Annotated in this window: 61 protein-coding genes (1 of these 61 running past the window's edge); 28 read left to right on the plus strand and 33 right to left on the minus strand. The window is 65.4% G+C overall.

Annotated elements, in window-relative coordinates; translation table 11 throughout:
• From ACSQ86_RS18570 to ACSQ86_RS18590, 5 genes are all read right to left on the minus strand, one after another.
• Positions 1 to 245: the 5' portion of a hypothetical protein gene (locus tag ACSQ86_RS18570; protein WP_436309391.1), read on the minus strand. 88 nt of this gene lie to the left of the window's left edge; only the first 245 of its 333 coding nucleotides appear in the window; the start codon lies at positions 243 to 245; the stop codon falls past the left edge of the window.
• A gap of 5 nt (positions 246 to 250) precedes the next feature.
• On the minus strand, positions 251 to 2,872 hold the full coding sequence (clpB, locus tag ACSQ86_RS18575; protein ID WP_436304659.1) for an ATP-dependent chaperone ClpB: 2,622 nt from the start codon (positions 2,870 to 2,872) through the stop codon (positions 251 to 253).
• A gap of 71 nt (positions 2,873 to 2,943) precedes the next feature.
• A complete protein-coding gene (locus ACSQ86_RS18580; RefSeq protein WP_436304660.1) occupies positions 2,944 to 3,840 on the minus strand; it encodes an alpha/beta hydrolase in 897 nt (298 codons plus the stop codon).
• A 4-nt stretch (positions 3,841 to 3,844) separates the two neighbouring features.
• A complete protein-coding gene (locus tag ACSQ86_RS18585; RefSeq protein ID WP_436304661.1) occupies positions 3,845 to 4,825 on the minus strand; it encodes a Bug family tripartite tricarboxylate transporter substrate binding protein in 981 nt (326 codons plus the stop codon).
• Between the two features lie 10 nt (positions 4,826 to 4,835).
• Positions 4,836 to 5,750 carry a ferritin-like domain-containing protein gene (locus ACSQ86_RS18590; protein WP_436304662.1) on the minus strand — a complete coding sequence of 305 codons (915 nt, stop codon included), beginning with the start codon at positions 5,748 to 5,750 and terminating at the stop codon, positions 4,836 to 4,838.
• 113 nt (positions 5,751 to 5,863) lie between these two features.
• Here ACSQ86_RS18590 and ACSQ86_RS18595 point away from each other — a divergent pair, with 113 nt between their 5' ends.
• Positions 5,864 to 6,757: a LysR family transcriptional regulator gene (locus tag ACSQ86_RS18595; protein WP_093109810.1), complete on the plus strand. Its 894-nt coding sequence runs from the start codon at positions 5,864 to 5,866 to the stop codon at positions 6,755 to 6,757.
• Positions 6,758 to 6,851: 94 nt separating this feature from the next.
• Positions 6,852 to 7,850 (plus strand): Bug family tripartite tricarboxylate transporter substrate binding protein, encoded by a 999-nt coding sequence (locus ACSQ86_RS18600; RefSeq protein WP_093109811.1) that lies wholly within the window; start codon positions 6,852 to 6,854, stop codon positions 7,848 to 7,850.
• A gap of 9 nt (positions 7,851 to 7,859) precedes the next feature.
• On the opposite strand, the gene ACSQ86_RS18605 is transcribed toward ACSQ86_RS18600, so the two are convergent.
• Positions 7,860 to 8,336: a molybdenum cofactor biosynthesis protein MoaE gene (locus ACSQ86_RS18605; protein WP_436304663.1), complete on the minus strand. Its 477-nt coding sequence runs from the start codon at positions 8,334 to 8,336 to the stop codon at positions 7,860 to 7,862.
• Positions 8,337 to 8,489: 153 nt separating this feature from the next.
• Between ACSQ86_RS18605 and dapA the strand changes: the two genes are divergently transcribed.
• Positions 8,490 to 9,479, plus strand: a complete 990-nt coding sequence (gene dapA / locus ACSQ86_RS18610) for a 4-hydroxy-tetrahydrodipicolinate synthase (protein ID WP_436309392.1) — start codon at positions 8,490 to 8,492, stop codon at positions 9,477 to 9,479.
• On the opposite strand, the gene moaD is transcribed toward dapA, so the two are convergent.
• The 6 genes from moaD to ACSQ86_RS18640 are packed head-to-tail and all read right to left on the minus strand — an operon-like array spanning position 9,466 to position 15,513.
• Positions 9,466 to 9,717 carry a molybdopterin converting factor subunit 1 gene (moaD, locus tag ACSQ86_RS18615; protein WP_126836506.1) on the minus strand — a complete coding sequence of 84 codons (252 nt, stop codon included), beginning with the start codon at positions 9,715 to 9,717 and terminating at the stop codon, positions 9,466 to 9,468. The genes dapA and moaD overlap by 14 nt on opposite strands.
• A gap of 2 nt (positions 9,718 to 9,719) precedes the next feature.
• The gene (locus ACSQ86_RS18620) at positions 9,720 to 10,967 is read right to left on the minus strand and encodes a molybdopterin molybdotransferase MoeA (RefSeq protein ID WP_436304665.1); all 1,248 of its coding nucleotides are present in this window, start codon (positions 10,965 to 10,967) and stop codon (positions 9,720 to 9,722) included.
• On the minus strand, positions 10,960 to 11,505 hold the full coding sequence (mobB, locus tag ACSQ86_RS18625; RefSeq protein WP_436304666.1) for a molybdopterin-guanine dinucleotide biosynthesis protein B: 546 nt from the start codon (positions 11,503 to 11,505) through the stop codon (positions 10,960 to 10,962). The genes ACSQ86_RS18620 and mobB overlap by 8 nt, the downstream gene beginning before the upstream one ends.
• 15 nt (positions 11,506 to 11,520) lie before the next feature.
• Positions 11,521 to 12,936 carry a threonine synthase gene (gene thrC, locus ACSQ86_RS18630; protein ID WP_436304667.1) on the minus strand — a complete coding sequence of 472 codons (1,416 nt, stop codon included), beginning with the start codon at positions 12,934 to 12,936 and terminating at the stop codon, positions 11,521 to 11,523.
• Positions 12,936 to 14,258, minus strand: coding sequence for a homoserine dehydrogenase (locus tag ACSQ86_RS18635; RefSeq protein ID WP_436304668.1), 1,323 nt, complete (start codon positions 14,256 to 14,258; stop codon positions 12,936 to 12,938). Before ACSQ86_RS18635 ends, thrC begins: the two co-directional genes overlap by 1 nt.
• 28 nt (positions 14,259 to 14,286) lie before the next feature.
• Positions 14,287 to 15,513, minus strand: coding sequence for a pyridoxal phosphate-dependent aminotransferase (locus ACSQ86_RS18640; RefSeq protein ID WP_436304669.1), 1,227 nt, complete (start codon positions 15,511 to 15,513; stop codon positions 14,287 to 14,289).
• Between the two features lie 66 nt (positions 15,514 to 15,579).
• Here ACSQ86_RS18640 and ACSQ86_RS18645 point away from each other — a divergent pair, with 66 nt between their 5' ends.
• The 6 genes from ACSQ86_RS18645 (at position 15,580) to ACSQ86_RS18670 (ending at position 20,270) form a co-directional block, all read left to right on the plus strand.
• Positions 15,580 to 15,966 carry an Mth938-like domain-containing protein gene (locus ACSQ86_RS18645; RefSeq protein ID WP_436304670.1) on the plus strand — a complete coding sequence of 129 codons (387 nt, stop codon included), beginning with the start codon at positions 15,580 to 15,582 and terminating at the stop codon, positions 15,964 to 15,966.
• Between the two features lie 135 nt (positions 15,967 to 16,101).
• Positions 16,102 to 16,578: a peroxiredoxin gene (locus ACSQ86_RS18650; RefSeq protein ID WP_093109821.1), complete on the plus strand. Its 477-nt coding sequence runs from the start codon at positions 16,102 to 16,104 to the stop codon at positions 16,576 to 16,578.
• 191 nt (positions 16,579 to 16,769) lie between these two features.
• On the plus strand, positions 16,770 to 18,518 hold the full coding sequence (locus ACSQ86_RS18655) for a PhoH family protein (protein WP_436304671.1): 1,749 nt from the start codon (positions 16,770 to 16,772) through the stop codon (positions 18,516 to 18,518).
• Positions 18,519 to 18,594: 76 nt separating this feature from the next.
• Complete coding sequence (locus ACSQ86_RS18660) at positions 18,595 to 19,044, plus strand: EVE domain-containing protein (protein WP_436291106.1); 450 nt, start codon at positions 18,595 to 18,597, stop codon at positions 19,042 to 19,044.
• Between the two features lie 19 nt (positions 19,045 to 19,063).
• Complete coding sequence (locus ACSQ86_RS18665; RefSeq protein ID WP_436304672.1) at positions 19,064 to 19,516, plus strand: GyrI-like domain-containing protein; 453 nt, start codon at positions 19,064 to 19,066, stop codon at positions 19,514 to 19,516.
• 43 nt (positions 19,517 to 19,559) lie between these two features.
• The gene (locus ACSQ86_RS18670) at positions 19,560 to 20,270 is read left to right on the plus strand and encodes a helix-turn-helix transcriptional regulator (protein WP_436309393.1); all 711 of its coding nucleotides are present in this window, start codon (positions 19,560 to 19,562) and stop codon (positions 20,268 to 20,270) included.
• A 25-nt stretch (positions 20,271 to 20,295) separates the two neighbouring features.
• Here the strand turns inward: ACSQ86_RS18670 and dnaB are convergent, their stop codons facing one another.
• The 7 genes from dnaB to ppsA all read right to left on the minus strand — a co-directional run bounded on the left by dnaB (position 20,296) and on the right by ppsA (position 26,623).
• On the minus strand, positions 20,296 to 21,702 hold the full coding sequence (dnaB, locus tag ACSQ86_RS18675; protein ID WP_093109826.1) for a replicative DNA helicase: 1,407 nt from the start codon (positions 21,700 to 21,702) through the stop codon (positions 20,296 to 20,298).
• Positions 21,703 to 21,889: 187 nt separating this feature from the next.
• Positions 21,890 to 22,342, minus strand: coding sequence for a 50S ribosomal protein L9 (rplI, locus tag ACSQ86_RS18680; RefSeq protein WP_436291105.1), 453 nt, complete (start codon positions 22,340 to 22,342; stop codon positions 21,890 to 21,892).
• 13 nt (positions 22,343 to 22,355) lie between these two features.
• Positions 22,356 to 22,637: a 30S ribosomal protein S18 gene (gene rpsR, locus ACSQ86_RS18685; protein WP_007830781.1), complete on the minus strand. Its 282-nt coding sequence runs from the start codon at positions 22,635 to 22,637 to the stop codon at positions 22,356 to 22,358.
• Positions 22,638 to 22,658: 21 nt separating this feature from the next.
• Entirely contained in the window at positions 22,659 to 22,961 is a 303-nt protein-coding gene (gene priB / locus ACSQ86_RS18690) for a primosomal replication protein N (RefSeq protein WP_244503991.1), read from the minus strand.
• Positions 22,962 to 22,965: 4 nt separating this feature from the next.
• On the minus strand, positions 22,966 to 23,340 hold the full coding sequence (gene rpsF, locus ACSQ86_RS18695; RefSeq protein ID WP_093109828.1) for a 30S ribosomal protein S6: 375 nt from the start codon (positions 23,338 to 23,340) through the stop codon (positions 22,966 to 22,968).
• Positions 23,341 to 23,461: 121 nt separating this feature from the next.
• The gene (locus tag ACSQ86_RS18700) at positions 23,462 to 23,998 is read right to left on the minus strand and encodes a hypothetical protein (RefSeq protein ID WP_436304673.1); all 537 of its coding nucleotides are present in this window, start codon (positions 23,996 to 23,998) and stop codon (positions 23,462 to 23,464) included.
• A gap of 231 nt (positions 23,999 to 24,229) precedes the next feature.
• Positions 24,230 to 26,623 carry a phosphoenolpyruvate synthase gene (gene ppsA / locus ACSQ86_RS18705; protein ID WP_093109830.1) on the minus strand — a complete coding sequence of 798 codons (2,394 nt, stop codon included), beginning with the start codon at positions 26,621 to 26,623 and terminating at the stop codon, positions 24,230 to 24,232.
• A gap of 194 nt (positions 26,624 to 26,817) precedes the next feature.
• Between ppsA and ppsR the strand changes: the two genes are divergently transcribed.
• The 3 genes from ppsR to ACSQ86_RS18720 all read left to right on the plus strand — a co-directional run bounded on the left by ppsR (position 26,818) and on the right by ACSQ86_RS18720 (position 29,170).
• Positions 26,818 to 27,639, plus strand: coding sequence for a posphoenolpyruvate synthetase regulatory kinase/phosphorylase PpsR (ppsR, locus tag ACSQ86_RS18710; RefSeq protein ID WP_093109831.1), 822 nt, complete (start codon positions 26,818 to 26,820; stop codon positions 27,637 to 27,639).
• Between the two features lie 62 nt (positions 27,640 to 27,701).
• Positions 27,702 to 28,154: a MarR family winged helix-turn-helix transcriptional regulator gene (locus tag ACSQ86_RS18715; RefSeq protein WP_244503992.1), complete on the plus strand. Its 453-nt coding sequence runs from the start codon at positions 27,702 to 27,704 to the stop codon at positions 28,152 to 28,154.
• Positions 28,151 to 29,170, plus strand: coding sequence for an FUSC family protein (locus ACSQ86_RS18720; RefSeq protein WP_436304674.1), 1,020 nt, complete (start codon positions 28,151 to 28,153; stop codon positions 29,168 to 29,170). Before ACSQ86_RS18715 ends, ACSQ86_RS18720 begins: the two co-directional genes overlap by 4 nt.
• Here the strand turns inward: ACSQ86_RS18720 and ahpF are convergent.
• Together ahpF and ahpC are read right to left on the minus strand one after the other, a co-directional pair.
• Positions 29,122 to 30,699: an alkyl hydroperoxide reductase subunit F gene (gene ahpF, locus ACSQ86_RS18725; RefSeq protein WP_436304675.1), complete on the minus strand. Its 1,578-nt coding sequence runs from the start codon at positions 30,697 to 30,699 to the stop codon at positions 29,122 to 29,124. The genes ACSQ86_RS18720 and ahpF overlap by 49 nt on opposite strands.
• A gap of 79 nt (positions 30,700 to 30,778) precedes the next feature.
• Entirely contained in the window at positions 30,779 to 31,351 is a 573-nt protein-coding gene (gene ahpC, locus ACSQ86_RS18730; RefSeq protein ID WP_093109835.1) for an alkyl hydroperoxide reductase subunit C, read from the minus strand.
• 239 nt (positions 31,352 to 31,590) lie between these two features.
• On the opposite strand from ahpC, the gene bfr reads away from it, so the two are divergent.
• The 13 genes from bfr to hemP all read left to right on the plus strand — a co-directional run bounded on the left by bfr (position 31,591) and on the right by hemP (position 42,518).
• On the plus strand, positions 31,591 to 32,067 hold the full coding sequence (gene bfr / locus ACSQ86_RS18735) for a bacterioferritin (RefSeq protein ID WP_093109836.1): 477 nt from the start codon (positions 31,591 to 31,593) through the stop codon (positions 32,065 to 32,067).
• Positions 32,068 to 32,173: 106 nt separating this feature from the next.
• On the plus strand, positions 32,174 to 32,818 hold the full coding sequence (locus ACSQ86_RS18740) for a PepSY-associated TM helix domain-containing protein (protein WP_436306320.1): 645 nt from the start codon (positions 32,174 to 32,176) through the stop codon (positions 32,816 to 32,818).
• Positions 32,819 to 32,838: 20 nt separating this feature from the next.
• A complete protein-coding gene (locus ACSQ86_RS18745; protein ID WP_093109838.1) occupies positions 32,839 to 33,360 on the plus strand; it encodes a DUF2271 domain-containing protein in 522 nt (173 codons plus the stop codon).
• A 35-nt stretch (positions 33,361 to 33,395) separates the two neighbouring features.
• Entirely contained in the window at positions 33,396 to 34,202 is an 807-nt protein-coding gene (locus tag ACSQ86_RS18750; RefSeq protein WP_093109839.1) for a DUF4198 domain-containing protein, read from the plus strand.
• Between the two features lie 125 nt (positions 34,203 to 34,327).
• Entirely contained in the window at positions 34,328 to 35,230 is a 903-nt protein-coding gene (locus ACSQ86_RS18755; RefSeq protein WP_436309394.1) for an FAD:protein FMN transferase, read from the plus strand.
• A complete protein-coding gene (locus ACSQ86_RS18760; protein WP_436309395.1) occupies positions 35,227 to 36,588 on the plus strand; it encodes a sulfite reductase subunit alpha in 1,362 nt (453 codons plus the stop codon). Before ACSQ86_RS18755 ends, ACSQ86_RS18760 begins: the two co-directional genes overlap by 4 nt.
• Before the next feature lie 223 nt (positions 36,589 to 36,811).
• On the plus strand, positions 36,812 to 39,100 hold the full coding sequence (locus ACSQ86_RS18765; protein ID WP_436309396.1) for a catecholate siderophore receptor Fiu: 2,289 nt from the start codon (positions 36,812 to 36,814) through the stop codon (positions 39,098 to 39,100).
• A gap of 85 nt (positions 39,101 to 39,185) precedes the next feature.
• A complete protein-coding gene (locus ACSQ86_RS18770) occupies positions 39,186 to 39,866 on the plus strand; it encodes a Fe2+-dependent dioxygenase (protein ID WP_093109843.1) in 681 nt (226 codons plus the stop codon).
• Between the two features lie 115 nt (positions 39,867 to 39,981).
• Positions 39,982 to 40,254 (plus strand): (2Fe-2S)-binding protein, encoded by a 273-nt coding sequence (locus ACSQ86_RS18775; protein ID WP_093109844.1) that lies wholly within the window; start codon positions 39,982 to 39,984, stop codon positions 40,252 to 40,254.
• 96 nt (positions 40,255 to 40,350) lie between these two features.
• Positions 40,351 to 41,058, plus strand: a complete 708-nt coding sequence (locus tag ACSQ86_RS18780) for an energy transducer TonB (RefSeq protein WP_436310289.1) — start codon at positions 40,351 to 40,353, stop codon at positions 41,056 to 41,058.
• A 16-nt stretch (positions 41,059 to 41,074) separates the two neighbouring features.
• Complete coding sequence (locus ACSQ86_RS18785; protein ID WP_093109846.1) at positions 41,075 to 41,788, plus strand: MotA/TolQ/ExbB proton channel family protein; 714 nt, start codon at positions 41,075 to 41,077, stop codon at positions 41,786 to 41,788.
• Positions 41,789 to 41,793: 5 nt separating this feature from the next.
• Entirely contained in the window at positions 41,794 to 42,207 is a 414-nt protein-coding gene (locus ACSQ86_RS18790; RefSeq protein WP_436304679.1) for an ExbD/TolR family protein, read from the plus strand.
• Positions 42,208 to 42,302: 95 nt separating this feature from the next.
• Positions 42,303 to 42,518 (plus strand): hemin uptake protein HemP, encoded by a 216-nt coding sequence (gene hemP, locus ACSQ86_RS18795; protein ID WP_436309397.1) that lies wholly within the window; start codon positions 42,303 to 42,305, stop codon positions 42,516 to 42,518.
• Positions 42,519 to 42,695: 177 nt separating this feature from the next.
• Here hemP and ACSQ86_RS18800 read toward each other — a convergent pair whose 3' ends face one another.
• Positions 42,696 to 43,103, minus strand: coding sequence for a GlcG/HbpS family heme-binding protein (locus ACSQ86_RS18800; protein WP_436291094.1), 408 nt, complete (start codon positions 43,101 to 43,103; stop codon positions 42,696 to 42,698).
• Between the two features lie 179 nt (positions 43,104 to 43,282).
• On the opposite strand from ACSQ86_RS18800, the gene ACSQ86_RS18805 reads away from it, so the two are divergent.
• Positions 43,283 to 43,984, plus strand: coding sequence for a Bax inhibitor-1/YccA family protein (locus tag ACSQ86_RS18805; RefSeq protein WP_093109850.1), 702 nt, complete (start codon positions 43,283 to 43,285; stop codon positions 43,982 to 43,984).
• Between the two features lie 45 nt (positions 43,985 to 44,029).
• Here ACSQ86_RS18805 and rlmD read toward each other — a convergent pair whose 3' ends face one another.
• The 5 genes from rlmD to surE are packed head-to-tail and all read right to left on the minus strand — an operon-like array spanning position 44,030 to position 49,054.
• Positions 44,030 to 45,466 carry a 23S rRNA (uracil(1939)-C(5))-methyltransferase RlmD gene (rlmD, locus tag ACSQ86_RS18810; protein ID WP_436304680.1) on the minus strand — a complete coding sequence of 479 codons (1,437 nt, stop codon included), beginning with the start codon at positions 45,464 to 45,466 and terminating at the stop codon, positions 44,030 to 44,032.
• Positions 45,467 to 45,509: 43 nt separating this feature from the next.
• Positions 45,510 to 46,550 carry a sigma-70 family RNA polymerase sigma factor gene (locus ACSQ86_RS18815; protein WP_436304681.1) on the minus strand — a complete coding sequence of 347 codons (1,041 nt, stop codon included), beginning with the start codon at positions 46,548 to 46,550 and terminating at the stop codon, positions 45,510 to 45,512.
• 8 nt (positions 46,551 to 46,558) lie between these two features.
• Positions 46,559 to 47,503, minus strand: a complete 945-nt coding sequence (locus ACSQ86_RS18820) for a peptidoglycan DD-metalloendopeptidase family protein (protein ID WP_436304682.1) — start codon at positions 47,501 to 47,503, stop codon at positions 46,559 to 46,561.
• A gap of 11 nt (positions 47,504 to 47,514) precedes the next feature.
• Positions 47,515 to 48,288, minus strand: a complete 774-nt coding sequence (locus ACSQ86_RS18825; RefSeq protein ID WP_093109854.1) for a protein-L-isoaspartate(D-aspartate) O-methyltransferase — start codon at positions 48,286 to 48,288, stop codon at positions 47,515 to 47,517.
• A gap of 1 nt (position 48,289) precedes the next feature.
• On the minus strand, positions 48,290 to 49,054 hold the full coding sequence (gene surE, locus ACSQ86_RS18830; protein ID WP_436304683.1) for a 5'/3'-nucleotidase SurE: 765 nt from the start codon (positions 49,052 to 49,054) through the stop codon (positions 48,290 to 48,292).
• 126 nt (positions 49,055 to 49,180) lie between these two features.
• Between surE and ACSQ86_RS18835 the strand changes: the two genes are divergently transcribed.
• Complete coding sequence (locus ACSQ86_RS18835; RefSeq protein ID WP_093109856.1) at positions 49,181 to 50,167, plus strand: NADPH:quinone oxidoreductase family protein; 987 nt, start codon at positions 49,181 to 49,183, stop codon at positions 50,165 to 50,167.
• 66 nt (positions 50,168 to 50,233) lie between these two features.
• Here the strand turns inward: ACSQ86_RS18835 and ACSQ86_RS18840 are convergent, their stop codons facing one another.
• Entirely contained in the window at positions 50,234 to 50,572 is a 339-nt protein-coding gene (locus tag ACSQ86_RS18840; RefSeq protein WP_093109857.1) for an H-NS histone family protein, read from the minus strand.
• A 457-nt stretch (positions 50,573 to 51,029) separates the two neighbouring features.
• Between ACSQ86_RS18840 and ACSQ86_RS18845 the strand changes: the two genes are divergently transcribed.
• Complete coding sequence (locus ACSQ86_RS18845; RefSeq protein WP_436309398.1) at positions 51,030 to 51,404, plus strand: hypothetical protein; 375 nt, start codon at positions 51,030 to 51,032, stop codon at positions 51,402 to 51,404.
• Positions 51,405 to 51,430: 26 nt separating this feature from the next.
• Here the strand turns inward: ACSQ86_RS18845 and ACSQ86_RS18850 are convergent, their stop codons facing one another.
• From ACSQ86_RS18850 to ACSQ86_RS18870, 5 genes are all read right to left on the minus strand, one after another.
• On the minus strand, positions 51,431 to 51,967 hold the full coding sequence (locus ACSQ86_RS18850; protein WP_436309399.1) for a DUF2514 family protein: 537 nt from the start codon (positions 51,965 to 51,967) through the stop codon (positions 51,431 to 51,433).
• 79 nt (positions 51,968 to 52,046) lie between these two features.
• The gene (locus ACSQ86_RS18855; protein WP_436309400.1) at positions 52,047 to 52,715 is read right to left on the minus strand and encodes an SGNH/GDSL hydrolase family protein; all 669 of its coding nucleotides are present in this window, start codon (positions 52,713 to 52,715) and stop codon (positions 52,047 to 52,049) included.
• Positions 52,712 to 52,891, minus strand: a complete 180-nt coding sequence (locus ACSQ86_RS18860) for a hypothetical protein (RefSeq protein ID WP_436309401.1) — start codon at positions 52,889 to 52,891, stop codon at positions 52,712 to 52,714. Before ACSQ86_RS18860 ends, ACSQ86_RS18855 begins: the two co-directional genes overlap by 4 nt.
• Positions 52,892 to 52,940: 49 nt before the next feature.
• The gene (locus tag ACSQ86_RS18865) at positions 52,941 to 53,447 is read right to left on the minus strand and encodes a glycoside hydrolase family protein (RefSeq protein ID WP_436309402.1); all 507 of its coding nucleotides are present in this window, start codon (positions 53,445 to 53,447) and stop codon (positions 52,941 to 52,943) included.
• On the minus strand, positions 53,444 to 53,707 hold the full coding sequence (locus ACSQ86_RS18870; protein WP_436309403.1) for a holin: 264 nt from the start codon (positions 53,705 to 53,707) through the stop codon (positions 53,444 to 53,446). The genes ACSQ86_RS18865 and ACSQ86_RS18870 overlap by 4 nt, the downstream gene beginning before the upstream one ends.
• Positions 53,708 to 53,755 lie beyond the last annotated feature (48 nt).

Consider the following 53,755-nt stretch of genomic DNA (forward strand, 5'->3'; position numbering starts at 1 on the left):
TGCGCTCGCGCCGCAGCCACGTCGGCCGCGGTGGGCTCGGCCGGGCGCGCTGCAGCCCGAAAGCGATCGAAGCCGTGGCGTGGATCGAAGCGCATCACCCACGGCTGGACCGGCTGCCCCGTGAGACGTGCCCAGCCATAGCGCAGGCCCCAGACCGCCGCCAACAGCAGCACGGCAACTGCGAGGCTGGCCGCGAACAAGAGGCCCAAGAAGAAAAGAACGAGGCGCAAAAGAAAGTTGAGCATCGAAGTTAGGCCACGGCCTCCAGGCTTTGTTCCCCGGCCTTGCGGAAGCTGAACTGCCCCGGCGCCTGGATCGGGTCGGTGGTGACGACGATCGTATCCTTCGGCCCGAAGCTGCCGTCGAGCAGCAGCTTCGAGAGCGGGTTCTCGATGCGCTGCTGGATGGCGCGCTTGAGCGGCCGGGCGCCGAACACCGGGTCGAAGCCGACCTTGGCGATCTCCGCCAGCGCCGCCGGCGACACCTCGAGCCCGAGGTCCATCTTGACCAGGCGCTCCTGCAGCACCTTGAGCTGGATGGCCGCGATCGCCTCGATATTCTTGGCGTCGAGCGCATGGAACACCACGGTCTCGTCGATGCGGTTCAGGAACTCGGGGCGGAAGTAGTTCTTCAGCTCGTCCCAGACCGCGTCCTTGATCTCTTCGTTCGGCCGGCCCACCATCGCCTGGATGATCGGCGAGCCGATGTTGCTGGTCATCACGATCACCGTGTTCTTGAAGTTCACGGTGCGGCCCTGGCCGTCGGTCAGGCGACCGTCGTCAAGCACCTGCAGCAGGATGTTGAAGACGTCAGGATGCGCCTTCTCGACCTCGTCGAGCAGGAGCACGCTGTAAGGCTTGCGGCGCACCGCTTCGGTCAGGTGGCCGCCCTCCTCGTAGCCCACGTAGCCGGGCGGCGCGCCGATCAGGCGCGCGACCGAATGCTTCTCCATGAACTCGCTCATGTCGACGCGGATCAGGTGGTCTTCGCTGTCGAACAGGAAGCCCGCGAGCGCCTTGCACAGCTCGGTCTTGCCCACGCCCGTCGGGCCGAGGAACAGGAAGGAGCCGGTCGGGCGGTTCGGGTCCGCGAGGCCCGAGCGCGAGCGGCGAATCGCGTTGGCGACCGCGCCGATGGCCTCGTCCTGGCCGACCACGCGCTCGTGCAGCTTCTCTTCCATCATGAGCAGCTTGTCGCGCTCGCCTTGCATGAGCTTGGCCACCGGAATGCCGGTGGCGCGCGCCACGACTTCGGCGATCTCCTCGGCGCCGACCTGCGTGCGCAGCAGCGTGGGCGCGCTGGACTTGCCCTTGTTGGCCTCGGTGTCCTGCGCTTCCTTCAGGCGTTTCTCCAGGCCCGGCAGCTTGCCGTACTGCAGCTCGGCGACCTTGTTGAAGTCGCCCTTGCTGGTGAACTCGGCGATCTGGAACTTGATCTTGTCGATCTCTTCGCGGATCTGCGCGCTGCCCTGGGCCTGCGCCTTCTCGGCCTGCCAGATCTCGTCGAGATCCGCGATTTCCTTCTGCAGGCGCTCGATCTCGCCCTCGATCAGCGCCAGGCGCTTCTGCGAGGCCTCGTCCTTCTCGCGGCGCACGGCTTCGCGCTCGATCTGCAGCTGGATCAGGCGGCGATCGAGCCGGTCCATCACCTCGGGCTTGGAGTCCATCTCGATCTTGATCTTGGCCGCGGCCTCGTCGATCAGGTCGATGGCCTTGTCGGGCAGGAAGCGATCGGTGACATAGCGGTCGGACAGCTCCGCCGCGGCGACGATCGCCGGGTCGGTGATATCGACGCCGTGGTGCACCTCGTACTTTTCCTTCAGGCCGCGCAGGATCGCAACCGTCGCCTCCACGCTGGGCTCGCCCACCAGGATCTTCTGGAAGCGGCGCTCCAGCGCGGCATCCTTCTCGATGTACTTGCGGTATTCGTCGAGCGTGGTGGCGCCCACGCAATGCAGCTCGCCGCGCGCGAGCGCGGGCTTGAGCATGTTGCCGGCGTCCATCGCGCCCTCGGCCTTGCCGGCGCCGACCATGGTGTGCAACTCGTCGATGAAGACGATGGTCTGGCCCTCGTCCTTCGCGAGCTCGTTGAGCACGGTCTTCAGGCGCTCCTCGAATTCGCCGCGGTACTTGGCACCGGCGAGCAGCGCCGCCATGTCGAGCGAGAGCACGCGCTTGCCCTTGAGCGACTCGGGCACCTCGCCGGCGACGATGCGCTGCGCCAGGCCTTCGACGATGGCGGTCTTGCCGACACCGGGCTCGCCGATCAGCACGGGGTTGTTCTTGGTGCGGCGTTGCAGCACCTGGATGGCGCGGCGGATTTCCTCGTCGCGGCCGATCACCGGATCGAGCTTGCCGAGGCGAGCGCGCTCGGTGAGGTCCAGGCAGTATTTCTTGAGCGCTTCGCGCTGGCCCTCGGCATCGGCGCTATTCACGCCCTGCCCGCCCCGAACAGCATCGATAGCGGCTTCGACCGATTTGCGCGTCACGCCGTGGCTGCGCGCCAGGTTGCCGATCTCGGCCTTGCTGTCGGCCAGCGCGAGCAGGAAGAGCTCCCCGGCGATGAACTGGTCGTTGCGCTTGATGGCTTCCTTCTCGGTCGCCTGCAGCAGCTTGCCCAGCTCGGGGCCGACCTGAACCTGGTCATGGCCCTGCACCTGCGGCAGCTTCTTGATCGCCGCTTCGGCGGCCTGCAAGAGGCCCGGCACGTTGGCGCCGGCGCGCTCGAGCAAGGCCCGCGGGCCGTCGTCCTGGCGCAGCATGGCCACCAGCAGGTGGAGCGGTTCGATATAGGGGTTGTCGTTGCCGAGAGCGAGCGATTGCGCGTCGGCGAGGGCTTCCTGGAATTTGGTTGTGAGTTTGTCTTGGCGCATGAATGACTCCGATTCCCCGGCATGTAGGGGTGGGCGGCACCGAATTCAAGCGGAAAGCAACGACCCTACACCTAAACAGGCAGCGAGGAAAAGAAGTCCATGATCTCGCGCCCCAGCGCCTCTTCGCCGCTGTTGAAGTGGGCCATGACGGACATGTGGTTATGGCCTCGCATCTGCAGAAAACGCGGTGCGCGCCGGCGCGCGTCGGCCAGGCGGTGGGCGAATTCGAGCCCGTAGACATCGAGCAGGGGGTTCTCGAACTCGGCGATCACGATGAAGGCGGGGATGTCGCTCAAGCCCGCAAGGCGCATCGGCGAGCGCGCTGCATAGAGCGAAACGTCGTCGCCGAAGTAGGCACGGACGCCCGGCGCATTGGGGTTCTCGGGCGATTGGTCGGCCTGGAGGCGCGCCGAGACGAGCACTACGGCCCGCGCATGGCATCCGCCCGGCTGCAGATCCGGATCGAATGCGTAGTTCGCCACATGCGTCCCGCCCGCGGAATGGCCGATCAGCATCATGCGGGACGGATCGCCTCCGTAATCCGCCACCTGCGCATGCAGCCAGGCCATGGCCTGGGCCACGTCGCGCGCACCGCCGGGGTAAGGCGCCTCGGGCGCCAGCCGGTACTCGATATTGACGCCGACGAAGCCCTGCCGCGCGAACCAGTGAAGCACGTTGTCGTAGAGCTCTGCGCTCGTGCACTTGTCGCCGCGCACGAAGGCGCCGCCATGGACGAAGGCCACCACGGGCGCATGCCTCGCGCCGCTCGGGCGAAAAATGTCGAGCACCTGGCGTGCGTGCGTGCCGTAGGCCAGGTTCCGCGCCACCGCCACGCCATTTTTGGGAGCGCTCGCGAGCAGCGGTGCGTAGGCGTCCTTAACGCGTTGGCTGTGCCCTGGGAGATCGAGCGCCCAGCGCGGGCCGATCTCGGCCATCAGCGCGCGCAGGGTTTCGGGACCCTCGATCATTCCGTCATTGCGCGAGCCCCGCGTTCTTGACGACCACCGACCACTTGCCGACTTCGCTGCGCGCAAAAGCGGCGAAGGCGTCGGGCACGGCCTCTTCGGGCTGTGCGCCGAGCTCGTGCAGGCGCTTCTGCATGTCCGGCATCCTGAGCACGGCCGTGATCTCGGCGTTGAGCCGATCGAGCACCGGCTTCGGCAGTCCGGCTGGCGCGAAAACGCCGAACCAGGCTGTGACCTCGTAGCCCGCGAGCCCGCTCTCGATCACGGTCGGCACCTCGGGCAACAAGGCGCTGCGCGTCCTGCCGGTCACTGCCAGCGCCTTGAGCTTGCCGGACTGCACATAGGGCAAGGCCGTGGCCTGCAGATCGAACATCAGCGGCACATGGCCCGCCACCACGTCGTTGAGCGCGGGAGCGCTGCCCTTGTAGGGCACGTGCAGCAGCTTGATGCCGGCGGCCGAGGCCAGCAGCTCGCCGGCCAGGTGGTTGGAGGTTCCGAGCCCGGCCGATGCGTAGCTCAGCTCGCCGGGCCTGGTCTTGGCCTGCGCGACCACATCGGCCACGTTCCTGGCGGCGAAGGACGGATGTGCCACAAGCACGAAGGGAATGGAGGCCAGCGGCGCAACCGGCGTGAAGTCTTTCACCGGCTCGTAGCCGACCTTGTTCATGGCCGGATTGATGGCCTGCGAGCTGACGGTGCCCATCAGCAGCGTGTAGCCGTCGGCTGCGGCAGCCGCGACGAACCTGGCGCCGATGGCGGTGGCCGCACCGGCGCGGTTGTCGACGACCACCGGCTGCCCGAGCCGCTCGGCCAGCTTCTGGCCCACGGTGCGCGCAAGGATGTCGGCCGAGCCGCCGGCCGGGTACGGCACCACCATCGTGACCGGACGCTGCGGATACGCGCCCTGCGCATGAACCGGCGGCGCGAGCGCGACCGCGCCGACGGCCGCCATCAGGCAGCAGCCCAGAGTTTCCATCAGTCGGTTCATGGCTTCGTCCTCAATGCGCCGAAACCGCGGCGCGATCCACTTCGGGCACTTCCGGTATCTCGACGCCGTAGGGCGCGACGTCGGCGCGGATCCGGTCCAGCGCACGCCGGATGATCGCGATCTCCTGGTCGGGATGGGTCGCGCCCAACCCGTGCTCGGCCGCCAGCGCCCGGTTGCGCCCTGCCCGCGCCCGCTCGTCGTCAGGCAGGTTGACCACCGCATAGACGCCGTTGAGCAGGCTGCCGCGCAGTTTCTTGGCCACCTTTTCGCCGAGCAGGCGGCGGTCGTCCGCGGACAGCTCGGCAAAGAACCTGCGCATGATGATGCGGCCGAACTGGATGTGCCGCGCCTCGTCGCGCAGGATCAGCTGGCAGGCGGTGCGGATCGACTTGAAGCGCGCGTTCTCGTAGCGCGCCTGCAGCAGCTCGCCCGAGAGCTGCTCGAACAGCGTGTTGACCGCGAGCCCCGCGAAGAAGGACATCGCCTTTTCGTCGCGCTCGTCGTGGAAGCGCGGGATCACCGCCTTGAAGTAGTCGGCGCGCGGCTCGTCCTGGTAGCCAGCCAGCCCGCGCGCGACGAGGAATGAGGCCTCGTGATGGCGCAGCTCCTCCGCGATGAAGTTGACGATGTGCTGCTTGATCTCGAAAGGCTGGTGCGCGAACACGGCTTCGCGCAGCCGTTCGGTGCCGTAGGGAATGGCACCGTGCTCCATCCAGGCGCGCAGGCTCCACCATTCCGCACCGGCTTCTCGCACCTCGGCGGGAAGCTCCGCGTCGCGGAGGTCCGAGAAATCGATCGCGGCCGGATTCCATGCCAGTTCGCGCGATTGTTCGCACAGGCGCCAGACCTCCGGATATTCGATCTCGGACTTGATGGGATACGGGTTCGGAACCGGGGTGAGTTCTTCGAGAAGCGAAGGCTGCATCGTGTGGTCTTTCTCAGTTTCAGCCGCATGCTGCGGCAGCGCGGGTGCTTCGTCCAATACCGTTTGAAGGGGCTGGTGATAGGCTGGAGCGATCACCAATCCTGGAAGCAGCGATGGACCTTCGTCAGCTCCGGCAATTCGTCGCGGTCGCGGAAGAGCGCAGCTTCCGGCGCGCCGCGGAGCGCCTTCACGTGTCGCAGCCGCCTCTGAGCGTGGCCGTGCAGCGGCTCGAAGCCGAGGTAGGCGCAACCCTGCTGGACCGCACCCGCCACCATGTGCGCCTGACCGTGGCCGGCGAGGCCTTCCTGCGCGAAGCGCGGCGCACGCTGGCGCATGCGCAGCTGTCGATCGAGATCGCGCAGCGCGCAGCGGCCGGCAAGCTCGGCACGCTGCGACTGTCCTTCGTGCCCAGCGCCGCGCTGGGCGTGGTGCCGCGGCTCCTGCGCGCCTTTCGCGAGGACTACCCCGACGTCAAGCTGGTGCTGACCGGCGACACCACCTCGCAGCAGGTGGCGGCGCTCCTGAGCGGCGCCATCGACGTCGGCATCGTCGTGCCACCGCTGCACGACGCGGGCGACTTCCGGATCCAGCCCTTCTGCGACCAGGAGCTCACGCTGGCGGTGCCCGACACGCATCCGCTCGCGCAGCAGAAGCGCGTGCAGCTGCGCGACTTGGCCTCGGAGCCTTTCGTCGGTTTTCCCTTCAAGGAAGGGCCCGGCTTCGAGAGCGTGGTGATGGCGGCCTGCCAGGACAGCGGCTTCATACCGAACTTCGTCCAGGTCGCCTCGCAGATGCAGACCATCCTCGCGCTGGTGGGCGGCGGCCTGGGCATCGCGCTGGTGCCGCAGGCCATGCAGGCGGTGCAGACCGAGCACGTGGTCTACCTGCAGGTGCGGCGGCGCAACGCACCGGTCAAGTACGCGCTGGGGCTGGCCTTCCGGCCGTCCAACGGCAACCCGGCGCTGGATGCCTTCATCGCGATGGCGCATCGGCTGCGCCGGCGATGAAAGCGAACCGCGCTCGTTCAGAATAGCTTCCCTCGAACCCGGGCACGCGTGTTGCTCGCTCGTTCGTTCTTTATTCAATCGTCTGGAGTTGCTCATGTTCTGTTCAAGGTGGATTGCCGCTTCCGCGCCGCGCCGTGTCTTCGCGCTCGGGCTCCTGGCCGCGATTGCGGGCTTCTCTGGCTTCGCGCAGGCGCAGCAGGGCACGCCGATCAAGCTGCTGGTCGGCTTTCCTGCCGGCGCCGGCAGCGACGCGATCGCCCGCACGCTGGCCGAGAAGCTCAAGGACCAGCTGGGAGCGCCGGTGGTGGTCGAGAACCGCGCCGGTGCCGGTGGCCAGATCGCCGCGCAGGCCCTCAAGGCCGCCGCACCGGACGGTCACACGCTGTTCCTCTCGCACGACCACAGCATTTCGATCCTGCCGCAGGTGGTGAAGAACGCGGGCTTCAATCCGGCCACCGATTTCGTGCCGGTCGCCGGCTTCGCGACCTTCGCCAACGTGCTCGCGGTATCGGGCGGTACCCCGGCGAAGAACCTGGACGAGTACCTCAAATGGGTGCGCACCCAGCGCGGCGGCAAGGACACCATCGGCGTGCCGGCGCCGGCCTCGATCCCCGAGTTCCTGGTGAAGATGATCGGCACCAAGTACAAGATCGACGTGCAGTCGGCGCCCTACCGCGGCAGCGCGCCGATGACGGCCGACATGCTGGGCAACCAGATCAGCGCCGGCATCGCCTCGGTGCCCGACTTCATCGAGAACCATCGGGCGGGCAAGGTGCGCATCGTCGCCACCATCGGCAGCAAGCGCCAGGCGCTGCTGCCGCAGGTGCCGACCTTTACCGAGCTCGGCTTCGCGAACCTGGAAGACCTGCCCTACTACGGCGTGTTCGCGCCCGTCGGCACGCCGCAGCCGGTCATCGATCGCTTCGGCGATGCCCTGGCCAAGGTGCTGGCCATGCCAGACGTGAAGCAGAAGCTCACCACGATGGGCCTGACGGTCGCCTACGAGCCGCAAGGCCAGTTCGCGGGGCGCGTGCGGAGCTATACGCAGACCTGGGAAGGCATCATCAAGGCCAGCGGCTTCACCCCTCAATAAGCCCTTGGCTCAGGCGTTGCTGCTCGTGATGCCCCAGCGCGCCAGGGCGGCATCGTCGTCCACGCGCGCATCGACCCAGCGCGCGCCGTCGGGCGTCTGCTCCTTCTTCCAGAACGGCGCCTGCGTCTTGAGGTAGTCCATCAGGAACTCGCAGGCCTGGAAGCTCTGGCCGCGGTGGGCCGAGATCACCGCCACCATCATGATCTGGTCGAGCGGCTGCAAGAGGCCGACGCGATGGATCACGCGCGCGCCGAGGATGTCGAAGCGGCGATGCGCCTCGTCGATCATGGCTTCGATGGATTTCTCGGTCATGCCGGGGTAGTGCTCGAGCTCCATCGAAGCGACCGCATCCCCATCGTTGCGGTCACGCACGGTGCCGATGAAGCTGCAGACCGCTCCGACCCGCTTGTCGTCGCCGCGCAACGCGGCGATCTCGTGCGCGAGGTCGAAATCGCCTGTTTGAATGAAAACGCGTGGGCTGCCCATGGCCGGATTGTGGCACCGCGCTAGACTGCGGCGATGCCTTCCCGCGCCCCGCACCGCCACCCCGCTTCGCCCGAAGCGATGGCCTGCGTGCGCGTGGGCGGCAAAGCCAAAAAACCAGAGCTCGTCTGACCGGAGCTTCGGTTCCGTCGTCGGATGAGCGACGGAACTGCAAGGCTCCAGCTGAAGCTGTTTTCTCATGTGCGCGCATCCGATGGTGGTTCTTCCATCGGTCGATTCCTGAAGGACATCCGCGTGCACCCCTCTTCTTCCACCCCTGATTTCTCGGGCCTCTGGATCCCGCTCGTGACACCGTTTCGCAAGGGCGGCACCGTCGACCACGCGGCGCTCGCCGCGCTGGCCGAGCGGCTCGCGTCCACCGGCATTGCCGGCTTCGTGGTCTGCGGCTCGACCGGCGAGGCAGCGGCGCTCGACGGCGACGAACAGCTGGCCGTGCTCGCCACGGTCGCGAAGGCCGCGCCCGCGCTGCCGCGCATCATGGGCATCTCGGGCTACCACCTCGGCAAGACGCTGGACTGGGTGCACCGGCTGAACGACTGCGGGCTGGCCGGGCTGCTGGTGCCGGCGCCGAGCTACATCCGGCCCTCGCAGGCAGGCCTCGTCGCGTGGTTCGGCGCGATCGCTGAAGCGAGCACCGTGCCGCTCCTGGTCTACGACATCCCCTACCGCACCGGCGCGACGATCGCGCGCGAGACGCTGCTCTCGCTCGCGGCCCATCCGCGCATCCGCGGGGTCAAGGATTGCGGCGGCGACATGACCAAGACCCGGGCGCTGATCGCCGACGGCCGCCTCCAGGTGCTGGCCGGCGAAGACGCACAGCTCTTCGGCACGCTGGCCGAGGGCGGCGTGGGCGCCATCGCGGCCAGCGCGCATCTGCAGACCGCGCGTTTCGTGCAGGTCGTTCAGCTGTTGCGCGAAGGCCGGCTGGCCGAAGCGCGCGCGCAATGGCAGCCTTTGCTGCCCTTGATCGAAGCGCTCTTCGCCGAACCGAACCCCGGACCGTTGAAGGCCGTGCTCGCCAACGAAGGATGGATGCAGGACGAGTTGCGCGCGCCGATGACGCGGGCCGGCAGCGCGCTGCGCGAGCACCTCTTTCGGATGCAGGCCGCGCTCAGCCGCCTGTGACCGGCGGGAAGAAGGCCACTTCCTGGCCTTCGCGCAGCGCAGCGCTCTCGGCGCTCATGACCTGATCGAGCGCCATGCGCACGGCCTTGCCGCGAGCCAGCGCGCTTGCATGGGGCTCGCCGCGCGCGATCAACTCGTCGCGCAGCGCGGCCAGATCGGACGCGCCGGTCTCGACGGTCTCGCTGCCGGTTCCCAGTGCCTCGCGCACCGAGGCGAAATAACGCACCGTGACTTTCATGTTCAGGCCAGGAGCGATGCGAAGGGAATGAACTGCACGGTGTCGCCGGCCTTGAAGGGCCGGCCCGCCGGCGTGTCGATCACGCCGTCGCCCCAGACCATCGAGGTCAGCACGCCGGAGCTCTGGTTGCCGAACAGGTCGAGCCCGCCCGCGGCGTTGCGCCGCGCGCGCAGGAACTCGCGGCGCCGGTCGGCGCGCGGCCAGTCGAAATCGGCACGCATCGCGATCGGCGCCGGCGCCACGCGCGTCGCGCCCTGCAGAGTGAGCAGGAACGGGCGCACGAGCAGCAGGAATGTCAGGAAGCTCGAAACCGGGTTGCCGGGCAGCCCGGTGAGGTGCGCGTCGCCGATGCGGCCGTAGGCGAAGGGCTTGCCCGGCTTCATCGAGAGCGACCACAGGTCGAGCTGGCCCAGCGCCTGCACGGCGGCCTTGATGTGGTCTTCCTCGCCGACCGACACGCCGCCGGTGGTGATGATCACGTCGCTGCGAAGCGACGCGGCGCGCAGGGCCTCGATGGTCGCGTCGCGCCGGTCAGGCACGATGCCCAGATCGTTCACCTCGCAGCCCAGCCGCTGGAGCAGCGCCCGCATGAAGAAGCGGTTGGAGTTGTAGATCGAGCCCGGCTTCATCGCCTCGGGCGCCACCTCGCCGGGCATCACGAGTTCGTCGCCGGTCGACAGCAGCGTGACGCGCGGGCGTTTCGCCACCTGCAACCGGTCGAGGCCGACGCTGGCGGCCAGCCCCAGGCCCGCGGGCGTGAGGCGTTCGCCCCTGGACAGCACCACGTCGCCGGCCGCCACGTCTTCGCCGGCGCGGCGAATCCACCGGCCCGCGGTGGGCACGGTCTCGATGCGCACGCTTCCGAGGCCACCCTCCTCGGGCAGCGCGCTCGTGTCTTCCTGCATCACGACCGCGTCGGCGCCTTCGGGAATCTGCGCGCCGGTGAAGATACGCGCTGCCGTGCCGGCCGCAAGCGGCGTGCCCACGCTGCCGGCCGGAATGCGCTGCGCCACCCGCAACACCGCGCCGGGTGCCGCGCAATCGGCTACGCGCAGCGCGTAGCCGTCCATCGAGCTGTTGTCACGCGGCGGCACGGTGAGTGCCGACACCACGTCCTGTGCGAGCACGCGGCCGTCGGCCTCGAAGGTGGAGACGCTTTCGATGCCGACTTGCGGCGTGGCGGCCGCGAGCAGGCGCGCGAGCGCTTCGTCGAGCGGCATCAAGGGAGGACGTGCGGATGGATCAGCCATGGCGTTCCACCTTGTACTCGAAACGCCCCGCGTTCTGCAGCAGCCAGTCGCCGATGCCATCGACGTCATTCAGGTCGAAGATCGGCAGCTCGGTGGCGGTAGGCAGGCGTTCCGGCGTGTCGGTCGCGATCGCGACGATGTGCGCGTCTTCCACGTAGCGCGCGGGGCGAGCGGCCTCGCCCTCCCCGGGCTCGCGCCAGATCTCGATCTTGAGCAGGTCGCTGTGCTTGAAGCCTTCGACCAGCACCCAGTCGACACGGTCATCGAGCTCGGCCACCAGGTCGTGCACGCCGAGCTGCGTCGGTCGCTCGAACTCGCGGATCAGCGCGAGCCGCTTGTCCGACCCGACCACCACCTCGAAGGCACCGGCTTCGCGATGCCGGAAGGTGTCCTTGCCCGGATGGTCGATGTCGAACTTGTGATGGGCATGCTTGACCACCGAAACGCGCTGGCCGTGCAGCTTGAGCACGGGGATCAGGCGTTCGACCAGCGTGGTCTTGCCCGCGCCCGAAAAGCCGGCGAAGCCGATGACTTTCATGCGCCGCCTTCGCGATCAATCACAGTGCTGGGCAATGTAGGCTTTCACCGCCTCAGCCTCGGCCGGCAGCTTGACGACGCGCTTGGGCAGCGCCTCGATGCCTTCGAAGCGCGCGGGGCGCTCGGGCTCATGGCCCAGTGCCTCGACGATGGTTTCGGCGAACTTGATGGGCAGCGCGGTCTCGAGCACGATCATCGGAATGCCCGGTGCGAGATGCTCGCGGGCGGCCTTGAGGCCATCGGCCGTGTGTGTGTCGATCAGCGTGGCGAAGCGCTTGTCCGTGTCGCGGATGGTCGCGAGCCGATCCGCATGCGTGCTGCGGCTGCTCGCGAAACCGAAGCGTTCGGAAGCCTGCGCGAAGGCCGGGTCGGCGCTCAGGTCGAAGCGGCCGTTGCGGCCGAGCTCGCCTTCGAACAGGCCGCGCGCCTTCGCTGCATCGCGGCCCACGAGATCGAACACGAAGCGCTCGAAGTTGCTGGCCTTGGAGATGTCCATCGAGGGGCTCGAGGTCTCGTGCGTGTCGGCGGCCGAGCGCACGCGGTAGACGCCGGTGCGGAAGAACTCGTCGAGCACGTCGTTCTCGTTGGTCGCGACCACCAGCGTGCGGATCGGCAGGCCCATCGAACGCGCCACGTGGCCGGCGCAGACGTTGCCGAAGTTGCCGGAAGGCACGGTAAAGCTCACCTGCTTTTCGTTGTCCGCCGTCGCTTGAAAGTAACCAGCGAAGTAATAGACCACCTGCGCCAGGAGGCGCGCCCAGTTGATCGAATTGACGGTGCCGATCCTGTACTTGCGCTTGAAATTCAGGTCGTTCGAGACCGCCTTGACGATGTCCTGGCAATCGTCGAACACGCCGGCGATCGCGATGTTGTGGATGTTGGCGTCCTGCAGGCTGAACATCTGCGCCTGCTGGAACGGGCTCATGCGGCCGTCGGGCGAGGTCATGAAGACGCGCACGCCCTTCTTGCCGCGCATCGCGTATTCGGCGGCGCTGCCGGTGTCGCCGCTGGTCGCGCCGAGGATGTTGAGCTCCTCGCCGCGGCGCGCGAGTTCGTACTCGAACAGGTTGCCGAGCAGCTGCATCGCCATGTCCTTGAAGGCGAGCGTGGGGCCGTTGGACAGGGCCTCGAGATAGACGCCATCTTCGAGCTCGCGCAGCGGCACGATCTCGGGCGTGCCGAACACCTCGGCGGTGTAGGTCTTGGCGCAGATCGCCTTCAGGTCGGCCGGCGGAATGTCGTCGATGTAGAGCGAGAGCACTTCGAAGGCCAGATCGGCGTACGGCAGGCCGCGCCACTTCGCGAGCGTGGCCGCGTCGACCTGCGGGTAGCGCTCGGGCAGGTACAAGCCGCCGTCGGGCGCCAGGCCTTCCAGCAGGATCTCGCAGAAGCGGCGGCGGTCCGGATGGCCGCGCGTGGACAGGTAGCGCATCAGGACAGCTCTTCCTTGCGGATGCGCACGATCGGCGCCAGCACCGTGGGCAGCGCCTGCAGCTGGGCGAGCGCGTCGTCCAGCGTGCCTTCGCGCGTGTCGTGCGTGAGGATGATCAGGTCGGTCTGCGTCGAACCCTCGCCGCCCACCTCGTCGGCTTCGCGCTGCAGCACCGCATCGATGCTGATGCCGGCCGTGGCGAGCAGCCCCGTGACCTGGGCCAGCACGCCGGCCTCGTCGGCGACGCGCAGGCGCAGGTAGTAGCTGGTCACGACCTCGGCCATCGGCAGCACCTTGAGGTCGCTCATGGCGTCGGGATGGAAGGCCAGGTGCGGCACGCGGTGCGCCGCGTCGGCCGTGTGCAGACGGGTGATGTCGACCAGGTCGGCGATCACCGCGCTGGCGGTGGGCTCGCTGCCGGCGCCTTTGCCGTAGTAGAGCGTGGTGCCGACGGCATCGCCGTTGACCACTACGGCGTTCATCGCGCCTTCGACGTTCGCGAGCAGGCGTTTCGAGGGCACGAGACTCGGGTGCACTCGCAGTTCGATGCCCTGCGCCTTCCGCTTGGTGATGCCGAGCAGCTTGATGCGGTAGCCGAGCTGCTCGGCGTACTTGATGTCCTGCGCCGCGAGCTTGGTGATGCCCTCGATATGCGCCCTGTCGAACTGGACCGGGATGCCGAAGGCGATGGCGCTCATCAGCGTGACCTTGTGCGCGGCGTCGATGCCTTCGATGTCGAAGGTCGGGTCGGCTTCGGCGTAACCGAGGCGTTGCGCCTCCTTCAGCACGGTGCCGAAATCGAGGCCCTTGTCGCGCATCTCCGAGAGGATGAAGTTGGTGGTGCCGTTGATGATGCCGGCGATCCACTGGATGCTGTTGGCCGTGAGCCCTTCGCGCAGCGCCTTGATGATCGGGATGCCGCCGGCCACGGCGGCCTCGAAGGCCACCATCACGCCCTTGGCATGGGCGGCCGCGAAGATTTCGGTGCCGTGCACCGCGAGCAGCGCCTTGTTGGCGGTAACCACGTGCTTGCCCGCGGCGATCGCCTCGAGCACCAGTTCCTTCGCGATGCCGTAGCCGCCGATCAGCTCGATCACGATGTCGATGTCGGGGTTGGCGATCACGGCGCGCGCGTCGTTCACGACCTGCACGCCCTCGCCGACGGCAGCCTTGGCGCGCGCCAGGTCGAGGTCGGCGACCATCGTGATCTCGATGCCGCGCCCGGCACGGCGCTTGATTTCTTCCTGGTTGCGCCGCAGCACCTGAAAGGTGCCGCTACCGACCGTGCCGATGCCGAGCAGGCCTACTTGGATGGGTTTCATTCGTTTCGTCTCTTGAGCGATGAGGGCCTCAGGCGGCGGCCCGGTTTCTGTAGCGTTCGAGGAAGTCGGCGATGCGCTGCACCGCTTCGCGCAGGTCTTCCTCATGCGGGAGGAACACGATGCGGAAATGGTCCGGCGTCGCCCAGTTGAAGCCGGTGCCCTGCACCAGCATCACCTTGGTTTCCTTCAGCAGCTCGAGAAAGAACTGCCGGTCGTCGTCGATCGGGTAGACCTTGGGGTCCAGCTTGGGGAACATGTAGAGCGCGGCATTCGGCTTGACGCAAGTCACCCCGGGGATGGCGGTGATGAGCTCGTAGGCCAGATCGCGCTGGTGGCGCAGGCGGCCGCCGGGCCCCACGAGGTCGTTGATGCTCTGGTAGCCGCCGAGCGCCGTCTGGATCGCCCATTGACCCGGCACGTTGGGACACAGGCGCATGTTCGAAAGCATGTTGAGGCCTTCGATGTAGTCCTGCGCGATCTTCTTGTCGCCCGACACCACGAGCCAGCCGGCGCGGTAGCCGCAGGAGCGGTAGCTCTTCGACAGCGAGTTGAAGGTCAGGGTCAGCACGTCCTTCGACAGGCTGGCGATGGCGGTGTGCTTGACGCCGTCGTACAGCACCTTGTCGTAGACCTCGTCGGCAAGGATCACGAGGCCGTGCTCGCGCGCGATCGCGACAATGCTCTGGAGCAGCTCGTCCGAATACAGCGCCCCCGTCGGATTGTTGGGGTTGATGACCACGATGCCCTTGGTCCGGGGCGTGATCTTGGCGCGGATGTCGTCGAGGCTCGGCATCCACCCGTTGTCCTCGTCGCAGAGATAGTGCACCGGCTTGCCGCCCGAAAGGCTCGCGACCGCAGTCCACAGCGGGTAGTCGGGGGCAGGCAGCAGCAGCTCGTCGCCGTCGTTGAGCAGCGCGTTGGCGGCCATCGCGATCAATTCGCTGGCGCCGTTGCCCAGGTAGATGTCGTCGAGCGTCACGCCCGCGATGCCCTGTTTCTGGGTCTCGTGCATCACCGCCTTGCGCGCCGCGAAGATGCCCTTGCTGTCCGAGTAGCCGGACGAGGCCGGCAGGTTGCGGATCATGTCCTGCTGCACCTCTTCGGGCGCATCGAAGCCGAACGGCGCGAGGTTGCCGATATTGAGCTTGATGATCTTCTGGCCCTCTTCCTCCATCTGCTTCGCGGCGTCCATGATCGGGCCGCGGATGTCGTAGAGCACGTTGGCCAGCTTGGCCGATTTCTTGATCGCTTTCAAAGTCCCTCCAAGGGCGTCTGCACGGGGGAAAACCTATAATTTGACCACAGTTCCCCCGGCCTCCCGATGAAGCTCCAGCCCGACAAATCCGACGTCCAGACCCTCACCGCACACGGTCCCGGCTGGGTGGCCGTCAACTACGAGAAGATCGAAAGCAGCGTGGTGATCGGCTCGCGCGGCGAGCGCTTCGCGTGGGACTGCACCCGCTTCGACCAGCTCGGCGCCGAGCATTTCGCGCAGTTGGCCTCGATGGGCGCCGAACTGATCATCTTCGGCAGCGGCGGGCGCATCCGTTTTCCGCAGGCAGCCTGGCTGCAGCCACTCATGGCGCAGCGCACGGGCGTGGAGACCATGGACACGGCCGCCGCCTGCCGCACCTACAACATCCTCGCGGGCGAAGGCCGTCATGTGGTTGCCGCCCTGCTGGTCGAGAGGCCGGATGACGGCAAATAGAGGGCGTTTCGGGGTAAAATAGCGGGTTGCAAAGCGGCAGCCCGCCCAGTAAAGCAACGACCAATCCTCCATTTCGAGCGCCTCCAGAGCCAGGAGCGGGCTCGAACATGGAATCAAACGGAGAAAACAAGTTTCATGGCGATCGTTGTCAACAAACCCATTCCCGAATTCGACGCCAACGCCACCGGCGGCATCAAGGTTTCGAACACCTCGCACCTCGGGCACGTGCTGGTGATGTACTTCTATCCCAAGGACAACACGCCCGGTTGCACCACCGAAGCGATGCAGTTCCGCGACCGCTACAAGGATTTCGTGAAAGCCGGCGCCACCGTTTTCGGCGTGTCGCGCGACAACATGAAGTCGCACGACGAATTCAAGGCCAAGCTCGAGCTCCCTTTCGAGCTGATCGCCGACACCGAAGAAAAGATGTGCCACATGTTCGGCGTGGTCAAGAACAAGATCATGTACGGCAAGAAGGTCAAGGGCATCGAGCGCAGCACCTTTCTGATCGGTGCCGACGGCGTGCTCAAGGCCGAATGGCGCGGCCTCAAGGTCCCAGGCCATGTCGATGACGTGCTCAAAGCAGTCAAGGCGCTCAAGAAGGCCGCCTGATCTCCTGCAAGCGTGTACTTTTGCGCGGTCGCGTTGGCGATGCGCAACGTTCACGGGAGGTGACACATTCGATGTGCATAATGGTTTCATGCCGTTGAGCTCCACGACCGCATCCCCCGAACAAAGCCGCCCTGGTCTTCAGGCGGCTTTTTCGCTTTCTGGCCTCTTTCTTTTTGCGAGCGAACTGCCCCATGCCCCTGCCTCCCGCACCCACGAAACGCGCCGCATTGCTTTCGCCGGACGCGCACGACGCGCCCGCCCGTTCTTCGCACGGAAGAAACGGCCGCCGCTCGTCCGATCGGCGAACTGAAGAGACCCGGTCCAGCGGGCCCCAGCCGCTCGAACTGCTCGACCGTCACGCCGCAGAAGGCGGCGGCAGCATCGAGGCGCCGCCCGTGCCCAAAGTCAGGGCGCTGGCGCCCTCTCCGGCGCCGACCGCGCCGTCGCGCAGCCAGATCGAGAGCCGCCCCGCTCCAGCCCCCGCTGCACCGCAGAACGCGGCGCGCGCCAAGCGCAGCAAACCCAACGGCCCGGCCAAGCTGTTCGTGCTGGACACCAACGTGCTGCTGCACGACCCGATGTGCCTGTTCCGCTTCGAGGAGCACGACATCTTCCTGCCGATGATCGTGCTGGAGGAACTCGACGGCCACAAGAAAGGCACGACCGAAGTCGCGCGCAACGGCCGCCAGACCAGCCGCACCCTCGATGCGCTCGCCGGCACGCAGGGCGCCGACATCGCCAAGGGCCTGAAGCTCGACTCCACCGGCCACCGGGAGTCCGGCGGCAAGCTGTTCTTCCAGACCGCTCCGCTCGACTATGCGCTGCCGACCAGCTTGCCCCAGGGCAAGGCCGACAACCAGATCCTTGGCGTCGTCCAGGCACTGCGCGACCTCTATGCCCAGGACGCGCCCGGCCGGCCGAAGCAGGAGGTCGTGCTGGTGTCGAAAGACATCAACATGCGCGTCAAGGCGCGTGCACTCGGCCTCGCGGCGGACGACTACCAGAACGACAAGACGCTCGAAGACGGCGACCTGCTCTACTCCGGCTCGCTGGCGCTGCCGGCCGATTTCTGGACGCGCCAGAGCAAGACCATCGAAAGCTGGCAGAGCGGCAGCAGCACCTTCTACCGCATCAGCGGCCCGATCGTCCCGAACCTCTACATCAACCAGTTCGTCTACTTCGAGGCGCCCGGCGAGCCGAGCATGTATGCACGGGTCACCGAGATCCGGGACAAGACGGCGGTGCTCAAGACGCTCAAGGATTACGGGTCGATCAAGAATGCCGTCTGGGGCGTGAACACGCGCAACCGCGAGCAGAACTTCGCGATGAACCTGCTGATGGACCCCGAGGTCGACTTCGTCACGCTGACCGGCACCGCCGGCACCGGCAAGACGCTGATGGCGCTGGCATCGGGCCTCACCCAGGTGCTCGACGATCGGCGCTACACCGAGATCATCATGACCCGCGCGACCGTGAGCGTCGGCGAAGACATCGGCTTCCTGCCCGGCACCGAAGAGGAAAAGATGGGGCCCTGGATGGGCGCGCTCGACGACAACCTCGAGTTCCTGGCCAAGGGCGACAGCGGCGGCGCCGGCGAATGGGGCCGCGCGGCCACCAACGAGCTGATTCGCAGCCGCATCAAGATCAAGAGCATGAACTTCATGCGCGGGCGCACCTTCCTGAACAAGTACGTGATCATCGACGAGGCGCAGAACCTGACGCCCAAGCAGATGAAGACGCTGGTCACGCGCGCGGGCCCGGGCACCAAGATCATCTGCATGGGCAACCTGGCGCAGATCGACACACCCTATCTCACAGAAGGCTCCTCCGGCCTGACCTTCGCGGTCGACAAGTTCAAGGGCTGGCCGCACAGCGGGCACATCACGCTGGCGCGCGGCGAACGCTCGCGCCTGGCGGATTTCGCGAGCGACGTGCTGTAGCCGGCCTGCGTTCCTGCGCTTTGCGCGAAGGCTGCTGACAGGACGTTGTCAGTAGCCTCCGCGCAGCATTGGCGGCATGAACCGCAGGAATTGGATCGCCGTCGCCAGCGCAGAACATGCACGCCGTGGGCGCGACCACGCCGGCCTGGGCTTCATGCAGGTCGGCCATGGCAAACTCGCGCCCCTCCGGCGCCTCGCGCCGGGTGATCGTGTCGCCTATTACGCGCCCGCCACGGTGCTCCACGGCACCGACAAGCTGCAGAGCTTCGTCTCGATCGGCGTCGTGCAGAAGGGCGAGCCCTACGAAGCGGACATGGGCGGCGGCTTCGTGGCGTGGCGACGCGACGTGGGCTACGTGGCCGCGCAGGAGGCACCGATCCTGCCGCTCATCGACCACCTCGACTTCGTCGAGGACCCGAAGCGCTGGGGCTACAAGCTCCGCTTCGGGCTGCTCGAAGTCAGCGACCACGACATCCACCTGATCGCCGGCGCCATGAACGCCAGCATCAGGGCATTGGACCTTTGATTCAAGAGGAGAAGAAACCATGCAACCCCAGCTCCAACGCCATGACGCGTTCAGCATCGCCGGCCTGACCGTGCGAACCACAAACCGCGAGGAAAACGATCCGCAATCGGCCCGGATCGGGAAGCTCTGGACGCGCTTCTTCGACGAGCGAGCCTATGAAAGGCCGCACCGGATCAACGACATGCGGCTCTACGGCGTCTATTCGGCCTACGAATCCGATGCGCACGGCGCCTTCGACATCACGACCGGCGTGGCCGTCTCGGACGGCCCGGCGACCGTGCGGATCGAAGCCGGCGATTACCTCGTCTTCAGCGGACAAGGCGAAATGCCGCAAATGGTGCTCGCGGTCTGGCAGTCGATCTGGCAGTATTTCGAGCAGCACCCGGAAATCAAGCGCACCTATCGCAGCGACTTCGAGGCTTACAGCGGCCCCGACCAGGTCGCCATCCACATCGGCGTCACCCTGGACTGACAAAGATTTCGACAAGAAGCCCGTTCGACATTGACTTGCCTGCATGCGCCGCGCCGACCGCCTGTTCCAGATCGTCCAGCTCATCCGCGGGCGACGACTCACGACCGCCGCATTCCTGGGACAGCGCCTGGAAGTGTCGGAACGCACCGTCTACCGCGATGTGGCCGACCTGCAGCGCCAGGGCGTGCCGATCGAAGGGGAAGCCGGCGTCGGCTACCGCTTGGGCGCCGGCTTCGACCTGCCGCCGCTCATGTTCACGCAGGATGAGGCCGCGGCCCTCGTCGCCTCGGCGAGGCTGGCCCAGAGCTCGGTCGATCCCGCCCTGGCGCGCGACATCCAGACCGCGCTCGGCAAGATCCTCTCGGTGCTGCCGCCGGCAGCGCGCGCCTCGGCAGAAAGCCTGGCGCTCTTCGCGCCGGCGTTCTCCATCGACGATGGCACGCGCGCCCGTTTGCAGACGCTGCGCGAAGCGGTGCAGTCGCGCAACAAGCTGAGCATGGACTACCGCGACGTCAGCGGCGCGCCGAGCCAGCGCATCGTGCGGCCGCTCGGCTGTTTCTATTGGGGCCGGGTCTGGACCTTCTCGGCCTGGTGCGAGCTGCGGCAGGACTTTCGAGCCTTCCGGATCGATCGCATCGACCAGGTCGAAGTTCTGCCCGAGCGCTTTCGCGACGAACCCGGCAAGACGCTGGCCGAGATGCTGCGCCGCCTGCAGGAGGACCCGGCGCAACCTCAATCGTCCGGGCTGCGGTAGCGTCCGTCCGCGCCGCCGGCCAGGGTCAGAAGTCGGCGCCTCCGCCGCCAGCCAGGTTCTCGAACTTGGTGAGCGGCTTGAGGAATGCAAGCTTGACCGTGCCCGTCGGGCCGTTGCGATGCTTGCTGATGATCACCTCGGCCACGCCGGGCTCCTTGCTGTTCTTGTCGTAGTAGTCGTCGCGGTAGATGAACATGATGATGTCGGCGTCCTGCTCGATGGCACCGGACTCCCGGAGATCGCTCATCATCGGACGCTTGTCGGTCCGGCTTTCCACACCGCGGCTGAGCTGCGACAACGCGATCACCGGGCATTTGAGTTCCTTTGCCAGCATCTTCAGTCCGCGCGAGATCTCGCCCACGGCCGTGGCGCGGTTCTCGTCGCTCATGCTGCTCGACACGCTCATCAGCTGAAGGTAGTCGACCACGATCAGGCCGAGCTTCCCGTACTGGCGCGCGAGGCGGCGTGCGTTTGCACGAAGTTCGCTGGTCGTGAGGCCCGGTGTCTCGTCGATGTGCAGCGACACGTTGCGCAGCTTCTCGATGGCCTCGGTGAGGCGCGGCCATTCTTCGTCGGTGAGCTTGCCGGTCCGCAGGTGCCCCTGGTCGATGCGCCCGATCGAGCCGACGATACGCACCGCCAGCTGCGAAGCGCCCATTTCCATCGAGAACACCGCGACCGGCAACCCCTCGTTGAGCGCCACATGCTCGGCGATGTTGATCGCCAGCGAAGTCTTCCCCATGGACGGACGCGCGGCCAGCACGATCATGTCCCCCGGCTGCAGGCCCGAGGTCATCTTGTCGAAGTCGTAGAAACCCGTGCGCACACCGGTGATGTCGTTGGGGTTCTCCGCCATCTCGGTCACGCGGTCCAGCAGTTCGACCACCAGGGAATCCATGCCCTGGAAGCCCTGCTTCATGCGCGTGCCTTCCTCACCGATGTTGAAGATCTTCTGTTCGGCCTCGTCGAGGATCTTGTCGACCGACTTGCCTTGGGTATTGAAAGCGTTGGTCGCGATTTCGTCGCTGGCGCTCACCAGCTTGCGCAGGATCGAGCGCTCGCGCACGATCTCTGCGTAGCGGCGAATGTTGCTCGCGCTCGGCACGTACTGCGCCAGCGAATTCAGGTAGACCAGACCGCCGATTTCCTCGGCCTTGCCAAGGTTCTGCAGCTGCTCGTAGACGGTGATCACGTCAGCCGGCTTGCTGGCGTTGATCAGCGTTCCTATCGCCGCATAGATCAGCTTGTGCTCGTGGCGATAGAAGTCGCCGTCGACGAGCAGGTCGCCCATGCGGTCCCAGGCGCCGTTGTCGAGCAAGAGGCCGCCGAGCACGCTCGATTCGGCCTCGATCGAATGCGGGGGGATGCGCAGCTGCGCAACTTGGCGGTCGGCCGACGGATCGTTGTCGGCATAGGAGAAAACGGCGGACATGGACTTCCTTGCAGCCGCACATGCTAAGCGGCACGGCGGACGGCGTCACCTTATAAGGCTGTGGATAAACGGTGAGTTGTCGGTGCAATGCGCGGGACAACACAGCAGGCCAAAAAGAAAGGCCGCCCAAAGGCGGCCCACAAGGACAAGTTCGCACCAGCGATCTTGTTTTCTCCTTGCCGAAGGCTTACGCGCTTTCGCCGTACACCGTGACGGTGATGTCGACCACCACGTCGGTGTGCAGTGCAACGCTGACGGTGCTGTCGCCGACGGTCTTGATCGGGCCGTTGGGCATGCGCACCTGCGACTTCGCGACCTTGTAGCCCTGCTTGTTGAGCTCTTCGGCGATGTCGTGGTTGGTCACCGAGCCGAACAGGCGGCCGTCGACGCCGGCTTTCTGCGTCAGCTTGACGGTGGTGCCGGCGAGCTTCTCGCCCTGGGCTTGCGATTCGGCCAGCTTGGCAGCCGCGGCCTTTTCGAGTTCGACGCGCTTGGCTTCGAATTCGGCCTTGTTGGCTTCGGTGGCGCGGCGTGCGCGGCCCGAGGGGATCAGGAAGTTGCGCGCGTAGCCGTCCTTGACTTTGACGATCTCGCCGAGCACGCCGAGGTTGACGACCTTGTCCAGAAGAATGACTTGCATGGTGTCTTGCTCCTTAAACGCGGTGTTGGTCGCTGTACGGCACCATCGCGAGGAAGCGTGCGCGCTTGATCGCGGTGTTGAGCTGGCGCTGGTAGATCGCGCGCGTGCCGGTCAGGCGCGCGGGGATGATCTTGCCGTTTTCGCTGATGAAATCGCGCAGCGTGTCGATGTCCTTGTAGTCGATCTCTTCGACGCCGGCGACGGTGAAGCGGCAGAAGCGCTTGCGCTTGAACAGCAGCGACTGGGTGTTGCGCTTCGGGCGCTTGTCTTTGTTGAATTTCTTGAACGTGGCCATTGTGGGACCTCTTTTCGAAAATTAATCTTGCTGAAAATCCTGGATGTGCAGCACTGGGTGCTTGCCGTTGCCCGGTGTCGCGAGGAAGCCCTGAAAACGCCAGAGACTTCCCAACGCCTGTCTCGCGAGCCGCTCGGCCACTGCGCCGAAGGCCACGGCCTTGAGGGCCGCCTTGATCTGCCGGGGCTGGGCCGCTTCGGTCACCGTCGACTCGTGCTCGAGTCGCAGGTCGATAGCGGGCAGGCCGGCAGGCGTGAAGCGCAAGGTACCGAGTTCGGCGACGCAGGCAGTCAGCACGAGGCTGTTGACTGCGGCAGCGCTCACACCATCAGTTGTTGTTGGCGGCGTACTCGGCCTGCTGAGCCTTGCGGGCCTCTTCGCGCTCGACCGTCTTCATCATCGACGACGGGCCGGTCTCAGCCTTCTTCTTGACCACGGTGAGGTGGCGCAGGACGGCGTCGTTGAATTTGAACGCGTGCTCGAGTTCGGCCATCACGGCCTGCTCGGCCTCGATGTTCACGCACAGGTAGTGCGCCTTGTTGAGCTTGTTGATCTGGTAGGCCAGCTGACGGCGGCCCCAGTCTTCGACGCGGTGGACCTTGCCGCCGCCGGCCGTGATCAGGCCCTTGTAGCGCTCCAGCATGGCCGGAACTTGCTCGCTTTGATCCGGATGGATCAGCAGAATGATTTCGTAGTGACGCATGGCACTCCTTGTGGATCTTCCGTGGAAGGGATAAAGCCACCTGCAGCGTCGGTCGCAGTGTGGCAAGGCAAAGCCGGCTATTGTAGCAGGGTATCGCCGTCCGGGAAGTGCCTGAAGATCGTCAAAGGCCCAGGGCGCGATCGAGTGCGGCCGCCCTCTCCGGGCCCACTGCGTCGCGGATCTTGGGCGACAGGGCGAGCAGTTCCTCGTAGGTCGATGTGCCTTCGACCGAGAGATTGAGCCTGAAGCCCCGCAGGCCGAGGCTGCCGGTGAGTTGGGTCGCGATCGGATAGGCGTCCTTGTAGCGTTGCTGATTCGAGCGCCCCGGGGCCGGGTGCGCCGCGGACGCCTCCGTCGGGGCGGGCGCGGCCGGCCGCGCGGCCTCCTTCGGAACTTCAACGGCCGGCGCAGCCGAATTGGGCGGGACCGAAACCGTCCCTGCGTTGGCCGCATCGGCCGTTCCGCCCACCTGCCCGAGCAAGCCGAGTTCGACCATCTGGTCGATGTCCTCGCGTGCGATGCCCATGCCGGCATCGAGCACTTCGCTCACCGAGCGTTTGCCATCGCACAGGATGAAGGCCGAGCGTTGGCGCGGCGTGAGCCGGATCGAACGGTCCTTGAGCGCCTGCTGCCCGGCTTCCGTCTTGACAAGAATCATGCTGTCCCCCAACGCGAATTTCCCGAGAGCGATCGAGGTTTCATGGTTGTCCTCTGTCTACGCTCTCGGGGCTGCGCCTCCCCTAGGTCATGAGTTTGACACTAAAGATTCATCTGGTTGCAATTACACCGAGCTGACATGGGAATTACAAGCCGGGTGTGACGAAATTTGTAGCGCGGCGGTGACAGGCCGCCCGCCGCGCTTCGAGCTTCGAGCTTCGAGCTTCGAGCTTCAGCGTTGCGCCAGTTGCTGCCAGGTGTCGATCACACTGTCCGGGTTCAGGGAGATCGACTCGATGCCCTCTTCCGCCAGCCAGAGCGCGAAGTCGGGATGGTCGCTGGGCCCCTGCCCGCAGATCCCCACGTACTTGCCCTGGGCCTTGCAGGCCTTGATCACGCGGCTCAGCAAGGCCTTGACTGCGGGGTCGCGCTCGTCGAAGTCGGCCGCCAGCAGTTCGAGACCGGAATCGCGGTCGAGACCCAGAGTGAGCTGCGTCAGGTCGTTCGATCCGATCGAGAAGCCGTCGAAGTACTTCAAGAACTCCTCGGGCAGGATCGCATTGCTCGGCACCTCGCACATCATGATCAGCTTGAGTTCGTTCTCTCCGCGCTTCAGGCCATGCTCGCCCAGCAATCCCGTGACGCGCTCGGCCTGGCCCAGGGTGCGCACGAAGGGCACCATGATCTGCACGTTGGTCAGGCCCATCTCGTTGCGCACGCGCTTGAGCGCCTCGCATTCCATGGCAAAGGCTTCGCCGAAGTCCGCGCTCAGGTAGCGCGCCGCGCCACGGAAGCCGAGCATCGGGTTTTCTTCCTCCGGCTCGTAGCGGCTGCCGCCGATCAGCTTGCGGTATTCGTTGGACTTGAAGTCGGACAGGCGCACGATCACCTGCTTGGGCCAGAACGCGGCGCCGATGGTGGCGATGCCTTCGGCGACCTTGTCGACGTAGAAGGCGCGCGGCGAGGCATGGCCGCGCGCCACCGATTCGACGGCCTTCTTGAGGTCCGCATCGACATTCGGGTAGTCGAGGATCGCCTTGGGATGGACCCCGATGTTGTTGTTGATGATGAATTCGAGCCGCGCCAGGCCGACCCCGTGGTTCGGCAACTGGGCAAAGTCGAAGGCGAGCTGCGGATTGCCCACGTTCATCATGAGCTTGATGTCGATCTCGGGCATTTCGCCGCGCTGGACTTCAGTGACTTCGGTTTCCAGCAGGCCGTCGTAGATGAAGCCGGTATCGCCTTCGGCGCAGCTCACCGTGACCAGGGTGCCGTCCTTCAGCAGGTCGGTGGCATCGCCGCAGCCGACCACGGCCGGAATGCCGAGTTCGCGCGCGATGATCGCCGCATGGCAGGTGCGGCCGCCGCGGTTGGTGACGATCGCGGCAGCGCGCTTCATCACCGGTTCCCAGTTCGGGTCGGTCATGTCGGTTACCAGCACATCGCCGGGCTGGACCTTGTCCATCTCGCTGATGCTGTGAACCAGGCGCACCGGACCGGTGCCGATCTTCTGCCCGATGGCGCGCCCCTCGGCCAGCACGGCGCCCTTGGCCAGCAGCTTGTAGCGCTGCTCAGCCTTGCCCTGCTGCTGGCTCTTCACGGTTTCGGGGCGCGCCTGCAGGATGTAGAGCTGGCCGTCGGTACCGTCCTTGCCCCACTCGATGTCCATCGGACGGCCATAGTGCTCCTCGATGACCAAGGCGTACTTCGCAAGCTGCTCGACATCGGCGTCGCTCAGCGAATAGCGGTTGCGCTGCTCGGTCGGCACGTCGGTGGTCTTCACCAGCTTGCCGCTGGCCGCCTTTTCCTCCGCGCTCGCGAACTCCATCTGGATCAGCTTGGAGCCGAGGTTGCGCCGGATCACCGCGCGCTTGCCGGCTCGAAGGGTGGGCTTGTGCACGTAGAACTCGTCGGGATTCACCGCGCCCTGCACCACCGTCTCGCCCAGGCCGTAGCTCGAGGTGATGAAGACCACGTCCTCGAAGCCGGACTCGGTATCGATCGTGAACATCACGCCCGCAGCGCCCAGGTCGCTGCGCACCATGCGCTGCACGCCGGCCGACAGCGCCACGACGTCATGGGCGAAACCCTTGTGAACCCGGTAGCTGATGGCGCGATCGTTGTAGAGGGAGGCGAACACCTCCTTCATCTTGTGGAGCACGTCGTCGATGCCCACCACATTGAGGAAGGTCTCCTGCTGGCCCGCGAACGAGGCGTCTGGAAGGTCTTCTGCGGTGGCCGACGAGCGCACGGCAAAAGAGGCTTCGGGGTTGCCCGCGCTGAGCTTGGCGAAGGCCTCGCCGATCGCCTTCTGCAGGTCGGCCGGGAAAGGCTGGGCCTCGACCATGGCGCGGATCTCGGCGCCGACCGTGGCCAGCGCGCGCACGTCCTCGGTATTCAGGCTCTTGAGCTTGGCGCTGATCCGGTCGGCCAAGCCGTCGTGGGCGAGAAACTGCCGGAACGCGTGGGCGGTGGTCGCAAACCCCGTGGGTACACGAACCCCCTGGGGCAGTTGGGAAATCATCTCGCCGAGGCTGGCGTTCTTGCCGCCGACCGACTCGACGTCGGTCATCCTCAGGTTTTCAAACGCAACGACCAGGGCGGTCGCTTCGAAGAGTGCAGACATGGGAAAGCTCCAGAAGTTAAAACCGGGGCAACATGCAGACGGCGCGACGCAATCGTTCTTTTTGCTCTGGGCGCAGGGGCGGTGTGCATGAAAGAAGGCATTGGGATTGAGGAACGGCGCTGGCGCATTCCCGATAATGGGCCGGATTGTAGGCGCCGCCCGCTTCGGCGCGCCGCAGGACAAGGCCGCCAACCATGCACACGCGCACCGTTTTCTTCGTTTCCGACGGCACCGGCATCACTGCCGAAACCTTCGGTAACGCCGTCCTCGCCCAGTTCGAGATGAAGCCCCGCCACGTGCGGCTGCCCTTCACCGACACGGTCGACAAGGCCCACCAGGCCGTGCGGCGGATCAATCACACGGCCGAAATCGAGGGTCTGCGGCCGATCGTCTTCACGACGCTGGCCAACATGGACGTGCTCGAGGTGATCGAGACCGGCTGCAAGGGCATGCTGCTCGACATGTTCGGCACCTTCGTGCGGCCGCTCGAAATCGAGCTGGCGATGAAGTCGAACCATCGCATCGGCCGCTTCAGCGACGTGAGCAAGAGCAAGGAATACAACGCGCGGATCCAGGCCATCGACTTCAGCCTGGCGCACGACGACGGCCAGAGCAACCGCGACCTCGACGGCGCCGACGTGATCCTGGTCGGCGTCAGCCGCAGCGGCAAGACGCCCACTTCGCTCTATCTCGCCATGCAGCATGGCCTGAAGGCCGCGAACTACCCGCTGATCCCCGAAGACTTCGACCGCCGGCAGTTGCCGCCAGCCCTGATGCCACATCGCAAGAAGATCTTCGGCCTCACGATCCAGCCCGAGCGCCTGAGCGAGATCCGCAACGAACGGCGCCCGAACTCGCGCTACGCGAGCATCGAGAATTGCCGGCATGAGGTGAGCGAGGCCGAGGCGATGATGCGGCGGGCCGGCATCCGCTGGCTGTCGACCACCACCAAGTCGATCGAGGAAATCGCGACCACCATCCTGCAGGAGCTGCGGCCCGAGCGGCTAACCTACTGATTGGCTTTTACTAAGATTGATCTTATGATCTGCGGATGGCTCCCAAACCTCCCGCAGATGCGATGCACACCGCCGTGCGTCTGCGCGCGGCGGTTTCGCAGCTGACACGGCATCTTCGTTCGCAGGGCAGTACAGACCAGCCGGGTTCGGCCAAGCTGAGCGTGCTCGGACAGCTGTACCGGCGCGGCCCGCTGACGCCGACGCAACTGGCGCTGCACGAGCGGGTCAAGCTCCAGACCTTGACGAGGCTGCTCGCAGAAATCGAGACCGATGGCCTCGTGGAGCGTCGTGCCCACGAGGGCGACGCGCGCAAATCGATCCTGTCCCTGACTGCCGCAGGCGCGCATCTGCTCACCGCCGAGGTGCATCGCAGGGAGGCGTCGCTTGCATCCGCGCTCGGCGCACAGCTGAGCGCCGGTGAGCGCGCGCAATTGCTCGCGGCCTGCGAGCTCATCGACCGTGTGGCCGAAGGCTTGGGCGCGCAGCCTTCAACAGTCCCGGTCGGCCGTTCATGAACGACGCCACGTTGCGCCACGGCCTTCAACTGGCGGCCGCGGTAGTGCTGTCCTACCTGGCGTCCGATGCCCTGCATATGCCCGAGAGCTTCTGGGCCGTGATGAGCGCCTTGATCGTGATGCGCCCGACCACGGGCTCCACGCTCGGTGCGGGCTGGGACCGGGTGCGCGGCACGCTGGCCGGTACCGGCCTGGGACTGGCCGGTGTCTGGCTGCAGCATCACATCGGGGTGGGGTCGACGGCGGCCACGCTCGGCATCGTGGCACTGCTCGCGCTGGGGAGCGCATGGATTGCTTCGATGCGCAGCGCGCCGATCGCTGCATTGATCGTGCTGTCCAGCGGCGGGATCGCGGGCCACCCGGCGCTCGAGGTCGCCGGCCTGCGCGTGGTCGAGATTGCGATCGGGATCTCGACGGGCGTGGCGATCTCCATGCTGGGGCTGGCATCGCGCACGCAAGCGCGCTTCGATGCGGCGTGTGCGTCGGTCTTGCGGCGCATCGCGGCCGACGTGCAACGCGATCTCGGCCCGGCGCCTTTGACGCCGGAAGAAAAGGAGGCCGCCGCTGGCGCAGCGCGGCTCGCATTGCGCGACTTGGCCGTGATGGCGGTGGGCGCCGATCGGGAAGCGAAGCTCTGGCGCTGCCTGCGCCGCAGAGCGCAGGACGGCGCCGAGGATTGCGCCCGGACGGCGCAGCTCGTGGCACGCATCGCGCATGACGCCGCCCTGTTCGCTCGGCTGGCCGAGAGCGCGCCGCTCGCGCGCGACGATGCAGCATGGACAGCACTCGGCCAAGCCGCGGGGCGAGCGCTCGAAAGCAGCGCAGAAAGCCTGGAAGCAGGCGCTCCACCCGATCTTGCCGCATTGCGCCGGTTCGCCCCGGCCTCGCCTTCTTCGCCGATCCCGTGGATCGCACCCGCCGCCCGCCTGCTGATGCAGGACTTGACGGGCCTCGCCCACCTTCGCATTCAGGCAGCCACGGCCTCCTCTGCCGGCGCCGAGGTCCGGATCAGGTGATCGAAGGCGCTGAGCGCGGCCTTCGCACCATCGCCGGCCGCAATGATGATCTGCTTGAACGGCACCGTCGTCGCATCGCCCGCCGCGAACACGCCGGGCACCGAGGTCTGGCCCTTCGCGTCGACCACGATCTCGCCGTGCTTCGAGAGCTCGACCGTGCCCTTGAGCCAATCGGTGTTGGGCACCAGTCCGATCTGCACGAACACGCCTTCGAGTTCCACCTGGTGGCTCTCGCCCGTCGCGCGGTCCTTGTAGATCAGGCCGTTGACCTTCTGCTTGTCGCCGGTGATCTCGGTCGTCTGTGCGTTGGTGACGATCCTGACGTTCGCCAGGCTCTTCAGCTTGCGCTGCAGCACCGCGTCGGCGCGCAGTTGCGTGTCGTACTCGATCAGCGACACGTGGCCCACGATGCCGGCGAGGTCGATCGCCGCTTCGACGCCCGAATTGCCGCCGCCGATCACGGCCACGCGCTTGCCCTTGAAGAGCGGGCCGTCGCAGTGCGGGCAGTAGGCCACGCCCTTGTTCTTGTACTCGTGCTCGCCCGGCACGTTGATGTTGCGCCAGCGCGCCCCGGTCGAGATCACGACCGAGCGGCTCTTGAGCGAAGCACCGTTCTCGAGCTTGATCTCGATGAAATCCGTGCCCGGCACCAGCGCCGCGGCGCGCTGCAGGTTCATGATGTCGACCTCGTAGTTGCGCACGTGCTCCTCGAGCGCCAGCGCGAACTTGGGTCCTTCGGTTTCCTTGATCGAGATGAAGTTCTCGATGCCCATGGTGTCGAGCACCTGGCCGCCGAAGCGCTCGGACGCCACGCCTGTGCGGATGCCCTTGCGCGCCGCATACACGGCCGCTGCCGCGCCGGCCGGCCCGCCGCCGACGATGAGCACGTCGAACGGAGCCTTGCCGGCGATCTTTTTCGCCTCGCGCTCGACGCCGCTGGTGTCGATCTTGGCCAGGATTTCTTCCAGGCTCATGCGGCCCTGGCCGAATTCGGTGCCGTTCAGGAACACGGTCGGCACGGCCATGATCTGGCGTTCTTTCACCTCGTCCTGGAACAGCGAGCCGTCGATCATGGTGGTCTTGATGCGCGGGTTCTGCACCGCCATCAGATTGAGCGCCTGCACGACGTCCGGGCAGTTGTGGCAAGTGAGCGAGATGTAGATCTCGAACTCGAAATCGCCGTCGAGCGCGCGAATCTGCTGCAGCACGGCTTCGTCGACCTTGGGCGGATAGCCGCCGACCTGCAGCAACGCGAGCACCAGCGAGGTGAATTCGTGGCCCATCGGAATGCCCGCGAAGCGCGGGCCATGGCTCTGGCTCGGCCGGTTGATCGAGAACGAGGGCTTGCGATGGTTGTCGTCGCGGCTCTCGGTCACCTTCACCAGCGAAGACGAGTCGGCTACGTCCTTCAGCAACGATTGCAGATCGCCCGACGCCTTGCTGTCGTCGAGCGAAGCGACGATTTCGATCGGCTGCGTGATGCGGTCGAGATAGCTTTTCAGTTGTGCCTTGGTGCCGGCGTCGAGCATGGTGAACTCACTTTGAAAATACGAGGGGAACAAAAAAGCCCGGGAGCGAAACGCGCCCGGGCCTGGCGCAAACGGCGAGTTAGATCTTGCCGACGAGGTCGAAGGAAGGCTTGAGCGTTTCGGCGCCTTCGGTCCACTTGGCCGGGCAGACCTCACCGGGGTGGGCAGCCACGTACTGGGCGGCCTTCACGCGGCGCAGCAGCTCGGCGGCGTCGCGGCCGATGCCGTTGTCGTGCACTTCGATGGTCTTGATCTTGCCTTCGGGGTCGATCACGAAGGTGCCGCGATAGGCGAGGCCTGCGTCTTCGCCCTCTTCGATGAGGACCTGGAAGGCACGTGCGAGTTGCTGGCTCGGGTCGCCGATCAGCGGGTACTGGACCTTGCCGATGGTTTCCGAGGTGTCGTGCCAGGCCTTGTGGGTGAAGTGGGTGTCGGTCGACACGCCATACACCTCGACGCCGAGCTTCTGGAATTCAGCATAGTGGTCGGCCAGGTCGCCCAGTTCGGTCGGGCACACGAAAGTGAAGTCGGCCGGGTAGAACACCACGACGGACCACTTGCCCTTGAAGTTTTCGTTGCTGACCGGAACGAACTTGCCGTTGTGGTACGCGGTGGCCTTGAACGGGATGATTTCGGTGTTGATCAGGGACATTCAGTTTTCCTTGGGTGACTGATGAAAGAAAGTGGCGAGCGATTAGTATAACTACCAATCAAGGCGAATTCATAGTTATGAACTATGAAAAAAATTGCGGTGGCCTATGAGGTCGGCGGCCACCGCCAAATGCGAACACCTATCACGATCAAACGCATGCAGACCGCCAGCGCATGGGTTTGCTTGCGTGCTGTCACGAGCGGCTCACACAATCGACGGTTTCAGAACAAGGAATAACCATGAAGGGCGACCCTCAAGTCATCGACCATCTCCAGGCGCAGCTCAAGAACGAGCTCACTGCGATCAACCAGTACTTCCTGCACTACCGCATGCTCAAGCACTGGGGCCTGGACAAGCTGGCCAAGAAGGAATACGAGGAGTCGATCGGCGAAATGAAACACGCCGACAAGCTCATGGATCGCATCTTTGTGCTCGACGGCCTGCCGAATCTTCAGGATCTGGCCAAGCTCAATGTCGGCGAAGACGTCCCCGAGATCCTGCAGTGCGACCTCACCGCAGAGACCGGCGCACAAGCCACCATCAAGGCCGGCATCGCCCACTGCGAATCGGTGCGCGACTATGTCTCGCGCGACCTGCTGCAAGAGATCCTGGACGACACCGAAGAGCACATCGACTTCCTCGAAACCCAGATCGATCTGGTCGACAAGGTCGGGCTGCAGAACTATCTGCAGTCGCAAATGGGCGAGATCGAGTAAGGCGCATCGCGCCATGCAGGCGGGCTGCGGCCCGCATTTTTTTGCCCGCATCGCATCTTGTAAATGGCATTCATTCTCATTTGCAAGGCTAGAATCGCGGGCTCCAATGCCCCCCGCCGCCACCGACAACCGCCGCCGCGCCTACTGGCTCAAGACCTTGCATGAATGGCATTGGGTCAGCTCGGCGCTCTGCCTGATCGGCATGGCGCTGTTCAGCGTCACGGGATTCACCCTCAATCATGCCGCCGGCATCGAAGCCAAGCCGAAGGTCAGCAGCCTGACCGGCACTATCGACAACGCGTTGCGCGGCCACCTCGCGCAACAACTGCCGGCTGCCAAGGCGCGAAAAGGCAAGGCCGAACTCCCGGCAGAACTTCAGGCCTGGGTGCACAAGCAATGGGCGATCGACACTTCGGGCCGCGAAGCCGAGTGGTCCGACGACGAAATCTATCTCTCGCTCCCGCGCCCCGGCGGCGACGCCTGGCTGCGGCTCAGCCTGTCCGACGGGCAGATCGAATACGAACGCACGGACCGCGGCTGGCTCTCCTATTTCAACGACCTGCACAAGGGCCGCCACACCGGCGTTGCCTGGAGCTGGTTCATCGACATTTTTGCGGCCGCCACGCTGGTGTTCTCGGTCACCGGCCTGTTCATTCTCAAGATGCACGCGGGCAACCGGCCTTTCACCTGGCCCATGGTGGGCATGGGTCTGGTCGTGCCGGTGCTGCTCGCGCTGTTGTTCATTCATTGATCCAGGAAAGAGGTTTTCCCGTGCAAGTTCGCTATTCGCTCGCGCTCGCAGCGCTCTTCGGCGCGCCCGCCTTCGCAGCCGGCCTCGCGGTCAACATCGAAGTGCCGCGCCTGACGGTGGCCGAATACCACCGCCCGTACGTCGCAGCGTGGATCGAGCGCGCCGACCAGTCGGTCGCCACCACGCTGGCCGTCTGGTACGACATCAAGAACAAGGGCAACGCGGAAGGCGAAGGCACCAAGTGGCTCAAGGACATGCGCCAGTGGTGGCGGCGCACGGGACGCGAGCTGCAAATGCCGGTCGACGGCGTGAGCAGCGCCACCCGCCCTGCCGGCAAGCACCAGATCAGCTTCACCGAAGGCTCGGTCGCGCTGCCGAAGCTGGCGCCGGGCGCCTACAAGCTGTACGTCGAAGCGGCACGCGAAGTCGGCGGCCGCGAGATCGTGAGCATTCCGTTCCAGTGGCCGCCGGCCAAAGCCGAGCAGCCCCAGGTCGCCGGCAACAGCGAGCTCGGCGAAGTCCGGCTCGAGCTCAAGCCCTGATCCATCCCCTTTCATCCTCCTCATCGGGTCTCACCATGAAGTTTGCTTTTCGCACCGCCGCCCTGGCCCTTGCTCTTTCCGCCGGCGCCGCTGCCGTGCAGGCGCACAACGTGTGGCTGCTGCCTTCGAGCACCGTGCTCTCGAAAGGCGACTGGATCACGGTCGACGCGGCCGTCTCGAACGACTTGTTCTTCTTCAATCACAACCCGCTGGCGCTCGACAACTTGGCCGTGACCGCACCAGACGGCAGCGCCGTGAAGGCCGAGAACATCCACAAGGGCAAGTTGCGCAGCGTGTTCGACCTCAACCTCGCGCAGCCCGGCACCTACCGCGTCGCGGTGCTCAATGGCGGCGTGTTTGCCCGCTGGAAGGACAAGGCCACCGGTCAACCCAAGCGCGCACGCGGCACGCCGGAGAACATTGCCAGCCAGATCCCGGCCGATGCGCAGGAGGTCGAGGTAACGCAGTCGGCCGGCCGCATCGAAACCTTCGTGACCGTGGGCAAGCCCGGTGTGCTCAAACCGAGCGGCAAGGGCCTGGAACTGGTGACCACCACCCATCCGACAGATCTGGTGAAGGGGGAGAAGGCCAGCTTCGTCCTGCAGATCGACGGGCAACCGGCCAAGGACCTCGAAGTGACGGTCACGCCCGGCAACACGCGCTACCGCGACAAGGTGGATGAGATCACGGCCAAGACCGACGCCAAGGGCCAGTTCTCCGTGATTTGGCCGCAAGCCGGCATGTACTGGCTCGAAGCCAGCACCAAGGACGGCAAGACCACGGTGCCGCAAGCCAAGGAGCGGCGCCTGAGCTATGCCGCCACCTTGGAAGTGATGCCCTGAACACGTCTCGGGACACGCCGCACAAGCGGCCTTCTTTCGCGGTCCGGCGCACGGGTGGCTATGCCAACGCGGCCGTGCCGCGTCGCGCCGATCCTGCGAGTCTTCAGCAACTTGCCGGGCGGACCATGGGCACGACCTGGTCGCTCAGGTTCGACAACCCGCTCTTGATTCCTCTGGACGCCGTTCGCGCGAGTGCAGAGGCTGCGCTGGACCGGGTGATCGCCCAGATGAGCACCTGGGAATCGGACTCGGACCTCAGCCGCTTCAACCGCGCTGCTGCCGGCAGCCGGCATGCACTGGCGCCCGAATTCGGCAAGGTGCTTGCCTGCGCATTGCAATGGGCTGCGGCAAGCGACGGCGCCATCGATCCGACCATCGGGGCGCTGGTGGCGCTCTGGGGTTTCGGCGCGCACGCCAATGCATCGCCACTGCCGCCCTCGCCCGCCGAACTCGCGGCGGCACGCTCGCATGTCGGCTGGCAGCGCATCGCCTTCGAGTCCGATACCAATTCGATCCTGCAGCCGGGCGGTGTCTGGCTCGATCTCTCGGGCATCGCCAAGGGCTTTGCGGTCGACCAAGTAGCAGCTGAACTACAAATTCTCGGGCTCGGGGATTTTCTCGTTGAAGTGGGCGGCGAACTGCGTGGCGTCGGCCGCCGCCCCGGTGGGCAGCCCTGGCAAGTCCAGATCGATGCCGCGCCCGGTGTCGCAACACGCATTGCGCTCAGCGACATGGCGGTTGCCACTTCGGGCGACCGCTGGCACCTGCGTCAACACGAGGGTCGAAGCTGGTCGCACACCCTCGATCCGCGCTGCGGCGAGCCGCCCGGCCATGCGCTGACAGCGGTGACGGTGCTGCATCGCCAATGCATGCACGCCGATGCGCTCGCCACCGTCCTCACGGTGCTCGGTCCGGACGACGGCTTGCCCTTTGCGCAGCATCACGGAATCGCAGCCCTGTTCGTTGGCCGCGAAGGTGCGGGGCACCGGGCGCTGGCCAGCGAGGCCTGGACAGCGCAAGTTGCATGACCGAAGCCACCGTGCGCGCGCTGGCAGCCGGCTCGACCGTGTGCGCCTACGCGGGCCTGTGCCTCGCGGTGTACTGGCGCGAACGCCGACGCAATCAGGTCCTGGCACGCGCTGCCGCAGCGCTCGCGGGGAATGGCGCCGAAGAGGCCGCGTTGGTGCTGTACGCAAGCCAGACCGGCCAGGCCGAAGCCATCGCCTGGCAGACCGCAGGCTGGCTGCGCGCGGCAGGGTCGCCGGTCCGCGTCATGTCGCTCAACGAAGCCGATACGAAGACCTTGCGCGGCGCAAGCTCTGCGCTCTTCATCGCCAGCACTTACGGTGAAGGCGACGCACCCGACGGCGCCAGCGTGTTCGCCGAGCAGGTGATGGGCAGCACTGCCGACTTCTCCTCGTTGCGCTACGCCGTGCTCGCATTGGGTGACCGCCAGTACGCAAGCTTCTGCGGCTTCGGCCGCGCGCTCGACGAATGGCTTCACTCGGCCGGCGCCACACGCACATTCGAACGCCTTGAAGTCGACAATACCGACCCGGCCAGCCTCGCCGTCTGGCGAGCCCGATGCGGCGGCGACGCAGTTGCGCAGGCGGAAGACAGCAGCGCAAGGACCATGCCCTGGCGTCTCGCAGCGCGCGAGCGCTTGAATGCGGGCAGCGCCGGCGCGCCGGTGTACCACCTGGCGTTCGTGGCGCCGGCGGGAACTGCAGCACAGTGGGAGTCCGGAGACGTGGCGCAGATCACCATCGCCAGCGATCCAGGTCGACCGCGCGACTATTCGATCTCCTCGATTCAAACCGACGGAGAACTCCAGTTGCTGGTGCGCCAGGAACAGCACCCCGACGGGACTCTGGGTGCCGCATCGGGCCTGCTGACCTCGACCTTGGCCATCGGTGACACGGTCGCGCTGCGCCTGCGGCCCCACCGCAATTTCCGCCTCGAAGGCAATGCGCAGCGGCCGCTGATTCTCATCGGCAACGGCACCGGGCTGGCCGGCCTGCGCAGCCATCTGCGAGCCCGTGCCGCCGCCCGCCAGCACGACAACTGGCTGGTGTTCGGGGAGCGCAATGCGCGGCATGACTTTCTCTACCGCGCCGAAATCGAAGCTTGGAACGCCGCAGGCGTTCTGCGCCGGCTCGACATGGTCTTTTCGCGCGATCAGCCCGACCGGCTCTATGTCCAGCACCGCTTGCTGCAGGCTTCCGAGGAAGTGCTCTCGTGGATCGGTCGCGGCGCAGCCGTGTATGTGTGCGGCAGCCTGCAGGGAATGGCCTCCGGCGTCGACGCGGCATTGCGCCAGATCGCCGGTGAAGCCCTGGTGCGTGAACTCGCGGCCACCGGCCGCTATAGACGCGACGTCTATTGACGCTTTGGCGCCTGCAGGCCAGTTGCTAACTGGCAACAAACACAGCGGCACTTAGTCTCAATTTTGGAAATACGTAAACAAACGTATTGAGATTAATTATCATTCGCTTCGAGTTCGCGCAGCCGCAACTCAGCTCACCCAGCCAATCCCGCCGCCTCTTGGAGGAGCGCGCTCGGACCCGCCAGTCGAGTTCTCACATGCCGTCCTTCCCGGAGAACCCTTCATGGCCTACATCAAGAGCCGCAAGCACGCCGTCGGGCGTGCACCGTCACCCCAGTTGACTGGCGCAGCAGCCGCAACCCTGATCGCGATATCGATGCCCGTAGCGGCGCAGACCAACACGGCGAATACGTTGCGCGAAGTCAAGATCGAAGCGACGGCCGATGGCTACAAGCCCGAAACGTCTTCATCGCCCAAGTTCACCCAGCCCCTGGTGGATACGCCGCAAACCATCACCGTCATCAAGAAGGAGGTCCTGCAGGACCAGGGCGCGACGACGCTGACCGAGGCGCTGCGCAATACGCCCGGCATTACCTTCCAGATGGGGGAAAACGGCAACACGTCCACAGGCGACGCCGTGTTCATGCGCGGCTTCGACACCTCGGGCAGCATCTTCGTAGACGGCATCCGCGACGTGGGCACCGTCTCGCGCGACATGTTCAATATCGAGCAGGTCGAGGTCGTCAAAGGCCCGGCGGGCGCCGACATTGGCCGCGGATCGCCGACCGGCTACATCAATCTCGTATCCAAAGTACCCACCGCCGAGAACTTCTTCGCCGGCAGCGTGAGCCTGGGCTCCGCCAGCCAGAAGCGGGCGACGGTCGACCTCAACCGGGCGCTGAACGAAACTGGTTCCGTGGCATTTCGTCTGAATGCCATGGTGCAGGACGGCGGCGTGCCGGGACGGGACCTGGTCGAAAACAATCGATCGGGCATCGCGCCCTCGCTCGCCATCGGCCTCGGTACGCCGACGCGCATCTACCTGTCCTATCTGCACATGGATCAGAAGAATCGCCCTGACGGCGGTATTCCAGTGGTCGGCCTCGAAGGCTACTACCTTGCCGATCTGGCGCGCATCGGCGGCAACGGGCCCCGGGTCGACACCAACAACTACTACGGCTTTCTGTCAGACCATGACGACGTGAAGGCCGACATGTTCACGGCGCGCATCGAACACGATATTGCGCCCGGCGTGACCATCCGCAACATCTCCCGCTGGGGCCGCACCAAGCAGGACCTGGTACTCACGGGCGTGTTCAGCAACGGGCTGCTCGTCCCGAACGTGTTCAATCCGCTCGGCTGGTCGGTGCGCACGACGCCGCAGGGCAAGCTTCAAGACAACGAGATCTTTGCGAACCAGACGAACATCACGGCGGACCTGACCCTGGGCGGCTTGAAGCACTCCATCAGCGCCGGCGTCGAATTGGGCCGCGAAGAGCAGGACAACACCGCCGTGGCGGCCCAGATCAACGCGCTCAACGGCGTGCGCTCGGGCACTTCGCTTCTTGCCTACAACAACCTCTACGCCCCCAATGTCAACCGCGCCTTCGTTCCGGTGCTGCCGACCGGCGCCAGCACGGCCGGCAAGACGACCACGGCCGCGCTGTACGCTTTCGACACCATCAAGCTCAACGAGCAATGGCTGATCAACGGCGGTCTCCGCTACGAGCACTACAAGAGCGACTTTTCCGGCCTGGACGCACCTGCAGCCAACGGGACGCAACTCGCAACACGGCTCGGTAAATCCGACAACCTTCTCACAGGCAAGGTAGGCGTGGTGTTCAAGCCGGCCCCCAACGGCAGCATCTATGCCGCCTACGCCACTTCCGCGAAACCGCCAGGCTCCGACTTCGCGCTGTCGGGCACGGCCACCAACATCAACAATCCGAACCTCGATCCGCAGAAGACGAAGACCGCCGAGGTCGGCACCAAGTGGGATCTGCTCGACAAGCGCCTCGCGGTGACCGGCGCACTGTTCCGGACAACCAACGAGAACGAACAGGTTCAGATCGATACCTTCGGCAACACCGAGCAATACGGCAAGACGCGCGTGCAAGGCGTGGAACTGAGCGCCATCGGGCAGATCACGCCTGCATGGCAGGTCATTGCAGGCATCGCCAGCATCGACACCGAGATCCTGGAAGGTTCGCGGACAAGCACCACGCAGAACGGCGCGCAAATTCGCTTCTCGCCGAAGCTCACGGCCACGCTTTGGACGACCTACAAGTTTCCTATGGGCCTGATCGTCGGCGCAGGCGCACGTTACGTCGACACGCAGGCGCGGGCGACGTCGAACGCGGCGCTGACACCGACCACCTTCTTCCCGACCATTCCGAGCTATACGGTCTTCGACGCGATGATCGGCTACGAAATCAACAAGAACGTGGCGATCCAGCTCAACCTGTACAACCTGACGGACAAGTTCTATCTGGCACGGGTGAACAACGCAGGGAACCGGCTGACGGTGGGGACGCCGCGCTCCGCGACGTTGACCGCCAACTTCAAGTTCTGACACGCCCCGGCATCCCACTCTCGAGGACTGCGAAACTCGCAGCCCCAGTCGTCGCGCTGGGGCTTTTTTCATGGAGATCTTGCAAATGATGTTGCATGTGCCCGATGTCCTGACGCGGGATCAGGTGCGCGAAATGCGAGCAACCCTCGACACGACCGATTGGGTGGACGGCAGGGAAACCGTCGGGGAACAGGGCGCCAGGGTCAAGCGTAATCGTCAGCTGCCCGAGTTCTCCCCCGTGACCCGTGCGCTGGGCAGCACCATCCTGGCCGCGTTGGCCAAGAATGCCCTGCTCTTTTCCGCTGCGCTGCCGCTCCGGTTCGTGCCGCCGCTGTTCAATCGCTACGAAGGCGGCGAACACTACGGACTGCATGTGGACGGATCGGTACGCTCCGTGCCCGGCACCGGCGAGCAATTGCGCACCGATCTGTCGTGCACCCTGTTCCTGTCCGAGCCCGAGGACTACGAAGGGGGCGAACTGGAAGTCGTGGACACCTACGGCACCCACGAAGTCAAGCTGCCGGCCGGTGATCTGATCCTCTACCCCTCGAGCAGCCTGCACCGCGTGCATCCCGTGACGCAGGGCGTGCGCATCTGCTCCTTTTTCTGGTTGCAGAGCATGGTGCGCGACGACCGGCAGCGGGCCATGCTGTTCGAACTCGACCAAACCATCATCAAGTTGCGCGCCCGGCTCGGCGAATCGGAGGAGACGGTCGCCCTGACCGGCCACTATCACAACCTGCTGCGCATGTGGTCCGAGGTGTAGGGGCCAGCTATCGAAGGGCTTGGCCCCAGAGCTGCAATAGTTATTGCAAATGCGAGGAATTCGTATTTATAATCGAGCCTTCTACAAACAGCCAGCCAACTGCCGCCTCACCGCCATGATCGTTTGCGTATGTCGCCGAGTGTCAGACCGCGAAATCGCACGCCATGTGCGCGCCGGCATGACCTTCGACGAAGTGCAGTTTGAGCTCGGCGTGGCCACCCAGTGTGGCCAGTGCGAAGGCTGCGCGCGCGACGTGGTCGCGCAATGCAGCGCTTCCCATCCGGTTGCCGCACTCAACCGCGAATCGGAACCGAGGTCGATCCAGCTTGCCAATTCCATCACGGAAAGCAGGGCATGGAACTCTTCTCGGCACTCGGCGGCAGCCTGATCTTCGTCACCGGCTCGGTCTGGTGGATTCTTCGTAAGTAACTGGCGGTTCCGCTGCACCCGGGCACCTTTCGCAAGGGCCGGCACTCCATAGTTGATCGTGTCTGACCGCTTTTCCTCGCCTCCTCCCTCCGTTCTAGGCCTGTCACGCAACGCCGTCATCGCAGGCGGCGTGGTGCTTTTTCACGTCGCTGCCCTGTGGGCGCTGCAGAGCGGCCTGCTCCGCCGCGCCGCCGAGGTGGTCATCCCGGTGGAAATCCTGAGCGAGTTCATTGAGCCGCCCAAGCCGGCAGAACCGCCGCCCCCGCCACCCGAACCGCCCAAGCGGGAAGTGACGAAAACGCCTCCGCCGCCGCGGCCTCAGGCGATACGCGAGCCGAAGCCCACACCAGCGCCGAATGCGCCCACGGGGAGCATCGAGCCGCCGCCCCCACCCGCGCCCATTGCGCCGCCCGCCCCCGCAGAGCCGCCGGCTCCTCCTGCTTCGCCACCCGCACCGCCGGCGCCCAAGCTCGTCGAAATCAGCCAGGGCCAGACGCAATACATCCGCGAACCTCGCATCACCTACCCGGCGATGAGCAAGCGATTGGGCGAGACCGGCACGGTGGTCGTGGCGGTCTATTTCAACAGCGCGGGCCTTCCCAGGCGCGCCGAGATTTTCAAGTCCAGCGGCTATGACCGGCTCGACCAGGCAGCGCGCGAGGCAGCCATGTCATCGCAGGTCACGCCGATCAGGCAGCCGGGCGCCGACGAGGCGACCGTCTACTTGTTGAAGGCGCCTTTCAATTTCACACTTTCCCAATAGTCCCGGAGCAGTAGTTATGGATTCCCAATTTGGCTTGATGAACGTATGGGCGCAGGGCGACTTCGTCACCAAGGCCGTCGCCTTGCTGCTGATCGGCATGTCGCTCGCCTCGTGGATCGTGATCCTGATCAAGGCGCTGGACGTCATCAAGTACAAGCGCCTCGCGAAGCACTCGCAGGACTTCTGGCACAGCGAAGACTTCGCCACCGCGCTCAACAAGCTCGGCAAGGACGACAGCAACCCGTTCCGCGCCCTCGCCCTGGAAGGCCGTGAAGCCGCGGCGCATCATCGCAACACCAAGGCCCATCTGCACGATGCGCTCGACGTGAGCGACTGGATCACACGCGCATTGCGCAACGGCATCGATGAATTCACCGCGCGCCTGCAGACTGGTCTGGCCGTCCTGGCCTCGGTCGGTTCGACGGCCCCGTTCATCGGCTTGTTCGGCACGGTCTGGGGCATCTACCACGCCTTGATGAGCATCAGCTCGGCCGGCCAGGCCACCATCGACAAGGTGGCCGGCCCGATCGGCGAAGCGCTGATCATGACGGCACTCGGCCTGGCGGTCGCCATTCCCGCGGTGCTGGGCTACAACGCGCTGGTGCGCGGCAACAAGTTCGTGCTGACCAAGCTCAACAGCTTTGCGCATGACCTCCATGCCTACTTCGTGACGGGCGCACGCGTCCAGAGCGGCGTCGAAGCCATCGTCGTCCCGCTCAAGAAAGGCTGAGCACCATGGCTTTCGGAACCCAGGACGAACCCGATGAGGTGATGAACGAGATCAACATGACGCCGCTGGTCGACGTCATGCTGGTGCTCCTGATCATCTTCATCATCACCGTGCCGGTGATGAAGCACGCGGTGAACATCGACCTGCCCCGCGCGAGCAGCGAGCCGGAGCAGACCAAACCGCAGAACATCCTGTTCACCGTCGCCGCCGACGGCAGCTATTACTGGAACGAACAGAAGATCGACGACACTGAGCTGAAGACACGGCTCGCGGCCGAAGCGGCCAAGGAACCGCAACCCGAGTTGCACATCCGCGGCGACAAGGCGGTGCGCTACGAGCGTGTTGCACAAGCGATGTCGGCGGCGCGCGAGACCGGCGTACGCAAGATCGGCTTCATCACGGAACCCGAGGCGAAGTAAAGCCTGCTTTTCAAGGCAAAAAGATCGATCGAGACGATTGACTTTTTATTGCGAATCATTATCATTCGCGCATCGCTTCGACAAGGGGATTTCCAATGCCAGCCACTCCCAACGCATTCACCGTCCTGAGCCATCCCTCGCTCGATCATTCGGGTGGTGGCCGCGCCGCCGCCGAGGCGGCGCCCCGCCCTGCTGCCCTTTTCGAAAGCACGGAGCTTCTCAAGGGCAGCAAGATCGTCGGGATCATGCACAACGGCTCGCTCTATCGGCTGCAAGCCACCAAACTCGGCAAGCTGATCCTGACCAAATAGAGATCAGCCCGCCCCTCGCGCAAGTTTCATCGTGGGGCGACTCGAGGAGATTCATCTCCGAAGGGTCGTTTTTTGCTAGCCAACGGTTCGCCGACTAGCCAAGCTTTTTTTCCGCCTTGAATCCGAAAAGAAAACGCCGACCCGAAAGTCGGCGTTTTTGTTTTGGAAGTCTGGCGATCAGAGGCCGAGCGCGGCGATACCCGCCTTGGCGATCTGCGCGTCCTCGTTCGACTTGACGCCACTGACGCCGACCGCACCGATCACCTGGCCATCCTTGACGATCGGCACACCGCCTTCGAGCAGGCCTTGCACCCCAGGCGCCGTCAGAAACGAGGGGCGCCCGCCGTTGATCATGTCCTCATAGATCCTGCTCTCTCGCCTTCCCATCGCGGCCGTGTGGGCCTTGGCAGGCGCAATGTGCGACGACAAGGCCGCTGCCCCATCGAGCCGCTGCAGCCAGAGCAAATTGCCGGCGTCGTCGGCGATGGCGATGGTCACGGCCCAGTTGTTCTTGAGCGCTTCGGCTTCGGCCGCGGCGGCAATGGCCTTGACATCGGCGAGTTCGAGAAAGGACTTGGTCTTCATGGTCTTGCAAAAAGTGAACTAAGCCCTGAAGCATAGCGCCCGCACCTGCATGAGCCCTTACGGATGGCAGAAAGTGCTTTAGGGACATCCGGATGCGGGTTTTTGTCGCGGCCGGCTCTTGCGGCCACCTAGAATGGGCCCCAACTGCAGCGTTGCAGCGAACATCAGGAGTTTCAGCAATGAACGACCGCGTCAACACCCTCGACACCACCGTCGGCTACGGCCAGACGTTGCCGCAGGCAGAGCGCCAGCGCGTCCTGCGCAATACCTATTGGCTGCTCGCCCTGAGCCTGCTGCCCACCGTGCTGGGCGCCTGGCTGGGCGTCGCCACCGGCATCACCCGCTCGCTGAGCGGCGGTATCGGCCTCATGGTCTTTCTGGGCGGTGCCTTCGGTTTCATGTTCGCCATCGAGAAGACCAAGAACTCGGCCGCCGGCGTGCCGGTGCTGCTGGCGTTCACCTTCTTCATGGGCCTGATGCTGTCGCGGCTGATCGCGATGGTGCTGGGTTTCAAGAACGGCTCCGAATTGATCATGACCGCCTTCGGCGGCACCGCCGGCGTGTTCTTTGTGATGGCCTCGCTGGCAACGGTGATCAAGCGCGACCTGTCGGGCATGGGCAAGTGGCTGTTCGTCGGCGCACTGGTGCTGATGGTCGGTGCGATCATCAATGTCTTCGTCGGCTCCAGCGCCGGCATGATGGCGATCTCGGTCGCCGCCATCGGCATCTTCTCGGCCTTCATGCTGTATGACCTGAAGCAGATCATGGACGGCGGCGAGACCAACTACATCAGCGCCACGCTTGCGCTTTACCTGGACCTGTTCAACGTGTTCCAGAGCCTGCTGGCCTTGCTCGGCATCTTCGGCGGCGAGCGCGACTGAGCACCTGCTCGGCTTGAAGCAATAAGGGCCCCTCGGGGCCCTTTTTCATGGTCGATCGAACACGGCGATCGACTCGACATGCGCCGTGTGCGGGAACATGTTGACCACACCCGCGAAGGTGCAGCGATAGCCCGCCTGGTGTACCAGGAGGCCAGCGTCGCGCGCCAGCGTCGAGGGATTGCAACTCACGTAGACGATGCGCTTCGGCGGCGACCAGCCGCCCTCGTGCAGTTCGATCTGCTGATGAAGGTCGGCGAGCGCCTTGGCCAGCGCAAACGCACCCTCGCGCGGCGGATCGACCAGCCACTTGTCCGCGGCGCCGTCGGCCATCAGCATCGCGGGCGTCATCTCGAACAGGTTGCGCGCGACGAAGCGAGTCGCGGCCAGCGCGCTTCGACCTGGCACGGCGGGGCGGTTGCGCTCGAAGTTGTCGGTCGCCCGCGCCACCAGCGTATCGCTGCCCTCGATGCCCAGCACCTCGCGCGCGCGGCTCGCCAGCGGCAGGGTGAAGTTGCCGAGTCCGCAGAACCAGTCGATCACGCGCTCGCCCGATTGCACGTCGAGCAGGCGCAAAGCGCGGCTGACCAGCGCGCGGTTGATGTGCGGATTGACCTGCGTGAAATCGGTCGGCTTGAAAGGCATCGTGACGCCGAACTCCGGCAACTCGTAAGCCAGCGCGGGACCGTCGGGTTCGAGGAGCTTCACCGTCTCGGGCCCTTTGGCCTGCAGCCACCATTGCACGCCGGCGTGCTGCGCCGCGAACGCTTTGAGCCGCGCCATGTCCGCAGCGGACAGCGGCTCCAGATGCCTCAGCACCAAGGCGATCACGCCGAGGCTGGCGCCGTCCGGCGCGTCCCCGCAAGCCAGTTCGATCTGCGGGCAGGTGTCGCGCGCCTCCATCGAACCGACGAGTTCGCGCAAGGGCATGAGCATGGCGCTGACCCGGGCCGGCAGCACGGGACACACCTGCATGTCCGCCAAGTAGCGGCTCTTGCGCTCGTGAAAGCCGATCAGCACGGTGCCCTTCTTGGCCACGTAGCGCATCGAAAGGCGGGCGCGATAGCGGTAGTGCCAGGCAGGCCCTTCCAGCGGCCGCAGCATGTTCTCGGGACGCACCTTGCCGAGATGCCACAGGTTGTCCTCGAGTGCGCGCTGTTTCACCGCCACCTGCGCAGCGGCATCCAGGTGCTGCATCTTGCAGCCGCCGCATGCGCCGGCGTGCAGACCAAAATGCGGACAGCCGGGCCGCACACGCTGCGACGACTCGCGGCGGATCGCGGCCACGGTGCCTTGCTCCCAGTTGTTTTTCTTGCGGTGCACGCTGAACTGCACTTCTTCGAAAGGCAATGCGCCTTCGATGAATACCACCATGCCGTCGGCCTTGTGCGCCACGCCTTGTGCGTCGAGGTCGAGCGACTCGACGTGCAGCCATTCATCGCGGGCTTGCTGCTGCGCCGCCTTCTTCTCTATCGAATCCGTCATGCACGGATTGTCTCAGGGCTGCGGGGCGCCCTCGGCCCGAGCGCTACAAAAACGCATCGCGCTGGACGCCGGCGCGCGCGAGCTGGCGGCGCATCTTGGCGAGCGCCTCGTTCTGGATCTGCCGCACGCGTTCCCGCGTCAGGCCGAGGCGCACGCTCAACACCTCGAGTGTCTCCGGATCGCGGTCGTGCAGGCCGTAGCGGCCTTCCAGCACCTCGCGCTCGCGTTCGCTCAGTGCGAGGATCCATCGATCGAGAAGCTTCTCGACCTCGTGCGTCTGCGTCACGCCCGTCGGGTCTCCGCCCTCGTCTTCCGAAGCCACCGTATCGGCCAGGCTGAAACTGTCGTCGCCGCGCTCGCTGCCCGCGTCGAGCGAACGTGGCGCCTCGGAGAGCGCCATCAGCTCGGCCACCGCCTGCACCTCGCGGCCCAGCAGCGCCGCGACATCTTCGACCCGCACGCCGTCGGGCCGGCGGGAGATGAAGTCGGCGTCGCCTTCCAGCGCACGGCGCGCCCGCATCACCTGTTGCAGTTCGCGAACCACATGCACCGGCAGCCGGATCGCGCGAGCCTGCATCATCGCCGCCCGTTCGATCGACTGGCGGATCCACCAGGTTGCATAGGTGGAGAAGCGAAAACCACGCTCCGGCTCGAACTTGTTGATCGCATGCATCAGGCCGAGGTTGCCTTCCTCGATCAGATCCGCCAGCGGAACGCCGCGGCCGAGATAGGCCTTGGCGATGTTCACCACGAGCCGCAGGTTGTGCTCGATCATCGATTGCCGCGCCGAGAAGTCGCCGCTGCGGGCGGCGCAGGCGGTCTGGTATTCCTCGTCGGGAGTGAACAGTTCGGTGCGCCGGATCTCGCGCAGGTAGAGCGTCAGCGAATCGCCGCCTTCACCGCCTAGGTCGACCGGCACCGCGTCGTGCGGAATCTCAGGCAGCGCGCCCTTGTCCGCGCGATCAACGACGTCATCCGCAGGAGCGGGCAGGCTCGCAGGCTTGTAGGGCCGGAAGGTCGAGATGCTGCCGTTGCCCGCCGCGCGCCGCACGACCGGAATGCGACGCGGGACGGAGGCAGCCATGCATGATCCTAGCGCGCGGGCAGGTAGCGCGCCGGATCGACCGGCTTGCCCTGGCGGCGGATTTCGAAGTGCAGCTTCACGCGATCCGCGTCGCTGTTGCCCATCTCGGCAATCTTCTGGCCCTTCTGCACGGACTGGTCTTCCTTCACCAGCAGCGTCCTGTTGTGCGCATAAGCGGTCAGGTAGGTGTTGTTGTGCTTGAGGATGATCAGATTGCCGTAGCCGCGCAGGCCGGCGCCGGCATACACCACCCGTCCATCGGCTGCAGCAAGCACCGAATCGCCGGCCTTGCCGCCGATGTCGAGTCCCTTGTTCTTGGCTTCGTCGAAGCCCGCAATCAACGAGCCGTGCGCAGGCCAGATCCACCCCACATCTTCATCGCCCGATGCCGTGGCAGCCGGCGCGGAAGGTGAAGCGGTGATGATGGGCGGGGTGGGTTTGACAGCCGGACTCGCCGCGGCCGCAGGAGCCGCTGCGGCGCCGGAGGACGGTGCGACAGCGGCCTGCGTGACCGGCCGCGTCACGGCGCTCGAGGCGTCGGTCGTGCCAGTTGCAGATGCCGGTGCCGCAGCGCTTGCGGTAGCGCCGACCGGCGGGATCACGCGCAGCACCTGACCGACTTCGATCAGGTCGGGATTGTCGAGATTGTTCCAGCGAGCGATGTTCTGCCAGCTCTGGCCGGTTTCGGTGCCGATGCGGCGAATCGTGTCACCGGGACGCACCGCGTAATAGCCGGGCTTGCCGTAGTTTTCGATGCCCGGCAGCGGCTTGCCCGAAGCGTCCGTGGTGATGGTCGGGACACCGGGCGCGCTGGGCGCGGCAACCGTCGCGCTGGTCATCGTGCCGCGGTCCTCGACCGGTACGGGGCCGCGCCTGGCGGCACACCCCGCAATCAAGAGCGCGACCAGCAGCGTCACGCCGGCAAGCCAGCCCCGATTGCCAATACCCAGCATGTGTTCTTCCTTCAAGCAATTCCCGATTTTAGGGGGACAAAGTGAACCGCCTCAAGAATGCGGCGCTCCAGTCCCCGCGCTGTTTTGTCGATCACGACAAGCGCCTGTTTGCCGACCTCGGACTGTGTCGGCGCGACGATGCGGCCGCCCACGGCCAGCTGCGCGATCCATGCCTCAGGCACCGCTTCGCCGCCGGCCGCCGCGATGATGCCCGCGTAGGGTGCGCCCTTCGCATAGCCCACCATGCCGTCCCCCAGCAGCAGATGGACCGTGGCCAGCCGGAACGAGCGGAGATTGATGCGCGCTCGCTCGTGCAATCCGCGCAGGCGTTCGATGCTGTAGACCTCGGTCGCGATGTGGCTCAACACCGCCGCTTGGTAGCCGCAGCCGGTCCCGATCTCGAGCACGCGGCCCAGGCGGTCGGCGGGCTTGTTTGCCAATGCGGGCGCACCAAGCAGGAGTTCGATCATGCGGGCCACCACGTTCGGCTTCGAGATGGTCTGGCCCAGACCGATCGGCAGGCTCGTGTCTTCATAGGCCTGATTGACCAGTGCGCTGTCGACGAAAAGATGACGCTCGACCGTGCCCATGGCGCGCAGCACCCGCGCGTCGGCAATGCCCTGCGCCGCGAGCCGCTGAACCATGCGCGCGCGCACGGCGTCGGAGGCCATCGAAGGCGTGTGATGAACGAGCGGCTTGGCAGGCACGGCCGACGCGCGCCCGCGCGTCGCAGCCGACGCGGTGGGCGTGAGCCGGACGGGGAATCCTGGTCGCTGGCTCGCCATGTCAGGACGGCTCGCCCAGGCGAGCCACCGTCTCGCGCCATTGGCCGAGGTTGGCATGGTCGGTCAGGTCGATCTGCAAGGGCGTGAGCGCAATGTGGCCGGCCGCCGTCGCATGGAAGTCGGTGCCCTCGCCGCTATCCTTGGCGCCGCCCGCCCCCGCGATCCAGTACATGGTCTCGCCGCGCGGGCTGTCCTGCGTAATGACCTTTTCGGCTGCATGGCGGCGCCCCAGCCTGCAAACCTTGAGCGATTTCAGCTTGTCGAAGGGAAGATTCGGGATGTTGACGTTGAGCAGAAATGCGCCGCTCTCGAGCATGCGTTCGCGCTCGATCTGCTCCACCAGCCGCCGGGCCGCGCGGGCCGCCGCGTCGACATGGGCCCAGCCCTTCTCGATCTGCGAGAACGCGATCGCCGGAATGCCGAACAGGTAGGCCTCCATGGCAGCGCCGACGGTGCCCGAGTAGATGGTGTCGTCGCCCATGTTGGCGCCGTTGTTGATGCCGGAAACCACCAGATCGGGCCGGTAGTCGAGCAGCCCCTTGAGTGCGATGTGCACGCAGTCGGCGGGCGTGCCGGTCACGTAGCGAAAGCCGTTGTGCGCGGTGTGCACGTAGAGCGGCGCCGCCAGCGTGAGCGCGTTCGACTTGGCGCTGTTGTTGTGCTCGGGCGCGACCACTTCGACTTCCGCCACCTCCTTCAGCGCATCGTGCAGCGCAACGATGCCGGGAGCCTGGAAGCCATCGTCGTTCGAAATAAGTATCTTCATGTCGTCTGTGAGTGCGCGCGATTGTAGGCGGCCGATGCGTCACGGCAGGGACAATGCCGGCCTGCCAGCCCGCCTATCATGGCCCGGATTCATTGCCCCAGAGACCTACCTCAAGGAGACACGAGCATGCACGCATGGCTCTGCGAAAACCCCACCGGCGTCGACGCCCTGACCTGGAAAGAACTGCCGACGCCAACCCCCGGCCCGGGTCAGGTGCTGATCGAAATCAAGGCTGCCAGCCTCAACTTCCCCGATCTGCTCATCGTGCAGAACAAGTACCAGATCAAGCCGCCGCTGCCCTTCGTGCCTGGGTCTGAATATGCAGGGGTGGTAGCGGCGGTCGGCGACGGAGTGACTCATCTGAAGGTCGGCCAGAACGTCGCCTGTCTTTCCGGCACCGGCGGCTTCGGCACCCACACGCTGGCGCCGGCCGCCCTTTGCATGCCGCTGCCCGAGGGCTTCGGCCATGTCGATGCGGCGGCTTTCATCATGATCTACGCGACATCGTGGCACGCGTTGATGGACAGGGCGCAGCTCAAGGCCGGCGAAACCTTGCTGGTGCTCGGTGCGGCAGGCGGCGTCGGGACGGCAGCGATCCAGATCGCCAAGGCCGCCGGCGCCAAGGTGATCGCTGCCGCGTCCACCGATGAAAAATGCGAGCTCTGCAAATCCATCGGCGCCGATCTCACTATCAACTACACGACGCATGCGCTACCCAATGGCTTTCGCGAAGCCATCAAGGCAGCAACCGACGGCAAGGGTCCGGATGTCATTTATGACCCGGTAGGCGGCGATTTCGCGGAGCCTGCATTCCGCTCGATCGGTTGGCGCGGGCGCTATCTGGTCGTGGGCTTCGCCGCCGGTCCCATTCCCTCGCTGCCATTGAATTTGATGCTGCTCAAAGGCGCGTCGCTGGTTGGCGTGTTCTGGGGGGATTTCGCCAAGCGCGAACCCAAAGCCAATGCGCAGATGATGGCCGAATTGGCAAAGTGGTACGGCCAAGGCAAGATCAAGCCGGTGATAGACCGCACCATGCCGATGGCGGAGTTGAAGGCCGCCTACGCACACATGGGTTCGCGCGGCGTCAAAGGCAAGCTCGTGATGGTCAACTAAGGCCTGCTACACACAATAAAAAAGCCCGCACATGCGGGCTTTTTTACGAGGGACCAAGCAAACCGTCTACTTGATCTCGAAGTCCGACAGCGACTTGCCGGCGGCCAGCGCCTCCGTAATCCAGCGCGGCTTGCGCCCGCGCCCGCCCGACCATGTTTCACCGGTGGGACTGCGATACTTTGCAGCCGCCTTGATCGTGACCACCCCCGTACTGCGCTTGCCGCCACGCGTGCCGAGTTTCAGATCGGCCGCAGTCAAACCGTATTCCGCGATCTTCTTGCGCAGTTCCTCGATGACACCCGCGCGCTCCTGATTGCGCAGCTCCTCGGCTTGTTTGCGCAATTGCGCAATCTGCTCGTCGTGCTTCTTGATCTGGGAATTGATGTCGGCAAGGGTTGAGGCCATCGGTGAAATCCTCCGAATTGGAAAGTAAAAATTCTAATTCAAATCCCAATTGCCGCAAGTGAGGCAACTCCAAAAAAAAAGCGCCGATCGAATGATCGGCGCTTTATGTCAAAGGGGTTTGGGGTGGCTGATGGGACTCGAACCCACGACGACCAGAATCACAATCTGAGCTCGATCCCCAGCATCCATGCGGCCTGCCGGGTGGTCGCGGGAACTTTGGACCCAAAGTATGCTACGTGCTCATGCGGGTTCGGTGGGCGTCGTTCCCAGCCCGATGGACGGGTGCGCAAGCTATAGTGCATGTAACAAATTTACCGACGGGTTCGTACCAATGGCAAAAGCTCGATCGCCTATGGATGCACTGAGCGAACGCATATTTCGAAGTGCGAGCCACGAAAACCTCACGATTCTTAGGAACGCTTCCTACGGAGCCGCTGCGGTTTGCATTGCCACACTCGTGAGCCTCACCCAAGTCGGGGCTAAGAGTCTGGCCCTTTCCGTGTCGGTGTATGCGTCAGCGATGGCCCTGCCGCTTTGGCTTTTAATCGGCGGTGTCATCGAGCACTACATCACTATCGGACCCACCAGCTACCCTCACTTCGAGGTGACGCTTAAACGCTTCGACTCGCTTCTGGTATCCCAAGTTGCCATGTGGGCAACAGTGGCCTCGATAGGTGGAGTCATCTACTTCCTTATTCCGGCCGCATTTTGGCTTTTTGCGGCATCTGGCACGCTCGCGATGGTCCACCAGTTTCTGTTCAACAGGCGCTTTGCAGCCTGGCTTGCGTCATCACAGGATGCATCCGCCGATCCGGCATCACGCGATGTCTAGCCATCGCGTTGTCCCAGGTCAGTCCGTCACCCATCAGGCATGAGTGCATCGTAGCTGCGCTCGCAGAGCTTGCCAGCTATTCGGGCACGGTCAGCGTAGGCTGCAAGGAATTCCACTCGCTGGCTACAGCGCTCGAGCACGTTGGCAAGCACTCCGATGGGATCGGCTCCTGCCGCGCTTCGCTCGATAGCGGAGGCGCGTTCATTTGCTCGGCGGGCGGCTTCGGCATATCGGGCAATTTGCTTGCGCATGCGGTCACCAGCACCGCGAGCGGTAGCAAGATCGCCCAGCGCAGTGCGCGTTTCTTTTGCAGCATCATCGAATGCCTTTCTCTGTTCGGAATTGATGCGCTCGAGCTCGAGCAGCCGAGCACGCGCCGCCAGGCGCCCAACCTCTGCGCTCGCGGCCTTGTAGTCGGCGAGCTCGGCGCGGACGTTCGCCGTCGCCTCGCGCGCCGCGTGCACCTGGACCTCCTTCACGAGGCCGAAGCCCACCGCGGCAGCCAGCAGCAGCGCCCACAGCGCGCCCGGGATCATGTCGAACGCGCCGAAGATGGCTTTCACTGATCGCGCTCCAGCAGGTCGGGCCAGCCCCATGCGTCGAGCCACAGCCGCCACCACAGCGGCACGAAGATGGCGATCATCATGGGTTGCACTCCGGCGCCACCTTGTCGAGGATCTCGATAAGGCGCTCGGTCAGGCGCCCCGCATAGGCCGGGCCCGGGTGCACTTCGTCGAACAACTCGAGCGGGTCATAGGTCACGGTGCCGTAGTCCGCGAAGGCCACGTTCTTCGACGCCATGAGCGTCTTGAGCGCGCCGTTGTAATGGTCGCGCCTGGCGATCGCATCCGGCGCGAGCGGCGGCCGCTGATGGCTGAAGCCCGTCACGATGGGCGTGCGTTCCTCGCCGCGCACGTGGTCGACGATGCGCGTGTAGGAGTCGAGCACGACGCCGATCGGCACGCCTTGCCATGCGTCGATCGCGCCGTTTTCGATCACAACGAAGCGCGCCGATCGCGCCTCCGCGAAGAAGGTTTGCGAGAGCATCATCAGCGTGGTGCCTGCCACCGCGCGGTCTTCGACGCGCCACTTTGGCCGCTTCGCTTCGATCACGCCCTTGGCGCCCTGCAGCGCCTGGATGCTGTCGCCGTAGATCACCACGGAGCATGCATACGTCGGGCCCGCGCCCTTCGGCGGCGCGCTCGCCGCGGGCGGCAGCGCGAAGCCGGCGCCGGCGCCAGATCCGGATCCGCCACCACCACCGCCACACGCGGCCAGGACGAAGGCCAGGAGGAAGACGAGGCGCTTCATTCGGCACCGCCCTGCTTGTCGACGGGCGTGAACGCCAGGGCGAGCCACTCCGCGCCCTTCTGGACCACGTTGAAACCGAAGTACAGGCCCGCGACCCACTTCACTAGGTCGACGAAGGCTGCCTCCTTGATGAACTCGCCGAGCAGCAGCAGGATGGCGGCCACCACGATCAGCATGCCAAGATCCACTTGCGCGATGCGTAGCGGGACTCTTCGTTGTCGTCAGTCATTGGACAGCCTCACATTTCTGATGGCGCTCGAGCTGGCGCGTCCACACGCCGGCGCAGCGCTTGTTTCCGGGGGTTGAACAGTCAAAGCCGGCCGCGAACCTGTAGGCCAGCAGGGCATCGCAGGCCGCGGCGTAGTCGCCGGCCAGGATGTGGCGACGCATGGACGAGCTCGCCCAGCGGCCCGTGCCGTACTGGTAGACCCAATCCATGTAGAGGTCGAATTCCTCTTGTTGGAGGCTCGCGCCGTCGAGCGAGCGGCGGAAGATGGCTTCTTCCTTGCTGATGTGCGCCTGGGCCTTGACCAAGGCACGCGCCGGCGTGGTGGTGTCGCCCAGCTTCACGGGCTCGCCGTTCTCGTGGAACGTGGAGCCGAAGCCCACCGTCGGGCGGTCCCCCATGGTCGGGATGACGGCGCGATCGGTGTAGCTCTCGTGCTGGACGATGCCGATGAAGCCGGCCGCGCTGAGCGACAGCGCCGCGACGAGGATGCGAACCTTGTTCACTCGTCGGCCTCGCTGCGCTCGAGACGACGCATGCGCGCCTGGTGCTCTTCCTTCTCGCGCTCGTCGCGCGCCTGCTGGCGCAGGTTCTCCTGACGCTTGAAGTAGATGTTGACCAGCAGGCCGGCAATGCCAAGCAGCAGGCCGGCAGCCACGCCGAATTCCGACGACAGCAGCCAGCTCGCGACGGATGCGCCGGCGCCGGTGTAGGTGACTTTGCTGCCCGCGGCCGCTACGGTTGCCTCGATGGCTTCGCGGCTCATGCGCAAAGCCCTCGCGGTCGGAGGGCTTGGGGGTCAACGGAGAAGGCC

This window comes from Variovorax sp. LjRoot130, assembly GCF_964253755.1.
Lineage (GTDB): Bacteria > Pseudomonadota > Gammaproteobacteria > Burkholderiales > Burkholderiaceae_C > Variovorax.

Excerpts from the sequence above, each read along its gene's own strand:
- ACSQ86_RS18600 (WP_093109811.1), top strand. The coding sequence starts at position 6,852 with ATGTTCTGTTCAAGGTGGATTGCCGCTTCCGCGCCGCGCCGTGTCTTC.
- ACSQ86_RS18790 (WP_436304679.1), top strand. The coding sequence starts at position 41,794 with ATGGCTTTCGGAACCCAGGACGAACCCGATGAGGTGATGAACGAGATC.
- ACSQ86_RS18660 (WP_436291106.1), top strand. The coding sequence starts at position 18,595 with ATGAACCGCAGGAATTGGATCGCCGTCGCCAGCGCAGAACATGCACGC.
- ACSQ86_RS18835 (WP_093109856.1), top strand. The coding sequence starts at position 49,181 with ATGCACGCATGGCTCTGCGAAAACCCCACCGGCGTCGACGCCCTGACC.
- ACSQ86_RS18800 (WP_436291094.1), bottom strand. The coding sequence starts at position 43,103 with ATGAAGACCAAGTCCTTTCTCGAACTCGCCGATGTCAAGGCCATTGCC.
- clpB (WP_436304659.1), bottom strand. The coding sequence starts at position 2,872 with ATGCGCCAAGACAAACTCACAACCAAATTCCAGGAAGCCCTCGCCGAC.
- ACSQ86_RS18635 (WP_436304668.1), bottom strand. The coding sequence starts at position 14,258 with ATGAAACCCATCCAAGTAGGCCTGCTCGGCATCGGCACGGTCGGTAGC.
- ACSQ86_RS18820 (WP_436304682.1), bottom strand. The coding sequence starts at position 47,503 with ATGCTGGGTATTGGCAATCGGGGCTGGCTTGCCGGCGTGACGCTGCTG.
- dnaB (WP_093109826.1), bottom strand. The coding sequence starts at position 21,702 with ATGTCCGCCGTTTTCTCCTATGCCGACAACGATCCGTCGGCCGACCGC.
- ACSQ86_RS18760 (WP_436309395.1), top strand. The coding sequence starts at position 35,227 with ATGACCGAAGCCACCGTGCGCGCGCTGGCAGCCGGCTCGACCGTGTGC.
- surE (WP_436304683.1), bottom strand. The coding sequence starts at position 49,054 with ATGAAGATACTTATTTCGAACGACGATGGCTTCCAGGCTCCCGGCATC.
- ACSQ86_RS18650 (WP_093109821.1), top strand. The coding sequence starts at position 16,102 with ATGGCGATCGTTGTCAACAAACCCATTCCCGAATTCGACGCCAACGCC.
- ACSQ86_RS18740 (WP_436306320.1), top strand. The coding sequence starts at position 32,174 with ATGCCCCCCGCCGCCACCGACAACCGCCGCCGCGCCTACTGGCTCAAG.
- thrC (WP_436304667.1), bottom strand. The coding sequence starts at position 12,936 with ATGCGCTACCTGTCCACGCGCGGCCATCCGGACCGCCGCCGCTTCTGC.
- rlmD (WP_436304680.1), bottom strand. The coding sequence starts at position 45,466 with ATGACGGATTCGATAGAGAAGAAGGCGGCGCAGCAGCAAGCCCGCGAT.
- ACSQ86_RS18855 (WP_436309400.1), bottom strand. The coding sequence starts at position 52,715 with ATGAAGCGCCTCGTCTTCCTCCTGGCCTTCGTCCTGGCCGCGTGTGGC.
- ACSQ86_RS18860 (WP_436309401.1), bottom strand. The coding sequence starts at position 52,891 with ATGCTGATCGTGGTGGCCGCCATCCTGCTGCTGCTCGGCGAGTTCATC.
- ACSQ86_RS18585 (WP_436304661.1), bottom strand. The coding sequence starts at position 4,825 with ATGAACCGACTGATGGAAACTCTGGGCTGCTGCCTGATGGCGGCCGTC.
- ACSQ86_RS18840 (WP_093109857.1), bottom strand. The coding sequence starts at position 50,572 with ATGGCCTCAACCCTTGCCGACATCAATTCCCAGATCAAGAAGCACGAC.
- ACSQ86_RS18620 (WP_436304665.1), bottom strand. The coding sequence starts at position 10,967 with ATGGCTGATCCATCCGCACGTCCTCCCTTGATGCCGCTCGACGAAGCG.
- ACSQ86_RS18785 (WP_093109846.1), top strand. The coding sequence starts at position 41,075 with ATGGATTCCCAATTTGGCTTGATGAACGTATGGGCGCAGGGCGACTTC.
- ACSQ86_RS18670 (WP_436309393.1), top strand. The coding sequence starts at position 19,560 with ATGCGCCGCGCCGACCGCCTGTTCCAGATCGTCCAGCTCATCCGCGGG.
- ACSQ86_RS18595 (WP_093109810.1), top strand. The coding sequence starts at position 5,864 with ATGGACCTTCGTCAGCTCCGGCAATTCGTCGCGGTCGCGGAAGAGCGC.
- bfr (WP_093109836.1), top strand. The coding sequence starts at position 31,591 with ATGAAGGGCGACCCTCAAGTCATCGACCATCTCCAGGCGCAGCTCAAG.
- ACSQ86_RS18720 (WP_436304674.1), top strand. The coding sequence starts at position 28,151 with ATGAACGACGCCACGTTGCGCCACGGCCTTCAACTGGCGGCCGCGGTA.
- ACSQ86_RS18655 (WP_436304671.1), top strand. The coding sequence starts at position 16,770 with ATGCCCCTGCCTCCCGCACCCACGAAACGCGCCGCATTGCTTTCGCCG.
- ACSQ86_RS18700 (WP_436304673.1), bottom strand. The coding sequence starts at position 23,998 with ATGATTCTTGTCAAGACGGAAGCCGGGCAGCAGGCGCTCAAGGACCGT.
- ACSQ86_RS18580 (WP_436304660.1), bottom strand. The coding sequence starts at position 3,840 with ATGATCGAGGGTCCCGAAACCCTGCGCGCGCTGATGGCCGAGATCGGC.
- rpsR (WP_007830781.1), bottom strand. The coding sequence starts at position 22,637 with ATGGCCACGTTCAAGAAATTCAACAAAGACAAGCGCCCGAAGCGCAAC.
- ACSQ86_RS18815 (WP_436304681.1), bottom strand. The coding sequence starts at position 46,550 with ATGGCTGCCTCCGTCCCGCGTCGCATTCCGGTCGTGCGGCGCGCGGCG.
- moaD (WP_126836506.1), bottom strand. The coding sequence starts at position 9,717 with ATGAAAGTCACGGTGCGTTATTTCGCCTCGGTGCGCGAGGCACTGGGA.
- ahpC (WP_093109835.1), bottom strand. The coding sequence starts at position 31,351 with ATGTCCCTGATCAACACCGAAATCATCCCGTTCAAGGCCACCGCGTAC.
- ACSQ86_RS18715 (WP_244503992.1), top strand. The coding sequence starts at position 27,702 with ATGCACACCGCCGTGCGTCTGCGCGCGGCGGTTTCGCAGCTGACACGG.
- ACSQ86_RS18770 (WP_093109843.1), top strand. The coding sequence starts at position 39,186 with ATGATGTTGCATGTGCCCGATGTCCTGACGCGGGATCAGGTGCGCGAA.
- ACSQ86_RS18590 (WP_436304662.1), bottom strand. The coding sequence starts at position 5,750 with ATGCAGCCTTCGCTTCTCGAAGAACTCACCCCGGTTCCGAACCCGTAT.
- ACSQ86_RS18825 (WP_093109854.1), bottom strand. The coding sequence starts at position 48,288 with ATGGCGAGCCAGCGACCAGGATTCCCCGTCCGGCTCACGCCCACCGCG.
- ACSQ86_RS18645 (WP_436304670.1), top strand. The coding sequence starts at position 15,580 with ATGAAGCTCCAGCCCGACAAATCCGACGTCCAGACCCTCACCGCACAC.
- mobB (WP_436304666.1), bottom strand. The coding sequence starts at position 11,505 with ATGAAAGTCATCGGCTTCGCCGGCTTTTCGGGCGCGGGCAAGACCACG.
- hemP (WP_436309397.1), top strand. The coding sequence starts at position 42,303 with ATGCCAGCCACTCCCAACGCATTCACCGTCCTGAGCCATCCCTCGCTC.
- ppsR (WP_093109831.1), top strand. The coding sequence starts at position 26,818 with ATGCACACGCGCACCGTTTTCTTCGTTTCCGACGGCACCGGCATCACT.
- ACSQ86_RS18605 (WP_436304663.1), bottom strand. The coding sequence starts at position 8,336 with ATGGGCAGCCCACGCGTTTTCATTCAAACAGGCGATTTCGACCTCGCG.
- ACSQ86_RS18870 (WP_436309403.1), bottom strand. The coding sequence starts at position 53,707 with ATGAGCCGCGAAGCCATCGAGGCAACCGTAGCGGCCGCGGGCAGCAAA.
- ahpF (WP_436304675.1), bottom strand. The coding sequence starts at position 30,699 with ATGCTCGACGCCGGCACCAAGGCACAACTGAAAAGCTATCTCGACCGC.
- rpsF (WP_093109828.1), bottom strand. The coding sequence starts at position 23,340 with ATGCGTCACTACGAAATCATTCTGCTGATCCATCCGGATCAAAGCGAG.
- ACSQ86_RS18805 (WP_093109850.1), top strand. The coding sequence starts at position 43,283 with ATGAACGACCGCGTCAACACCCTCGACACCACCGTCGGCTACGGCCAG.
- rplI (WP_436291105.1), bottom strand. The coding sequence starts at position 22,342 with ATGCAAGTCATTCTTCTGGACAAGGTCGTCAACCTCGGCGTGCTCGGC.
- ACSQ86_RS18765 (WP_436309396.1), top strand. The coding sequence starts at position 36,812 with ATGGCCTACATCAAGAGCCGCAAGCACGCCGTCGGGCGTGCACCGTCA.
- ACSQ86_RS18665 (WP_436304672.1), top strand. The coding sequence starts at position 19,064 with ATGCAACCCCAGCTCCAACGCCATGACGCGTTCAGCATCGCCGGCCTG.
- ppsA (WP_093109830.1), bottom strand. The coding sequence starts at position 26,623 with ATGTCTGCACTCTTCGAAGCGACCGCCCTGGTCGTTGCGTTTGAAAAC.
- ACSQ86_RS18755 (WP_436309394.1), top strand. The coding sequence starts at position 34,328 with ATGGGCACGACCTGGTCGCTCAGGTTCGACAACCCGCTCTTGATTCCT.
- ACSQ86_RS18775 (WP_093109844.1), top strand. The coding sequence starts at position 39,982 with ATGATCGTTTGCGTATGTCGCCGAGTGTCAGACCGCGAAATCGCACGC.
- ACSQ86_RS18750 (WP_093109839.1), top strand. The coding sequence starts at position 33,396 with ATGAAGTTTGCTTTTCGCACCGCCGCCCTGGCCCTTGCTCTTTCCGCC.
- dapA (WP_436309392.1), top strand. The coding sequence starts at position 8,490 with ATGAGCGACGGAACTGCAAGGCTCCAGCTGAAGCTGTTTTCTCATGTG.